This is a genomic window from Phytopseudomonas straminea (genome assembly GCF_900112645.1).
In the GTDB taxonomy this organism is placed as follows: Bacteria; Pseudomonadota; Gammaproteobacteria; order Pseudomonadales; family Pseudomonadaceae; genus Aquipseudomonas; species Aquipseudomonas straminea.
In genome coordinates this window covers 57,228-102,491 of the sequence record NZ_FOMO01000013.1, presented here as the reverse complement: position 1 = coordinate 102,491, position 45,264 = coordinate 57,228, and the positions used below count along the sequence as shown (strand labels likewise).

General features: G+C 63.7%; 43 protein-coding genes (1 of these 43 cut by a window edge). 18 read left to right on the top strand and 25 right to left on the bottom strand.

What is annotated here, in order from left to right; translation table 11 throughout:
- Positions 1–430: 430 nt before the first annotated feature.
- The gene (tyrS, locus tag BM279_RS21875; protein ID WP_093507346.1) at positions 431–1,630 is read right to left on the bottom strand and encodes a tyrosine--tRNA ligase; all 1,200 of its coding nucleotides are present in this window, start codon (positions 1,628–1,630) and stop codon (positions 431–433) included.
- 210 nt (positions 1,631–1,840) lie between these two features.
- Between tyrS and BM279_RS21870 the strand changes: the two genes are divergently transcribed.
- Both BM279_RS21870 and BM279_RS21865 read left to right on the top strand, forming a co-directional pair.
- Entirely contained in the window at positions 1,841–3,256 is a 1,416-nt protein-coding gene (locus BM279_RS21870; RefSeq protein WP_093507344.1) for a peptidoglycan DD-metalloendopeptidase family protein, read from the top strand.
- 4 nt (positions 3,257–3,260) lie between these two features.
- Entirely contained in the window at positions 3,261–4,349 is a 1,089-nt protein-coding gene (locus BM279_RS21865; RefSeq protein ID WP_093507342.1) for an anhydro-N-acetylmuramic acid kinase, read from the top strand.
- Between the two features lie 57 nt (positions 4,350–4,406).
- Here the strand turns inward: BM279_RS21865 and erpA are convergent, their stop codons facing one another.
- The 3 genes from erpA to BM279_RS21850 form a co-directional block, all read right to left on the bottom strand.
- On the bottom strand, positions 4,407–4,760 hold the full coding sequence (gene erpA / locus BM279_RS21860) for an iron-sulfur cluster insertion protein ErpA (RefSeq protein ID WP_093507340.1): 354 nt from the start codon (positions 4,758–4,760) through the stop codon (positions 4,407–4,409).
- A 76-nt stretch (positions 4,761–4,836) separates the two neighbouring features.
- A complete protein-coding gene (locus tag BM279_RS21855) occupies positions 4,837–5,247 on the bottom strand; it encodes a bactofilin family protein (RefSeq protein WP_093507338.1) in 411 nt (136 codons plus the stop codon).
- Between the two features lie 13 nt (positions 5,248–5,260).
- Complete coding sequence (locus BM279_RS21850; RefSeq protein WP_093507336.1) at positions 5,261–5,932, bottom strand: DUF6776 family protein; 672 nt, start codon at positions 5,930–5,932, stop codon at positions 5,261–5,263.
- 257 nt (positions 5,933–6,189) lie between these two features.
- Here BM279_RS21850 and hemJ point away from each other — a divergent pair, with 257 nt between their 5' ends.
- From hemJ to BM279_RS21835, 3 genes are all read left to right on the top strand, one after another.
- A complete protein-coding gene (gene hemJ / locus BM279_RS21845) occupies positions 6,190–6,615 on the top strand; it encodes a protoporphyrinogen oxidase HemJ (RefSeq protein ID WP_093507334.1) in 426 nt (141 codons plus the stop codon).
- A 136-nt stretch (positions 6,616–6,751) separates the two neighbouring features.
- Positions 6,752–7,741 (top strand): DUF805 domain-containing protein, encoded by a 990-nt coding sequence (locus tag BM279_RS21840; protein ID WP_093507332.1) that lies wholly within the window; start codon positions 6,752–6,754, stop codon positions 7,739–7,741.
- 107 nt (positions 7,742–7,848) lie between these two features.
- Complete coding sequence (locus BM279_RS21835) at positions 7,849–8,637, top strand: SDR family NAD(P)-dependent oxidoreductase (protein WP_093507330.1); 789 nt, start codon at positions 7,849–7,851, stop codon at positions 8,635–8,637.
- A gap of 1 nt (position 8,638) precedes the next feature.
- On the opposite strand, the gene BM279_RS21830 is transcribed toward BM279_RS21835, so the two are convergent.
- Positions 8,639–10,120 carry an AAA family ATPase gene (locus BM279_RS21830; RefSeq protein ID WP_093507328.1) on the bottom strand — a complete coding sequence of 494 codons (1,482 nt, stop codon included), beginning with the start codon at positions 10,118–10,120 and terminating at the stop codon, positions 8,639–8,641.
- 173 nt (positions 10,121–10,293) lie between these two features.
- Here BM279_RS21830 and coq7 point away from each other — a divergent pair, with 173 nt between their 5' ends.
- Positions 10,294–10,941: a 2-polyprenyl-3-methyl-6-methoxy-1,4-benzoquinone monooxygenase gene (gene coq7, locus BM279_RS21825; protein ID WP_093507326.1), complete on the top strand. Its 648-nt coding sequence runs from the start codon at positions 10,294–10,296 to the stop codon at positions 10,939–10,941.
- 40 nt (positions 10,942–10,981) lie between these two features.
- Here the strand turns inward: coq7 and BM279_RS21820 are convergent, their stop codons facing one another.
- Positions 10,982–11,407 (bottom strand): OsmC family protein, encoded by a 426-nt coding sequence (locus tag BM279_RS21820; RefSeq protein WP_093507324.1) that lies wholly within the window; start codon positions 11,405–11,407, stop codon positions 10,982–10,984.
- 314 nt (positions 11,408–11,721) lie between these two features.
- Between BM279_RS21820 and crp the strand changes: the two genes are divergently transcribed.
- The gene (gene crp, locus BM279_RS21815) at positions 11,722–12,366 is read left to right on the top strand and encodes a cAMP-activated global transcriptional regulator CRP (RefSeq protein WP_013789731.1); all 645 of its coding nucleotides are present in this window, start codon (positions 11,722–11,724) and stop codon (positions 12,364–12,366) included.
- A 35-nt stretch (positions 12,367–12,401) separates the two neighbouring features.
- Here crp and BM279_RS21810 read toward each other — a convergent pair whose 3' ends face one another.
- Genes BM279_RS21810 through ptsP form a run of 3 tightly spaced genes read right to left on the bottom strand, consistent with a single transcriptional unit; the run spans position 12,402 to position 17,963 of the window.
- The gene (locus BM279_RS21810; protein ID WP_093507322.1) at positions 12,402–14,138 is read right to left on the bottom strand and encodes a PTS fructose-like transporter subunit IIB; all 1,737 of its coding nucleotides are present in this window, start codon (positions 14,136–14,138) and stop codon (positions 12,402–12,404) included.
- A 15-nt stretch (positions 14,139–14,153) separates the two neighbouring features.
- Positions 14,154–15,089, bottom strand: a complete 936-nt coding sequence (gene pfkB / locus BM279_RS21805; protein ID WP_093507320.1) for a 1-phosphofructokinase — start codon at positions 15,087–15,089, stop codon at positions 14,154–14,156.
- Positions 15,090–17,963 carry a phosphoenolpyruvate--protein phosphotransferase gene (gene ptsP, locus BM279_RS21800; RefSeq protein ID WP_093507318.1) on the bottom strand — a complete coding sequence of 958 codons (2,874 nt, stop codon included), beginning with the start codon at positions 17,961–17,963 and terminating at the stop codon, positions 15,090–15,092. It abuts the gene before it with no gap.
- A gap of 152 nt (positions 17,964–18,115) precedes the next feature.
- Here ptsP and cra point away from each other — a divergent pair, with 152 nt between their 5' ends.
- Positions 18,116–19,105: a catabolite repressor/activator gene (gene cra, locus BM279_RS21795; protein ID WP_093507316.1), complete on the top strand. Its 990-nt coding sequence runs from the start codon at positions 18,116–18,118 to the stop codon at positions 19,103–19,105.
- A gap of 45 nt (positions 19,106–19,150) precedes the next feature.
- Here the strand turns inward: cra and BM279_RS21790 are convergent, their stop codons facing one another.
- Positions 19,151–21,202 (bottom strand): AsmA family protein, encoded by a 2,052-nt coding sequence (locus BM279_RS21790; protein WP_093507314.1) that lies wholly within the window; start codon positions 21,200–21,202, stop codon positions 19,151–19,153.
- 141 nt (positions 21,203–21,343) lie between these two features.
- Here BM279_RS21790 and BM279_RS21785 point away from each other — a divergent pair, with 141 nt between their 5' ends.
- Positions 21,344–22,126 carry a TatD family hydrolase gene (locus BM279_RS21785; RefSeq protein ID WP_093507354.1) on the top strand — a complete coding sequence of 261 codons (783 nt, stop codon included), beginning with the start codon at positions 21,344–21,346 and terminating at the stop codon, positions 22,124–22,126.
- Here the strand turns inward: BM279_RS21785 and ampE are convergent.
- From ampE to BM279_RS21770, 3 genes are all read right to left on the bottom strand, one after another.
- The gene (ampE, locus tag BM279_RS21780; RefSeq protein ID WP_093507312.1) at positions 22,123–22,959 is read right to left on the bottom strand and encodes a regulatory signaling modulator protein AmpE; all 837 of its coding nucleotides are present in this window, start codon (positions 22,957–22,959) and stop codon (positions 22,123–22,125) included. The genes BM279_RS21785 and ampE overlap by 4 nt on opposite strands.
- Positions 22,956–23,519 (bottom strand): 1,6-anhydro-N-acetylmuramyl-L-alanine amidase AmpD, encoded by a 564-nt coding sequence (gene ampD, locus BM279_RS21775; RefSeq protein WP_093507310.1) that lies wholly within the window; start codon positions 23,517–23,519, stop codon positions 22,956–22,958. The genes ampE and ampD overlap by 4 nt, the downstream gene beginning before the upstream one ends.
- A 288-nt stretch (positions 23,520–23,807) precedes the next feature.
- Entirely contained in the window at positions 23,808–26,096 is a 2,289-nt protein-coding gene (locus tag BM279_RS21770; protein ID WP_093507308.1) for a DUF1631 domain-containing protein, read from the bottom strand.
- A 289-nt stretch (positions 26,097–26,385) separates the two neighbouring features.
- On the opposite strand from BM279_RS21770, the gene nadC reads away from it, so the two are divergent.
- Positions 26,386–27,234, top strand: a complete 849-nt coding sequence (nadC, locus tag BM279_RS21765; protein WP_093507306.1) for a carboxylating nicotinate-nucleotide diphosphorylase — start codon at positions 26,386–26,388, stop codon at positions 27,232–27,234.
- 42 nt (positions 27,235–27,276) lie between these two features.
- Here nadC and trpC read toward each other — a convergent pair whose 3' ends face one another.
- From trpC to BM279_RS21745, 4 genes are all read right to left on the bottom strand, one after another.
- On the bottom strand, positions 27,277–28,113 hold the full coding sequence (trpC, locus tag BM279_RS21760) for an indole-3-glycerol phosphate synthase TrpC (protein WP_093507304.1): 837 nt from the start codon (positions 28,111–28,113) through the stop codon (positions 27,277–27,279).
- Positions 28,110–29,156: an anthranilate phosphoribosyltransferase gene (trpD, locus tag BM279_RS21755; RefSeq protein WP_093507302.1), complete on the bottom strand. Its 1,047-nt coding sequence runs from the start codon at positions 29,154–29,156 to the stop codon at positions 28,110–28,112. The genes trpC and trpD overlap by 4 nt, the downstream gene beginning before the upstream one ends.
- Positions 29,153–29,749, bottom strand: a complete 597-nt coding sequence (locus BM279_RS21750) for an aminodeoxychorismate/anthranilate synthase component II (RefSeq protein ID WP_093507300.1) — start codon at positions 29,747–29,749, stop codon at positions 29,153–29,155. Before BM279_RS21750 ends, trpD begins: the two co-directional genes overlap by 4 nt.
- A 340-nt stretch (positions 29,750–30,089) precedes the next feature.
- Positions 30,090–30,644 carry an AAA family ATPase gene (locus tag BM279_RS21745; RefSeq protein WP_093507298.1) on the bottom strand — a complete coding sequence of 185 codons (555 nt, stop codon included), beginning with the start codon at positions 30,642–30,644 and terminating at the stop codon, positions 30,090–30,092.
- Positions 30,645–30,675: 31 nt separating this feature from the next.
- Here BM279_RS21745 and BM279_RS21740 point away from each other — a divergent pair, with 31 nt between their 5' ends.
- Positions 30,676–31,104 (top strand): N-acetyltransferase, encoded by a 429-nt coding sequence (locus tag BM279_RS21740; RefSeq protein WP_093507296.1) that lies wholly within the window; start codon positions 30,676–30,678, stop codon positions 31,102–31,104.
- Between the two features lie 59 nt (positions 31,105–31,163).
- Here BM279_RS21740 and BM279_RS21735 read toward each other — a convergent pair whose 3' ends face one another.
- The 5 genes from BM279_RS21735 to BM279_RS21715 form a co-directional block, all read right to left on the bottom strand.
- Positions 31,164–31,715 carry a lysis system spanin subunit gene (locus BM279_RS21735; protein WP_093507294.1) on the bottom strand — a complete coding sequence of 184 codons (552 nt, stop codon included), beginning with the start codon at positions 31,713–31,715 and terminating at the stop codon, positions 31,164–31,166.
- Positions 31,712–32,251, bottom strand: coding sequence for a glycoside hydrolase family 24 protein (locus tag BM279_RS21730; protein ID WP_093507292.1), 540 nt, complete (start codon positions 32,249–32,251; stop codon positions 31,712–31,714). The genes BM279_RS21735 and BM279_RS21730 overlap by 4 nt, the downstream gene beginning before the upstream one ends.
- 57 nt (positions 32,252–32,308) lie before the next feature.
- Positions 32,309–33,445 (bottom strand): glycoside hydrolase family 5 protein, encoded by a 1,137-nt coding sequence (locus BM279_RS21725; RefSeq protein ID WP_167363189.1) that lies wholly within the window; start codon positions 33,443–33,445, stop codon positions 32,309–32,311.
- Positions 33,446–33,560: 115 nt separating this feature from the next.
- On the bottom strand, positions 33,561–33,920 hold the full coding sequence (locus tag BM279_RS21720; protein ID WP_093507288.1) for a putative holin: 360 nt from the start codon (positions 33,918–33,920) through the stop codon (positions 33,561–33,563).
- 587 nt (positions 33,921–34,507) lie between these two features.
- Positions 34,508–34,870, bottom strand: coding sequence for a PA0613 family protein (locus tag BM279_RS21715; protein ID WP_208604558.1), 363 nt, complete (start codon positions 34,868–34,870; stop codon positions 34,508–34,510).
- 163 nt (positions 34,871–35,033) lie between these two features.
- On the opposite strand from BM279_RS21715, the gene BM279_RS21710 reads away from it, so the two are divergent.
- Together BM279_RS21710 and BM279_RS21705 are read left to right on the top strand one after the other, a co-directional pair.
- A complete protein-coding gene (locus BM279_RS21710; protein ID WP_093507286.1) occupies positions 35,034–35,690 on the top strand; it encodes an XRE family transcriptional regulator in 657 nt (218 codons plus the stop codon).
- 49 nt (positions 35,691–35,739) lie between these two features.
- Positions 35,740–36,081 carry a pyocin activator PrtN family protein gene (locus tag BM279_RS21705; RefSeq protein ID WP_093507284.1) on the top strand — a complete coding sequence of 114 codons (342 nt, stop codon included), beginning with the start codon at positions 35,740–35,742 and terminating at the stop codon, positions 36,079–36,081.
- Here BM279_RS21705 and BM279_RS21700 read toward each other — a convergent pair.
- Complete coding sequence (locus tag BM279_RS21700; protein WP_093507282.1) at positions 36,060–36,722, bottom strand: GntR family transcriptional regulator; 663 nt, start codon at positions 36,720–36,722, stop codon at positions 36,060–36,062. The genes BM279_RS21705 and BM279_RS21700 overlap by 22 nt on opposite strands.
- 289 nt (positions 36,723–37,011) lie before the next feature.
- On the opposite strand from BM279_RS21700, the gene BM279_RS21695 reads away from it, so the two are divergent.
- The 5 genes from BM279_RS21695 to BM279_RS21675 are packed head-to-tail and all read left to right on the top strand — an operon-like array spanning position 37,012 to position 43,180.
- Positions 37,012–38,244 carry an NRAMP family divalent metal transporter gene (locus BM279_RS21695; RefSeq protein ID WP_093507279.1) on the top strand — a complete coding sequence of 411 codons (1,233 nt, stop codon included), beginning with the start codon at positions 37,012–37,014 and terminating at the stop codon, positions 38,242–38,244.
- A 12-nt stretch (positions 38,245–38,256) separates the two neighbouring features.
- Positions 38,257–39,027, top strand: coding sequence for a LamB/YcsF family protein (locus BM279_RS21690; RefSeq protein WP_093507276.1), 771 nt, complete (start codon positions 38,257–38,259; stop codon positions 39,025–39,027).
- Positions 39,024–39,830, top strand: a complete 807-nt coding sequence (locus tag BM279_RS21685) for a putative hydro-lyase (RefSeq protein WP_093507274.1) — start codon at positions 39,024–39,026, stop codon at positions 39,828–39,830. Before BM279_RS21690 ends, BM279_RS21685 begins: the two co-directional genes overlap by 4 nt.
- Before the next feature lie 9 nt (positions 39,831–39,839).
- Complete coding sequence (locus BM279_RS21680; RefSeq protein WP_093507272.1) at positions 39,840–41,453, top strand: 5-oxoprolinase subunit B/C family protein; 1,614 nt, start codon at positions 39,840–39,842, stop codon at positions 41,451–41,453.
- Positions 41,450–43,180, top strand: a complete 1,731-nt coding sequence (locus BM279_RS21675; RefSeq protein WP_093507270.1) for an acetyl/propionyl/methylcrotonyl-CoA carboxylase subunit alpha — start codon at positions 41,450–41,452, stop codon at positions 43,178–43,180. The genes BM279_RS21680 and BM279_RS21675 overlap by 4 nt, the downstream gene beginning before the upstream one ends.
- Before the next feature lie 296 nt (positions 43,181–43,476).
- On the opposite strand, the gene trpE is transcribed toward BM279_RS21675, so the two are convergent.
- Together trpE and BM279_RS21665 are read right to left on the bottom strand one after the other, a co-directional pair.
- Positions 43,477–44,955 (bottom strand): anthranilate synthase component I, encoded by a 1,479-nt coding sequence (trpE, locus tag BM279_RS21670; RefSeq protein WP_093507268.1) that lies wholly within the window; start codon positions 44,953–44,955, stop codon positions 43,477–43,479.
- Between the two features lie 208 nt (positions 44,956–45,163).
- Positions 45,164–45,264 carry the final stretch of a phosphoglycolate phosphatase gene (locus BM279_RS21665; protein ID WP_093507266.1) on the bottom strand. 580 nt of this gene lie beyond the right edge of the window, so only the last 101 of its 681 coding nucleotides appear in the window; its start codon lies off the right edge, out of view; its stop codon occupies positions 45,164–45,166.

The window sequence follows — 45,264 nt, the reverse complement described above, 5'->3', positions numbered from 1 at the left end:
AAGCACCCACACGAATTGCTTGATTCAGTTGTTAAAGAACGTTTGGCTGAAGCTTTCGTCTCAACCGAGGCGCGCATCTTACAGCACCCTCATTTGCTGTCAAGCTGTTTTTGAAGAATTTTTTCTTTCTTCTCAACACCTTGCAGCGCCCGACCAGACCATCTTCTCTCCAGCGGGAGGCGCATTCTACAGCGTTACAAACCGCTGTCAACACCCTCATTTACCGCCTTCGATCAACCTGACCGAACCATCCACAGAACCACTCAAACCGCCCTGTCGATGCCGGCGCATTCTACTCGAATTCGCCGTCCGTGCAACCTTTATCTTCGTCTAACTCGTTGATCTACAAGGAGTTTTCAGATCAGGCTGCACCGGAAGTGGTGCGCATTATAGGCCCCTCGAAACTCAGGTCAACCCTTAATTTGCGCTTTTATTCGGTTTTCAGCGTAACCCGCGCGAAAGCTTTCTTGCCGGCCTGGCAAACGTGGGTATCGCCCAACTTGAATACGAAGCTGCGATCGACCACCTCGCCATCCACACGTACGCCATTGGAGCCGAGCAGGTCGCGGGCGATTGCTGCGTTCTTCACCATGCCCGCTTTATTAAGGAGAGCGGCAATCGGCATATCGTCAGCGGAGAACAGCTCAATCTCCGGCAGATCCTCAGGCAGCTCGCCTTCCTTCATACGGTTACCGGCAGAACGGTGAGCATTGGCAGCTGCTTCCTCACCATGGAAACGCGCAACGATCTCTTCGGCCAGCTTGATCTTGATATCACGCGGGTTCGCACCGGCTTCCACGTCCCTCTTGAATTGTTCGATCTCATCCATGCTGCGGAAGCTGAGCAATTCGAAGTAACGCCACATCAGCGCATCCGGCATGGACACCAACTTGTTGTACATCACGCCAGGCGCTTCCTGGATGCCTATATAGTTGCCCAGGGATTTGGACATCTTCTTCACGCCATCCAGACCTTCGAGCAGCGGCATGGTGACGACGCACTGGGAAGACTGGCCATAAGCACGCTGAAGCTCACGCCCCATCAGCAGATTGAATTTCTGGTCGGTGCCGCCGAGCTCGACATCGGCGCGCAGCGCCACGGAGTCGTAGCCCTGTACGAGCGGGTAAAGGAACTCGTGGATGGCGATCGGCTGGTTGCCGGTGTAGCGTTTGTCGAAGTCATCGCGCTCGAGCATGCGCGCCACGGTGTACTGAGAGGCCAGGCGAATGAAGTCGGCTGGCGTCAGCTCGTTGATCCAGGTGGAGTTGAAGGCAACCTCGGTCTTGGCCGGATCGAGGATCTTGAATACCTGAGCCTTGTAGGTCTCGGCGTTCTCCAGTACCTGCTCACGGGTCAGCGGTGGGCGCGTGGCGCTCTTGCCGCTAGGGTCACCGATCATGCCGGTGAAGTCGCCGATCAGGAAGATCACCTGATGCCCCAGATCCTGAAACTGGCGCAGCTTATTAATAAGCACAGTGTGCCCTAGGTGCAGGTCTGGAGCAGTCGGGTCGAAGCCAGCCTTGATACGCAGCGGCTCGCCGCGCTTGAGCTTTTCGACCAGCTCAGCTTCAACAAGGACTTCTTCTGCACCGCGCTTGATTAGCGCGAGCTGCTCTTCAACCGACTTCATAGGACTCACAGCCACCAGATTCAAAGGGGAGCCAACCATACAAGATCGCCAACAAATGACAAGTTTTGCCCTGCATCGCACATAACGGGCGCCGGCCATCACCTATAGGGTTGCCTCGATGTAGATTTGGTTATATTTTATACAGTTACTGCATATTCATCAGTATCTTCTTTTTCCTCTTCACCTTTTCACTTCACAAAAAGCAGCCCTATGACCTCTACAACTAAAGCGCCGCCGCTCTATCCAAAGACACACATCATCGCAGCCAGCGGCGTCGCCGCCCTTCTAAGTCTCGCTCTTCTGGTGTTTCCCTCCCGCGAAGTAGAAGCAAAGAAAACCTTTCTCAACCTGGACATGGACAACGGTTCCGAACAAGTCCAGCAGAATCTCCCCATCAATCAGGCAGGCGCCGACGCTCAGGTAGAAGCCGACTCACCGTTCGCACAGATAGAAGGTAGCGACGATTCGCAGAATGCCGAGATCGATGCCGACCCCGAAGTTGCCGAGCAGGAGCCTGAGGACCCACGCAACAAGACAGTCACCGTGGCCAATGGCGACACCCTCTCCACGGTCTTCAGCAAGGTCGGCCTGCCCGCCAATACCGTGCATGACGTGATCAACAGCAGCAAGGAAGCCAGCCAGCTGAGCCGCCTCAAGGTCGGCCAGGAGCTGCAGTTTCAGCTGAGCGAGGACGGCCAGCTGGAAAGCCTGCACAGCCAGCTAAGCGACCTGGAAAGCATCAGCCTCAGCAAGACCGACAGCGGCTATGACTTCAAGCGCGAGATGGTCAAACCGGACGTGCACGAATCCTACGCCCATGGTGTGATCAACAGCTCGCTGTTCGTGGCTGCCAAGCGCGCCGGCCTGTCCCACAATCTGACCATGGACCTGGCCAACATCTTCGGCTATGACATCGACTTCGCCATGGATATTCGTGAAGGCGACGAATTCGAAGTCATCTACCAGAACAAGAAGGTTGGCGACAGATCGGTCGGCACCGGCAACATTCTCTCCGCGCGCTTCACCAACCGCGGCAAGACCTACACGGCGGTCCGCTATACCGACAAGCAAGGCAACGTCAGCTATTACGATGCCGACGGCAACAGCATGCGCAAGGCCTTCATCCGTACGCCGGTAGATTTCGCGCGCATCAGCTCGCGCTTCTCCAACGGCCGCAAGCACCCGATTCTCAACAAGATCCGCGCTCACAAGGGTGTCGATTACGCCGCGCCGCGCGGTACGCCAATCAAGGCTGCCGGTGATGGCAAAGTCATCCTCGCTGGCCGCAAAGGCGGCTACGGCAACACCATCGTGTTGCAGCACGGCAGTCGCTACCGCACCCTTTATGCACACATGCAGGGTTTCGCCAAGGGCGTACGCACAGGCGGTACCGTCAAGCAGGGCCAGATCATCGGTTACATCGGCACCACTGGCCTGTCGACTGGCCCACACCTGCACTACGAGTTCCAGGTCAATGGCACCCACGTCGACCCGCTGAGCCAGAAGCTGCCCATGTCCGATCCGATCGCCCGCCAGGAGAAGCAGCGTTTCCTGCAGACGAGCAAGCCGCTCATGGCACGCATGGATCAGGAAAAAGCCACCATGCTCGCCCTCAACAAGCGCTGATCCCATGCTGTATCTCGGCGTGATGTCCGGTACCAGTCTCGACGGGCTGGACATCGCCCTTGTCGAGCAAGGCGAGCGCACTCGATTACTCGCCCACCACTACCAAGCCCTTCCAAATGATCTTCGCCAGCAACTGCTCGATTTGTGCAGCTCTGGCGCGGATGAGCTCGCCCGTGCGGCGCTCGCCGAGCAAGCCTGGGCAAGACTGGTCGCCGAGGGTGTCAACAGCCTGCTGCGCGAGCAGAACCTGCAGCCAGACGCCATTCGCGCCATCGGCAGCCACGGCCAGACCGTCCGCCACGAACCAGCGCGCGGTTTCACCATCCAGATCGGCAACCCTGCCCTGCTGGCCGAACTGACCGGCATCACCGTGGTGGCCGACTTCCGCCGACGCGACGTGGCAGCAGGCGGCCAGGGTGCGCCGCTGGTGCCAGCCTTCCATGAAGCGCTGTTCGCCAGCCCCGGCTCGGCCCGAGCCATTCTCAACGTCGGCGGTTTCAGCAACCTCAGCCTGCTGGAGCAAGGCAACCCCGCCAAGGGTTTCGACTGCGGGCCGGGCAACGTGTTGATGGATGCGTGGATTCACCATCACCTCGGCAAGAGTTATGACAAGGATGGTGCCTGGGCTGCCAGCGGCACCGTGCAACCCGAACTGCTGAAAGCGCTGCTGGCGGACCCGTTCTTCCAGACCACCGGACCTAAGAGCACCGGGCGCGAGCTGTTCAACATGCCCTGGCTGTTGCAGCAGCTGGCCACACAGCCGGCCTATCAGCCACAAGATGTTCAGGCCACCTTGCTGGAGGTTACGGCTACCAGCATCGTCAGCTCACTGCTGCAGGCACAGCCGGATTGCAGCCAACTGCTGGTCTGCGGTGGCGGCGCCCATAACAAAGCACTGCTGGAACGCCTGCAAGCGCTGCTGCCCGCGAGTGAGGTGAGCCGCACCGACGATCACGGCGTTCCCGCTGATTGGGTGGAGGCCATGGCGTTTGCCTGGCTTGCTCACTGCTGCCTCAACGGCATCCCCGCCAATAGGCCGGAGGTCACTGGCGCCAAAGGCCTGCGAGTGCTCGGCGCCATCTACCCGGCCTGAACAACGCCCAAACAAAAACGCCGCGCAGATGCGCGGCGTTTTCATATGACTCAGGACTCAGATCGAGAACGATGAACCACAACCGCAGGTGGTGGTCGCGTTGGGGTTCTTGATCACGAAGCGCGAGCCTTCGAGGCCTTCCTGATAATCCACTTCCGCACCGGCCAGGTACTGGAAGCTCATCGGGTCGACGACCAGGCTGACGCCCTCGCGCTCGACGATGGTGTCGTCATCGGCCACTTCTTCATCGAAGGTGAAGCCGTACTGGAAGCCCGAGCAACCGCCGCCCGTAACGAACACGCGCAACTTCAGGCGCGGATTGCCCTCTTCATCAACCAGGCTCTTCACCTTGCTGGCTGCACCCTGCGTGAACTGCATCACAGCGGCAGGGGTGAAGGTTTCGACGCTCATGTTCTATCTCCCGGCGCCAGGCGCCAATACTGCGTGGTAGCGCTGTATTATCCGCTTACCCTACAAAACTGGTCAACTATTGAGCGTCATCCACGCGCTCGGGCAGCTCCAGTGGTCGGTCCTGCTCCTTGATCGGCCGCAGGCCGCCTTCAACCTGAGCGCCCATAGCCATTTCCATCAGGCCATAGTAGAGATTGCCGCGAACCCGGGCCTTGGCACCCAGCTCGACATGCTGGCTGGCGTAGACATCGCCAACGATCTCGCCATCGATCACTACATGGGGTGCGCGCACCTCGCCTTCAACCTGTCCTTCGGCGCTGACCCGCACCAAACCCTGCTCGGTGAGCAGGTCGCCGAGCACCTTGCCGTCGATCTGCACCGCGCCCTGGAACTCCAAGTTGCCGCGAAACACCGCACCCGCAGCGATCAGGCTGGTCTTGCCCGTGAAGCGCTGCATGTCTGCCTTTTCCTTGCCTTTATTCCACATGGCGAACCATCACCTATCCGTCAGTCCAATCGATTTGACGCTCGACGGCTTTTCCACCCTCGACATCAGCCTTGATACGTATGCGCTTGGGCACGAAGCCCGCAGGAAGTCTCAGTTCCCCCAGGCGGCCACCGTCGGGAATCGCCTGCAGATGCTTGAATGCGAAAGGAATCGCCTTGTCGGTTGAGCCTTCCGGCAGATCACCACTGAGCTGATTCAGTGGCAGGCTCTTCACCTTGCCGTTCAGGCTGCCTTCCAGCTGCACGTTCAAACGCCCCTGCAGGGGTTTGTCATCCTTGCCGATGCGGCTGAGCATGAGTTTGAAACGATAGCCCCCCGCAGACTCGCCTGGGTGGATATCGAAACTACGGATCAGCAGGCCATTGACCTTGCTGTCCGGGGCCAGCACGCCCTTGTAGAAAGCCAGCTCCTGTTGCTGTTTGAAGTTATGTTCTTCCAAGAGCTTGATGGTCTGGCGGCTCTGTTCGTTGGACTGATGCGCCAGTTGCTCGCCGCTGCTGGCGACGGCCACGCGCTGGCGCAGTTCGTCGAGCTCGCGCGCCTGCTCATCGGCCTGCACCTGCATCTGCTCGAATGTCTCGGTCCGCTGCTCGGAAGACCTGGCCTGCCACTCACTGCCCGCATAGAAGGCGGCCGGCACCGCTAGGAGCAGCACCACCAGCACAACCCGCAGGCGCCGCTCCTGTGCCCGATTGCTGGGGCGAACCTCCCAACCCGACATCAGCGTAGGTGCCCGGGCACACTGCAAGCGCCCGCAGGCGTTGCCATCGCAAACAAGGGAGAAACGTGCATCGGGTGCCTCGAAAACAGTCGTCAAAGATCTGGATGATAAGGCTCACCCCGCCTGCGGCCAACCGTCTTGATGACTATTGAGATCACGGGCACTAGTATCGCAAGCCCCATCCGAGAAAAGGAACGGCAATGCTTTATCTGTGGCTCAAAGCCCTGCACATCGTCGCCATGGTCTGCTGGTTCGCCGGTCTCTTCTACCTACCACGACTGTTCGTGTACCACGCAATGAGCGAGGACGAAGCAAGCCGCGAGCGTTTCAGCATCATGGAGCGCAAACTCTATCGGGGCATCATGACACCGGCGATGATCGCCACGCTGGTATTCGGCGTCGGCCTCTTGATGCTGGCGCCCGCCTGGATGAGCCAGGGCTGGATGCATGCCAAGCTGGCCCTGGTGATCCTCCTGGTCGGTTACCACCACACGTGCGGCGCCATGTACAAACGCCTGGCCCGTGGCGAGAACAAGCGTAGCCACGTGTTCTACCGCTGGTTCAACGAGGTGCCGGTGCTGATCCTGATCGCCGTCGTCATTCTGGTCGTGGTCAAGCCATTCTGATCCGCCGATGCGTCCTCGCTCGCAAGCTGAGAACCACCGCTCAGCCACATCGAAAATCGCCTCGCCGCCACTTGCCGAACGAATGGCGGCGGGATAGCTTCGGCGACCACTATTGTGCCTGCAGGCAAGGACGCGCATGAGCCAGATCCGCTACAAGATCGTTTTCGATGGAAGCCTGATGCCAGGCAACTCGCTGGACGAGGTCAAAGCCAACCTGGCCAGCCTGTTCAAGAGCGACAGCGCGCGCATCGACGCCCTGTTCGGTCGCGGCCCGGTAGCTATCAAACGTGACCTGGATGAAGCCCAGGCCGAGCAGTATCTCAATGTTCTGCAACGTGCCGGTGCCCGCGCTCGCAAGGAGCCGGATCTTACCGCCGCACTGAGCCTGGTCGAAACCGATGAAGAAAAGGCCGTCAAGGCGGAACAGACGCAGCCGCCACAAACCTCGATGACCTGTCCCAAATGTGGTCACACCCAACAGACCGCAGCAGAGTGCTCGGCGTGTGGTGTGATCATCGAGAAATACCTGGCCCGCCAGGCGGCCGTTGCAGAAACGAGTGCACAGCAGCCAGCGCCGGTTGCTGCCGCTCAGCCACAGACGCCCTACTCGCCGCCCCGCGCGGATATCGATCCTTACGCTGGCCAGGTTGGTGAGCTGAAGATCAATTCGTTCAAAGGTCGTATCGGCCGCATGCGTTACCTGGCCTGGTCACTGGGGCTGCTGTTCGGATTTATTGCCCTCATGGCCGTACTTTCAGCGCTCACGACCGTGGCAGAAACCCTGAGCAGCATCCTGGCGATCGTCGCCTTCATTGGCCTGCTGGTGTTCAGTGCGCAGATCGGCGTGCAACGCCTGCACGACATGGGCTGGTCCGGCTGGTTGTGGCTGCTCAATGTGGTACCGCTTATCAGCAGCGTATTCTGGATCGTCATGATGGTGGTGCCAGGCCCTGCCGGCAGCAACCGCTACGGTCCGCCGCCACCGCCCAACAGCCTGGGCGTGAATCTGGTCGCCGGTATCTTTCTGATTCTGCTCATCGGCGGTCTGCTGATGATCTTCCTCAGCGGTTTCGCCATGCTCGCCGTGTTCGGTGGCTTGTTCGGGGAACTGCTCAAAGGCAGCTGATCGGCTGCCGGGCGGTTTATTTTCTTCGAAGCGCCTGCGATTGCAGCGCCGACAGGTCAGTTGCGGATAGGCTATGCACCTGAACTGTACGGTGTTTGGAGAACCTCATGTCACGTTATGCCCTGGTTACCGGTGCCTCGAGTGGCATCGGCCTGGCGCTGGCCGAAGCGCTGGCCCGCCGCGGGCGTAATCTGATCCTCGTGGCGCGCAAGCGCGATGCGCTGGAAAGCATCGCCTACGAGTTGACCCAACGCTTTTCCGTGGACGTGCTGTTTCGCGTCTGCGACCTCAGCGAACCCCTACAACTCTCCGGGCTGCTCCACGAGCTGGAGCAGAACGGCCAGGTCATCGAGCTGCTGGTGAACAACGCGGGTATCGGTAGCGGCGGCGCCTTCGTCGCGCAGGACTGGCGCCGCGAACAGCAGTTGCTGGAACTCAACGTTTTGGCCCTGGCGCGGCTTTGCCATGCCATCGGCACGGTGATGGCAGCGCGCGGCCATGGGCAGATTCTCAATATCGCCTCGGTCGCTGCCTTCCAGCCCGGCCCTTGGATGAGCAGCTATTACGCCAGCAAAGCCTACGTGCTGCATTTCTCCGAAGGTCTACGCGAGGAGCTGCGCCCGCATGGCGTGAAGGTCTCGGTACTCTGTCCGGGTCCGACCCACAGCGCCTTCTTTCGCAATGCGCAGCTCGACGCCTCGTCGCTCGAGCACGGCAAGCTGATGCTCAGCGCCGAAGAGGTGGCATTGATCGCCGTCCGCGGCCTGGAGCGCAATCGCGCGATCATCGTGCCCGGTTGGCGCAATCGCCTGCTGACGATGGCGCCGCGGCTGTTCCCGCGTTGGCTGGTGCGCCGCATCGCAGCGCGCCTCAATCGCCGCTTCGGCCGCGCCTGACTCAGTTGGCGCTGACCGTCCGCCCGCGCGCCCAGGCCCGCAGTTCGGCGAGGCGTTCGGCCATGATCACCGACAGCGGCGAGGTGGCCTGAATGCCGCGCAGCAGGGTGCCGGTATCGACCGACTGCTGCTGCGCCTGGGCGGCATACAGGGCACTGACCACCACCTGCTCGATCTCGGCGCCGGAAAATCCCTCGGACGCCACCGCCAACTGCGCCAGATCGAAGGCCGAAGGCTCCAGCTCGCGGCGCTGCAGGTGGATACGGAAAATCTCGGCGCGGATTTCGGCCTCCGGCAGATCGACAAAGAACAGCTCGTCGAAACGACCCTTGCGCACCAGCTCCGGTGGCAAACGGTCGATCACGTTGGCGGTGGCGACCATGAACACCGAGGACTTGCGCTCGGCCATCCAGGTCAGCAGCGTACCTAGTACGCGCTGGCTGACGCCGCCGTCCTGATCACCACTGGCCAGGCCCTTTTCGATCTCATCGACCCACAGCACGCACGGCGACATCTGCTCGGCCAGCGCCAGCGCCTCACGCAGGTTGCGCTCGGTCTCACCGAAGAACTTGTTGTATAGGCAGCCGAAATCCAGACGCAGTAACGGTAGTCCCCACAAGCCGGCGACTGCCTTGGCGGCCAGGCTCTTGCCTGAGCCCTGCACGCCGACCAGCAGCACACCCTTGGGAATATCCACGCCTTCGCCGGCGAAGAAGATGCGCTGCCGCTCGCCCAGCCAGCGCTTGAGATTGCTCAGCCCACCGACATCGGCAAACCGCGCCGTATCGTGTTCGTAGCTGAGTACGCCATCGAGGTCGAGCAGCTCGAACTTGGCCTTGTTTAGCTCCGGCAGGTCTTCCTGGGTGATGGCGCCGTCGTCGCAGATCAGGTTGCGCGCCAGCAGCCGCGCTTCCGCGTGGCTCATACCGCGCAGGTTCTTGACCACCTGCTGCAGGGTGCGGTTGTCGGTACGCACCCGGCGATTGCGGTTGCGCTCGCTCCAGTGCGCCGCCTCCTCACGCACGATGGCCAGCAGCTCGTCCTCCCCTGGCAGCGCCACGTTGAAGCGCGCCGCGTAACGCTGCACCTCCGGTGGCAACCTGCAGGCATGGGACACCAGTACCAGGGTCGGCGCATGGGCACCGTCGGCCATGGCCACTTCCTTGAGCAGGCGCACCAGTTTGGGGTTGTCGTCGAGAAACGGATGCAGGTCGCACATTACGTAGAGACTGGCCTGCGGATCGGCCTTGATCAGCCGCAACGCTGCCTCGGGATCGTGGCTGCTGCCATCGGCGAAGGCCTCGCCGGCGATGTCGCCGCGCCGCAAGCCCTCGGTGATCGACCAGGTGAACAGGCTCAGGCCGCGGCGTACCGCCAGGCCGGTGAGGGTTTCCAGCACCCGCCGCTCGTCCCAGGACTCGATCAGCACCAGCTTGACCTTGGAATCAAGTACCAGCCCCAGATCGTGAATGTCGTTCTTCACAGCAACTCCTTATGCCCAAGCGGCAGCCAATAGTCCTGCCAACCACCCGCTGCGAGCAATAGGCGAATGCCGGCAGATAGAAGGGCCGCACAGTTGCGGCGAAAAGACGCTCCAAGCCGTGTACGGGCGGTTTGCGGTAAACTGCCCACTCATGTCATCGCCGGAGAGACCTCATGGCCAACGACCGCCAGTATTCGCCCGTCGACCGCCTGCTGCTGCAGGCCGATATGGCACTGCGCACGCTGCTGCCCTTCAGCGGCCAACCCTCGCGCCCGTCGCCTGCCATCGTCGAACAGGAAGCCGAGCTCGATACCCAGCAGACCCGTCATATCGCCGGGCTGATGCGCATCAACCACACCGGCGAGGTGTGCGCCCAGGCGCTGTATCAGGGCCAGGCGCTGACCGCCAGGCTGCCGCGCGTACGCGAAGCCATGGAGCATGCGGCGGATGAGGAAATCGATCACCTGGCCTGGTGCGAGCAACGCATCCGCCAGCTGGGCAGCCACCCCAGCGTGCTGAATCCGCTGTTCTACGGGTTGTCGTTCGGGGTGGGAGCAGTGGCCGGCCTGGTCAGCGACCGGGTCAGCCTGGGCTTCGTGGCCGCGACCGAGGATCAAGTGGTCAAGCACCTGGACGAACATCTGGAACAGATCCCCGAGCAGGACAACAAGTCCAGGGCCATTCTCGAACAGATGCGCAGCGATGAACTGGAGCACGCCAACAGCGCGCTGGATGCCGGCGGAGTTCGCTTTCCCGCTCCGGTCAAGCTGGGCATGACGCTGCTGTCCAAGGTCATGACCAAAACCACCTACCGCATCTGAAGCGGTCGATCACAGGGCGACGTTAAGTCGCCCTGTTCATTCAGGCGCCCAGTTCGACGATTTCGTAATCGTGGGTGATTTCCACGCCGGCGCGGCCGAGCATGATCGACGCCGAGCAGTACTTGTCCGCCGACAGTTCCACAGCGCGCTTGACCTGCGCTTCCTTCAGACCACGGCCCTTGACCACGAAATGCAGGTGGATCTTGGTGAACACCTTGGGATCTTCAGACGCGCGCTCGGCCTCCAGAAAGGCTTCGCAGCTCTCGACCGGCTGACGGGACTTCCTGAGAATGCTCACCACGTCGAAGTTGCTGCAGCCACCCAGGCCGATCAACAGCATTTCCATAGGGCGCACGCCCAAGTTGCGGCCGCCGCTCTCGGGTGGCCCGTCCATCACGACGGCATGACCGCTGCCCGACTCGCCTAGAAACAGCGCTTCACCGGCCCATTGAACGCGAGCTTTCATCGTTGCAGCTCCTCATATGCAAAAGGCCGGCAGCTTATCACAGCGCGGCATTTGCACCGCGAGGCACGGATACTGTTAGAGTTCCCACCGTAACGTGCAACACCTCACAAATCGGACCACTGGTCGGCGCTGCCACCGATGATGATGCCGTTTTAATGGCACAATTCGATGCATGAGGTATGACGACGCTTCTGACTGATAACAACAAAGTAGTCATCCGGGCCGCACTATCAGCGCACCACCTTGCCCCGGAGCAGGACAGCGTCACCGAATTTCGCCTTTCACAGGCCTTCTTCATTTATTGGAATTCAGGCATGGTCGCTATCACGCTTACGCCCAAGGTCAAAAACTTCGACAAGCTGCTGTCCCACTGCCATCGCCGTCGCTACACGGCCAAGAGCACCATCATCTATGCCGGTGACCGCAGCGAAACGCTGTACTTCATCGTCAAGGGCTCGGTCACCATCCTCATCGAGGATGATGACGGCCGCGAGATGATCATCGCCTACCTCAACCCGGGCGACTTCTTCGGCGAGATGGGTCTGTTCTGCAAGGAAGGCGCCGAGAAAGAGCGCAGCGCCTGGGTTCGCGCCAAGACCGAGTGCGAAGTGGCCGAACTGAGTTATGCCAAGTTCCGCGAACTGACCCAGCAGGACCCGGACATCATGTTCGCCCTGGGCTCGCAGATGGCCGAGCGCCTGCGCAACACCACCCGCAAGGTCGGCGACCTGGCATTCCTGGATGTTACCGGCCGAGTAGCGCGCACCCTGCTCGACCTGTGCAAGCAGCCGGATGCCATGACCCACCCGGACGGCATGCAGATCAAGATTACCCGCCAGGAAATCGGCCGTATCGTCGGCTGCTCGCGGGAGATGGTCGGCCGCGTACTCAAGTCCCTGGAAGAGCAGGGCCTGGTGTTCGTGAAAGGTAAGACCATGGTGGTCTTCGGGACGCGATAAAAAAACGGGGCATCGATCGATGCCCCGTTTCTCTTTCAGGCCTTGGCGGCCACCGCCAGGGCTTCGACTTCAGGCCGTTTGATCAGCGCGTAGACCACACCGGTCACCAGGCTGCCCGCCACGATCGCCAGCAGATACAGCAACGCATGGTTGATGGCGTTGGGGATCAGCAGCACGAACAGGCCGCCGTGCGGCGCCATCAGCTTGCAGCCGAAGTACATCGACAGCGCACCGGTCAACGCACCACCGGCGATGCTCGCCGGGATCACACGCAGCGGATCCTTCGCAGCGAACGGGATCGCCCCCTCCGAGATGAAGCATAGCCCCAGCACGCCAGCGGCCTTGCCGGCCTCACGCTCGGTCTGGCTGAACTTGCGGCGCGCCAGCACGGTGGCGATGGCCATGCCGATGGGCGGCACCATGCCGGCAGCCATGGTCGCGGCCATCGGCGCGTAGCTCTGCGAGGCCAGCAGGCCGACCGAGAACGCATAGGCTGCCTTGTTGATCGGCCCACCCAGGTCCACGCACATCATGCCGCCGAGCAGCAGCCCAAGCAGGATGGCATTGGTGGTGCCCATGTTCTGCAGGAACGACTCCAACGAGGCCATGATCGCGGCTACGGGCGTGCCCACCACATAGATCATCGCCAGACCGGTCACCAGGCTCGCCAGCAGCGGAATCAGCAGGATCGGCTTCAGTGCCTCGATGCTCTGTGGCAGGCGCAGCCAGCGATTCAGCGCCAACGCCAGGTAACCAGCCAGGAAGCCGGCGATGATGCCGCCCAGAAAACCAGTGCCCAGAGCACTGGCTAGCATGCCGCCGATCATGCCCGGCGCCAGGCCAGGACGGTCGGCAATCGAATAGGCGATATAGCCGGCCAGTACCGGAATCATCAGTGCGAAGGCGGCGTCACCACCGATCTTCATCAGCGCGGCCGGCAGCGTGCCAGGTTCCTTGAACGCCTCGATGCCGAACACGAACGACAGGGCGATCAGCAAACCGCCCGCCACCACCATCGGCAACATGAAGGACACACCGGTCAGCAGGTGCTTGTAGGGGCCGCTCCTGGTCGCGGGCTTGCCGCTCTCGGCGCTCTGCGCCTGTCCTGCGCCCTGCTGCAGCACGCCTTCGGCCAGCGCTTTCTGCAGCGTCTGCTTCGGCTGTTTGAGGGCGACACCCGTGCCACAGCGATAGACTTTCTTGCCGGCGAAGCGGTCGGTTTCCACTTCGATATCGGTGGCCAGCAGCACCACGTCGGCTGCTTTGATGCTCGCCTCATCGAGCAGATTGCGCGCACCGACCGAGCCGCGGGTCTCGACCTTCAGGTCGTAGCCCAGTTGCTCGGCCGCCTGTTGCAGCGCCTCGGCGGCCATGAAAGTATGCGCCACACCGGTCGGGCAGGCGGTGATCGCCACCAGTTTCGGCTTACCGTTGGCGGGTGCAGCAACCGGCGCGACCTGTTCGAGTACCTGCGCCTGCTCGGCAGCGACCAGCAGGAACTGTTGCGGATCAGCCAGTGCTTCGGACGGCGTGGACTGCACCACGCGCTTGCCGACGAAGCGCTGCAGATCCAACTCGCCGGTCTTGACCACCAGTACCAGCTCCGCCGCCTCGATGGCCGCCGCGCTCAGCGGCGAGCCAATGGCCTTGGCATCATGCACTTCGACCTGAGTGGACCAACCCAGGCGCTCGGCCGCCGCCTGCAGCAGGCGGGAACACAACACGCTGGTGACCTGACCATTGGGGCAGGCAGTAACGATCAGCACATTCATTGCAGCGACCTCTAATTATTGTTTCGACGTGACAGTCACGCCCACTTCCAGGCGGGCGAGCTGTTGCCGATCGTGAATTCCGAAACCGATTTGCGTGACTGCCTGGGCAGCGACAGCAGTGGCCAGGCGCAAGGTGCGCTCGGCAGGCCAGTCACTGAGCAAGCCATGCAGGGTGGCGGCAAGCAGCGAATCGCCGGCACCCACGGTGCTGGCCACCTCGACACGCGGCGGCTGGGCATTGAGCACGCCATGGGGGCCGAACCAGTCGGCACCTTGCGAGCCGCGCGAGAGCAGCACATGCTCGACCCCGGTGGCGCGCAGCTTGCCGACGGCGGCATCGAGTTGTTCGGACGATGCCTGCTGCAGATCACAAGCCTCGGCCAGCTCTTCCTCGTTGGGCTTGATCAGCCATGGGCTGGTCGCCAGACCGGCACGCAGCGCCGCTCCGCTGGTGTCCAGCGCTACCGGCAGGCCGGCGGCCGTCAGACGACGCAAGAATGCGGCGAACCATTCGACCGACACGCCGCGCGGCAGGCTGCCGGCGACCACCACGGCGTCATGGCCGGCTGCGATCTCATCCAACTGGGCGAGCAGCTGCGCCTGGTGAGCCTCGTCCACCTCGGGGCCCGGCCCGTTGAGGTCGGTGATGCGTCCGTCGCGCTCGGCGAGCTTGATGTTGCTGCGCGTCTCGCCGGGCACCCGCACGAAGGCATCGGTAAAGCCGCGACGGTGCATCAGTTGCTCGAACGGCGCGGCATTGGCCTGGCCGAGAAAGCCGCTGACCGTGACTTTATGGCCAAGGTCAGCCAGCACCTGGGCCACGTTGAGCCCCTTGCCCGCCGCGTGAGTGGTCATGCCCAGGCTGCGGTTGACGTTGCCGGCTTGCAGGGTGTCGAGGCTGACGGTCAGGTCCAGCGCCGGGTTGAGGGTCAGGGTAAGGATTCGCGCCATTTACTTCGCCTCCTCGACCAGCGCGCGCACCGCGGTGGCGCTTGGCAGCAGCAGCGCCTGGCGGGCCTGAGCCTGGCAGTGCTGCAGATCCAGCTCGCGCACCCGCGCCTTGACCAGCGGAATGCTGCGCGCCGCCACGCTCAGTTCGTCGACACCCAGGCCAACCAGCAGCGGTACGGCGAGCATGTCGGCAGCCAGCTCGCCACAGACACCGACCCACTTGCCTTCGGCATGCGCGGCCTCGACGGTCATGCCGATCAGGCGCAGTACCGAAGGATGCAGGCCATCGGCCTGGGCGGACAGCGTCGGATGGCCACGGTCGATGGCCAGGGTGTACTGGGTCAGGTCGTTGGTGCCGATGCTGAAGAAGTCCACCTCGCGGGCCAGTACGGGTGCCAGCAGCGCAGCAGACGGCACCTCGATCATGATGCCCAGCTGCAGATCACTGAGCGGAATCTCCTGGCGCAGCTTGTCGACCATTTCCCGCGCGGTACGCCACTCTTCGACCTGGCCGACCATCGGGAACATGATGCGCAGCGGGCGACCTTCGGCGGCCTGCAACAGTGCACGCAACTGGGTTTCCATGATGTCCGGGCGCTGCAAGATCAGGCGGATGCCGCGCACACCGAGGAAGGGGTTTTCCTCTTCGGGCATCGGCCAGTAAGGCAGCGGCTTGTCACCGCCGACATCCAGGGTACGTACCACCAGCGGACGACCCTGCAGGGCGTCGAACACGCGGCGGTACTCGGCTTCCTGGGTCGCCACATCCGGCGCCTGGCCATGATTCATGAACACCAGTTCGGTACGCAGCAGCCCTACCGCTTCTGCGCCCAGTTCGACCGCGCCGGCCGCCTCGCCGCTGGCGCCGATGTTCACGGCCACCTCGACGGCATGACCGTCGCGGGTGTGCGCCGGCTGCAGGCGTTCGCCATGGGCTCGCTCGCGACGCTGCTCGCTGGCCTGCCGCTCACGCTCGGCCTGGTCCAGGGTCGCCTGGTCCGGCTGCACCCACAACTGGCCGCGGTCGCCGTCGAGCAGCAAAGCCGTACTTTGCTCCAGCAACAACAGGCTTTCACCGGCGCCGACTACACAGGGAATCCCCAGGGCACGGGCGATGATCGCGCTGTGGGCGGTCGCCCCGCCGCGGGCGGTGACGATGCCGGCCACGCGCTGGCGATCCAGGCTGGCGACATCCGACGGGCCGACTTCGCCCATCACCAGAATGTAGGGTTCGACCGGCTCCTGCGGCGCTTCGACGCCACACAGATGCGCCAGCACGCGGCGGCCAACGTCACGTAGATCCGCCGCTCGCTCGGCCAGCAGGGCGTCGTGCAGGGATTCCTGCTGCGCGGCGGCCGCTTCGATCTCGCCAATCCAGGCGGCCTGGGCGCTGGCACCGTTGGCCAGGCGCGCGTCGACATCCTCACGCAGCGCCGGGTCGCGGAGCATCGCCTGATGGGTGACGAAAATCTCGCGAATGCTGGCCTCCTCGCTTCGCTCGACCAGGCGCTGGATTTCGCCATCGATGTGCTGCAGCGCCTCATTCAGACGCTGACGCTCAGCCGCCACACCCTCGCCAAGTTCAGGGTAATCCAGTTTCGGCATGCGCCGCACGAACGCCGGGCCACTGGCGATACCGGGCGAGGCCGCCACCGCATGCACACGCGAACCGGCTACCGGAGCGACGACGGTTTCCTTGGTAGGCGACTCGGCGACTGGCTCGGCAGCGTTCTCGACCTGTTCGGGCAGCGGCTCGACGTCTTCACCCAGGCCGGCGCGAACCGCCGCCTCGATGGCCGGCAAGGCCTGCTCGGCGATGGCCGGGTCGGCACTGAACTCCAATACCTGGCCGCGGCGCGCGCCGAGGGCCAACAACTTGCTCAGGCTCTTGGCCGATACGGTGGTCTCGGCGCCATCGGCTAGGCGTACGCGCACTTCACCGTCAAAGCCCTGGGCGATTTCGCTCAGGGTCTTGGCCGGGCGTGCGTGCAGACCGTGGGCGTTGGCCAGGGTGATGCGCAGGCTTGGCCAGTCGGCCGGCAGCTCGGCACCGAGCGCTTCGAGTACGCTGCGGCTAGTGGTGGCCTGGGTGAGCATGTCGCCCTGACCGGCAATCAGCAGATCACACAGGCGCTCGAGTACCTGACGATGCCCTTCACCCAGGCAGGCCAGGCAGAACAGGCCCGCCACCGGCTGATCACCACGCTGCAGCGGCTGCGCTGGGGTCACGAACGCCAGGCCCGGGCGCTCGACGCCCTGCTCGCTGCTCAGCCACCACAGCCCGTTGCCCAGAGGCAGCGGCTCGGCCTGCACCAGATTGGCCGCGTAACCGGCGCCCGCGCAGCCGGCCTTTTTCAGCAGACGCGCGCCCTGCCAGGTCAGCTCGTCGAGGTCGTCAGCTTGAACACTCAGATTCACCAGCTGTGCATCCAGCGCCAACTCCGGTGCGGCGCCCTGCAGCAAGGCAAGGATCGCCTCGGCATCCACCGCCTCGCGCAGGGCCTGGCTCAGGTCGCCCTCGCCGAGCGCACGAGTGAGCAGTTGCAGCAGGTGCAGGTGCTCGTCGGAACGTGCGGCAATGGCGATGGCCAGGTAAACCCGCTGGCCTTCACCCCAGTCCACACCCTCAGGAAATTGGATCAGCCGCATGCCGGTCTCGAACACCTGATCACGGGTTTCCGGGGTGCCGTGGGGAATGGCGATACCCTGCCCCAGATAGGTCGACCCTTGGCGCTCCCGCGCCTGCATACCATCCAGATAACCGGCCGCCACCAGGCCGTCGGCGACCAGATTCTCGGCAAGCAAGGCCAGCGCCTGCTGCTTGTCGACGGCCTCTCGGCCCATCTGGATTTGCGAAGGGTGTAGTTCGAGCATGACGTTTTCTCCTGGAGCAAGCCCGACTGCAGGCGGGCTTGGCGGACATTCTTGTTAGCTTAGTCGACTCGTTTGCTGAATCGTTTCATCTAGCACTGGCACGTTACCTGATAATGGGTAATCCTTGAAGGCCTGGCAGAGGAGATGACCATTTGAAGTTGACCGACATCGCCCGCCTGGCCGGCGTTTCCGTGACCACGGCCAGCTACGTGATCAACGGGCAGGCCGCCAAGCGTCGTATCAGCGCAGCTACCGTGCAGCGTGTGCTCGAAGTCGTCGAAGCGCACGACTATCGCCCCAACACCCAGGCCGCCGGCCTGCGCCGCGGGGAAAGCCGCTGCCTTGGCTTCATCCTCCCGGACCTGGAAAACCCGAGCTACGCGCGCCTGGCCAAGCTGCTCGAACAGCGCGCCCGGGCAGCGGGCTATCAGCTGCTGATCGCCAGCTCCGATGACCAGCCAGACAGCGAACGCCAGCTCCTCGAACTGTTCCGCTCGCGCCGCTGCGATGCGCTGATCGTCGCCAGTTGCCTGCCCCAGGACGCACCCGACTACCGCCATCTGGTCGCCGCCGGCACGCCGGTGATAGCCGTCGACCGCGCCCTGGATCCCGAGCATCTCTATTCGGTGGTCAGCGATGACTGTAAGGCCGGCGAACAATTGACCCGCAGCCTGATACAACCGGCCCAGCGCCATGCCGCGCTGATCGGCGCCCGGCTGGAATTGCCGATCAGCCAGGCCCGCGAGCAGGGTTTCCGCGAGGCACTGACCGGCTTCGACGGGTTGATCAGTGTCAGCCACGGCGAGCAGTTCAGCCGCCAGTGGGGGTACCGGCAAATGAAGGAACTGCTGACCAAGGGCGGCCTGCCGGATGTACTGGTAACCACCGCCTACGTGCTGCTCGAGGGCGTGCTCGACGCGCTGCACGAACACCCGGAGCAGGACACTCATACGCTGCGACTCGGCACCTTCGGCGACGCCCAGCTGCTGGACTTCCTGCCGCTGCGAGTGAACGCCATATCTCAGCAGCACGAGTGTATTGCCGAACGGGTGTTCGATCGCCTGCTCGACGCTCTGGACGGCAGCTACCACCCGGGCCTGGATGCCATCGAGCGGGGCCTGAAGATACGTTTCAAGCCCTAGCTCGGCGCGAAAGACCTCCTCACCCGGAGGTCTTTCGCACAGCCCTTAGCGCCCCTGGCGAATCTGCTGCAGCAGCGGTTCGCACTCATTGGGCTGATCGCCACTGGGGGCGACCAGCGCCACCAGGCCGGCGGCTGGCGCGACCAGCGCGCCGAGGGCCAGCATGCCGGCGCCACGCAAAACCAGCGGCCCGGCCTTCACGCCGGGGTTCGGGTTCTTGAAGGTGCCGCGTACGTACAGTGGCGACCGCAACGAGAAGATCCGCAGGCCCTTGGACTCGGGGGTAATGGTCAGGTCGAGTTGCTCGTTGCCGAAGTTCACCGTGCCGTCCACGCCGATCAGCGCATTCTCGGTGTCGATCACCATCAATTGCGGGCGCATCACGCCCTGCTTGATATCGAGATTGGCGGCCGCGCAGTTGATCTCTACCTCGTTATCGCCGAACAGTCGGCCGACCAGATAGTTACCGACGTTCAAGCCGGCGATTTCCATCAGGTTACGGCTGACCCGGCCATCGTTGATCAGCAGTTTGACGTGCCCATTGGCGCTGCCCAGCAGGGTCGCCACCGAATTGCCGGTGCCGCTGATGGCCGCATCGCCATTCAAGGCGCCGAGACTGCTCTGCATCACCTCGACATTGGGGAACAGCTGGCGCAGGCGAAAATTACGCGCACTGAGCTGAGCCTGGGCGCGGAGCGGTGTGGCGCTGCCGTCCAGGCGCAGCGTGGAATCTAGCCGGCCACCGGCCACGCCAAAGCGCAACGGCTCCAGGCTGAGGTTGCCGTTATCGAGCACCACATGGGTGAACAGGTCGGTGAAGGGCAGTTGCTCGCTGTGCACGATGCGCTTGCCTGTGAAACTGACGTCGGCGTCCATGTCGCGCCAGCGCTCGGTGCGAAACTCCTCCACGGGCAGCACCTTGTTACCGGGCTGAACGCTCGCCGCACCACGCTCCTTCTTCTCCGCATTGGAATCGGCACCGATCAGCGGCGCCAGGTCGGCGAAGCGCAACTGGTTGGACACCAACGCCCCGGAGAGCTTCGGTCGTGGCTTGCGGGCCACGAAGGTGAGATCGCCGTGGATGTCGCTGTCACCGATGCGGCCATTGAATTTCTCGTAGCGAAACAGCGGGCCGTCCGGATCCTGCAGTTGGCCAACCAGTCGCCCGTCTGTGGAATAGGCCGGCGTATCGGGCAGCGTAACGCCGGTCAGCGGGTACAGGTTGCCAAGGCTGGCGCCCGACAGGCGCAGACGCAGATCCAGGGCGCCCAGGTTCTTCGGATCGGTCAGGGTGCCGGCTACCTGCACCCGCGTGGTACCGGCGCGTACATCGGCCTGCACGGGGAATGGCACCTGGGCATCCTGCAGGGCCAGCAAACCGCCGATGCGGCCATTGCCGCTCAGGGCCTGGCCCTTGTAACGGCCCTTGGCCTGCCAGGCGAAGGCGTAATCCTGCGGCTGCGCGGCGCCCTCCTCCACTTGGTTGGCCGCCTTGCCGACGATCTCGGCAAAGGCGATCGGCTTGCCGAGCGGCTCGACCTGCAGGTTCACACTGGCCTGGGAAACCTTGTCGTCGACGCTGACCCGCGCCTTGTCGAAGCCGATGGTGCCGATGTCCATCACCCAGGGCGAGGCACTGTCCTCTTCCGGCTGCTCTTGCTCACCGAGATCGAAAGTCCAATTGGCGCGCCCATCGGCCAGGCGCTCCAGCACAGCATCGGCGCCGGTCAGCTGGATGCGCGGGATCGACACGGTTTTCCACAGCAGCGGCAAGGGCGACAGGCAGGCTTCGACCCGCTCAAGATAAACGAAGTGCTCGCCCTTGGCCCACTCGGGGTTGCCCAGGCTAAGCTGCTCGGCAGACACGTGGGGCCAGGGCACCCAGGCGCGCAGGCCCGGCTCGTCGGGTTCACGCTGCCAGCGCACGGCGAGATTGCCCTCGATGGCGAACGGACGGTTGAGCGCTTCGGAAACCCGTGCATTGATGGTGGGCTTGAGCAGATTCCAGTCGAACAGCACCAGAAACAGCATCAGGGCTGCGATCAGTAGCAGGAGACTGGCAAGGCACCAGCCGAGTATCTTGCGAAGACGCATCATGCGGCGGCCCCTTTTTATCGGCGATCCCCACAATCGCCGTCCCTGATCGTTCGACTGGCCAATACCGCCAATGACTCACAGAATGTTGTCATGCAGGCGCACAAACCTGCCGCCCTTACAACCTCGACCCTCGGCGGGCCCATGCAGCTGATCGACACCCATACCCACCTCGACTTCCCCGACTTCGATGCAGACCGCCAGCAAGTGCTTGCCGAAGCGCGCGCTCTGGGCGTCGAGAAACTGGTGATATTGGGCGTCGAGCATGGCAACTGGCAGCGCCTGTGGGATCAGGTGCTGGCCCACGACGGACTATACGCGGCCTTCGGCCTGCACCCGGTTTATCTGGAAAGCCATCAGCCTGGAGATGTACAGCGGCTGGAGCAGTGGCTGCTGGAGCGGCAAGGTCATGAGAAGCTCTGCGCGGTGGGCGAATTTGGCCTGGATTACTACTTGCCGGAGCTGGACCGCGAACATCAGCAGGTGCTGTTCGAGGCGCAACTGGAACTCGCACAACGCCTCGAGCTACCAGTTTTGCTGCATGTGCGACGCGCCCATGCCCAGGTGATCGCCACCCTGAAACGCTTCAAGCTCAAGCGTGCCGGCATCATCCATGCCTTTGCCGGCAGCTACGAAGAAGCGCGGGAATATATGAAACTGGGTTTCAGGCTGGGGTTGGGCGGTGCAGCGACCTGGCCCCAGGCCAACCGCCTGCGCCAGGTCATCCCGCGCCTGCCGCTCGACGCCGTGGTACTGGAGACCGATTCACCGGACATGGCGCCGGCCATGTACCCGCATATCCGCAACAGCCCGGTTCACCTACCGGCGATCTGCCACGAGCTCGCCACGCTATTGGCGGTAGAGTCTGAGGAACTGGCCGCCGCCAGCAGCCGCAATGCCGCCGAGCTGTTCGGCTGGCGGATTTAGAAGAGCAGCGTCCACAGCGCGATAGCGGCATACCAAAGGATGGCCGCACGCACCAGCAACTGCCACAGACTGTCCAGGGTGGTCACGCCCGCTTCGCCAAGAGCCGGTTCCGGTGTTTCAGCAGCGGAACGTGCCGCACCGGCCGCCAATTGCGCAGCCGAAATGTCCCAGCTCAGCACTTCGTGCAGCAAGGCGCGGCTGACCGCGATGAAATTCCCGACCAGCGCGAAGCTCGCCGCCAGCACCCGCACCGGCAACCAGTCGAAGGCGTGACGCAGCTGCCCCGCGCGCTCACGCAGCGCTTCGGATTGGCCATGCTCGACGATCAGCGCCAACAGGCGGTAAGCCAAAGCGGCGAGCGGGCCGAGCAACACGTACCAGAAGATCACCGCGAAAAAGCTCTGATAGGCCTGCCAGACCAGATAGGTCTGCACGTTCGATAGCAGCGTCGACTCGCCTTCAGCCTGCACGCCCAAGTCACGCTGAGCGACCAGATACGCCGCCTCGCCGTCACCGCGCCGCCAGCTATCGCGAAACGGCCCGAGCGCTGTCAGCAGATCACCACAGCCCAGGCTGTAGATCACCACCAGCAGATGGATCGGCAACAGCAACCAGCCATAGGCCAGCGGCGCCAGCAATTTCAGGACCGCAGCCAGAATCAGCAGTGGCACACCAACCAACAACGTGATGGCCAGCCAGGGCGAATCACTGGTGGTGCCGCCACGCTCCATGCGAGCCAAGGCGCGCAGCCAGGGTTCGTCCTGCTGGATACGCTGGCGCCAGGAGGAAAACTTCTCCACCCACAGCACCAGCAGCAACACCAGGAAACTCATGATGCCTCCTTATCAGTCATCAGTGACGCGCGCAGCCGCGCCCAGTCGAATGCCGGCCCTGGGTCGGTCTTGCGGCCCGGGGCGATATCGCTATGCCCACAGATGCGCGCCGATGTGATGGCCGGGTAGGCCTGCTGCAGCGCGCGCGTCAGTTGCGTTAGCGCAGCGTACTGCGCATCCGTGAACGGTAAATGATCGGTGCCTTCGAGTTCGATGCCCAGGGAAAAATCGTTGCAGTTCTCGCGCCCCTCGAAGGACGACACCCCGGCGTGCCAGGCACGATCCAGGCAGGACACGAACTGCACCATGCTGCCATCGCGTTCGATCAGAAAATGCGCCGATACCGTCATGCTGGCGATGCCGGCGAAATACGGGTGAGCATCGGCCTGCAGACAGTTGGTGAAGAACGCCTGCACCTGGCCGGTGCCGAATTGGCCCGGCGGCAGACTGATGTTGTGGATGACCAGCAGGGAAATCTCGCCCTGCGGACGCTTGTTGAAGTTGGGCGAAGGACAGTGCTGAATCCCCTGATACCAGCCGTCTTCGAGTCGCTTGCGCATAGGTGTTCCCCGAGTTTGCGCACACTCTAGGGGCTGACCAGCCTCTGGTGCAAGTCGTGGCGCGGCGCAGGATTCGGCGTCGCCCATAACGACTCACGGCCCTGACGGGCCGTGAGAAATGTATCGAGCAGAAGAATCGAGAGTGTTAGCAGGCCGTTGAAAACGTAGGCGAGGCAGCCAGTACAAGGCAAAAAAAACCGAAAAAGCGGAGTGTACGAGCTGTACATGAGCATTTTGAGGCTGTTTTTAACGCAGCAGTGGCAACGTAGGTAGTTTTTCAACAGCCTGTTAGGCGCCCTTGAGACGGCGCAGGTTGCCAATCACCGACTCCAGGGCGCGGTCGAAGAGCAGCGCATCATCGAGTAGCCTGACCGCGTTGCGGCGAAACTCCACGGCCAGGCCCATGCGGGTCTTCTCGAGCACTTTCATGCCCGTGCGGTTGACGAAGATGTACTTGCCGGTCGGCTTGATGATGGCTGCCAGCTTGCAGCGCAGCTTGTGCTCGTCGTCTTCCTGGAATTCGACCCAACTGCCGACGCGCAGGGCATCGACATAGCGCAACGACTCATCGTCGTCGGCCAGCACAGGCTCGTCCTGCGGCTCGCTGCGCGGTTGCCCCGGCGCTTCGAGCACGATTTCCTCGACGATCTCGACCATAGCCGAAATGCTGCTCTCTTCTTCCGGCTGCAGGTCGAGCAATGGCAGCTCGATACCAACGGCGGAAAGCGCTGAGCGCTGAACTTCATCGGATTCGGTGGGTGCCGGACGCTCGGCATCGGGAATGGCACGCTTGAAGCGTTGAAAGGCCTGCACGTGCAGCGCTTCGAGCTGGCTGAAGAATTCGCTGGTGGAGAACGGATCGAACGCCGCACTGGCCATGCCTTCACGCAGCGCCTTGAGCAAGCCGGGCACCAGTTCTAGCAGACGCAGGCGGGCTTCCGGGTTCTCGTGGGGCTCCACGCTCCAGATCAGGTCGTCCATGGTGGCGAGGGTGCTCTGCCACTGTTCGGAATCGGTGCCGTGCTTGAGGCAGGTCAGCATCATGACCTTGCTCCAGGCTTCGCGCAGCAGACGCACCACCACCTCGGGCAGGGTCTTGCCGAGCAGGCGATCATTTAGCGCCTGTTCCACTTCGCGGCGGGCCATCTCGGCGCGCGCACTGCCCTCTTCGGCGTCGCGAGTGCGCTGCTCGAGCAGCTCGCTACGGCGGCGCTCGTCGCCGGTGAAGGCCAGGAAATCAGACAGCAGCTCGGAGAAGATCGCCGGATCATCGGTGAAATCATTGAGCAGTCGCTGCACGACCTGCTCGATCTTCTGATACAGACTGTCGCGCTGGTTGCTGTCGTGGTCGCCCCAGCCCAACGCCGCGGTGGCGATTTCATTGAGCAGGCGACGCGCCGGATGGCTGCCGCGACTAAAAAACGTCTTGTCGAGTACTGCGACCTTGAGCATCGGAATCTGCAAACGGGCGATCAGCGCCTTCAGCGAATCCGGCAGACTGCGGTCATCGAGGATGAATTCGAACAGCATCGACACCAGGTTGATGACGTCTTCATCGACTTCACCGACTACGCGCACGCGGCCACTCTTGGCGCTGGCGCGGGTCAGCAGGTGCTCGAGCTGGGCGCGCAAATCGACGTCCAGAGGGGCCTGGATCGGCGCGCGCTGCTGCATGTGGGAAAGCAGACGCATCAGGTCGTTGGTGGAAATCGGCATGGCATTGGCCGGCGCGTGGCGGCGTGGCGCGATACCTTCGCGGGTTTGCGACAGCAATTCCTGCAGCGCACCAAATACCTCGCGGACTTCGTCATCGGCCATATCGCCAGAACGCTGGAAGCCTTCCAGCGCATCACTGCGCTCCGGACGGGAGCGACGCGTCGGCACAGCCTTGAGCTCCGGCAACACACCGGCTTCGATCAGCAAGGCATTGGAATCGCTGTACAGCTGTTCGAGGCCGCTAAGCACGTACTTTTCGAACAGCTTCAGAATGATCAGCTTGACCTTGATCTCGACGCCAAGGCCGCTGCACGACTCGAGGAACAGCTCACTGAGCAGAACCGGACCGAGGGGATTGGATTTGTCGTCGAGCTTCTTGCTGACGATGGCGTTCAAGCGCGTGGTCAGGTGGGTAAGCGCCACCTGATCACGGCTCAGCACCTTGGCAATCATCGAATCCAGAGCGACGGTTTCTTCCAGCTCGTCATTCTGTACTAGGGACAGGCTATCGAAGGACACCGCATCCAGAGTCGGCGCCTTGCCGACGACCACATGCTGATTCAGACCGGCGAATGATTCGAAGACGCGCTGCAGGAAGCCACGCTCGATCCCCTTGCGCTTGAGGCGCAGGTCACGCATGGCTTCGAAAAAGGAATTTTGCTCGGCGTTACTGGTGGCGCGATCCGCCATGTCGAAAAGGGTGTCGTCGGCGTTATCGAACAACGCCTGCAGTGCCTGTTTGAGCTGATTAGCGGCACGGTCGCGAACCTGAATGAGCGATGCAGGCAACCTCGCAGCCGCGGGGTGGGCCGTGTCGGGAACCATCTTGTTAAGATGCACCACGTTGGCATCGGTTTTCATCAGGATCTCCTGCGCAGAGCGCTGGCGAAGCAGACTGGAACAGGAATGCGAGCACCTTCAAACGTCAAGGGTATGACGTCAATACTCCTGCATTAAAACATATCGGATTGCTGCAGGAGATGCCAAGGCAATTTCTTGCAGATATGAAATGCATCACAGCCAATCCGACAGGGTACCGGCGGACTGGCTATGTGACCGACCGTTACGGTCTGGGTTCATTTTTACCCGATGAACGTAACAGCACCCTCCGCAGCCTTTATAATCGCCGCCTCAGCCAATCGGAGGCGCCATGCCGAACCTACTGCTTACCGAGCTTCGTGCCGAAATCGAGGCCAATGTCCGCCGCAGCCTGCGCGAGGATATCGGCAGCGGCGACATCACCGCCCAGCTGATTCCTGAGTCGCGCCTGGCCAATGCTACCGTGATCACCCGTGACGACGCGGTGATCTGCGGCACAGCTTGGGTCGATGAGGTGTTTCACCAGCTCGATGCCCGCGTCGCCGTACACTGGCAGGTGCAGGACGGCCAGCAGGTAACGCCCAACCAGGCGCTGTTCCACCTCGAAGGCCCGGCGCGGGCGCTGCTCAGTGGCGAACGCACGGCGCTGAATTTCCTGCAGACCCTGTCAGCCGTGGCCACTCGCTGCCAACACTACGCCAATCTGGTGCAGGGCACCGGCGTGAAGCTGCTTGATACCCGCAAGACCCTGCCCGGTTTGCGCCTGGCGCAGAAGTACGCGGTCACCCAGGGCGGCTGCCACAACCACCGCATCGGTTTGTTCGATGCCTTCCTGATCAAGGAAAACCATATCGCGGCCTGCGGCGGCATCGCAGCAGCGGTAACCGCTGCGCGCGGTATCGCGCCGGGCAAGCCGGTCGAGGTGGAAGTGGAAAGCCTGGATGAGCTGCAGCAAGCCCTCAACGCCGGCGCCGATATCATCATGCTCGATGAACTGTCGACCGATGAAATGCGCCAGGCGGTGGCGATCACCGCAGGCCGCGCCAAGCTGGAGGCCTCCGGCGGCATCAATGACAGCACCCTGCGCGGTATCGCCGAGACCGGGGTGGATTACATCTCCATCGGCACCCTGACCAAGGACGTCAAGGCGGTGGACCTGTCGATGCGTCTATCTTTATAAGCAGCAGACAGAACAACGGCGCCCTCGGGCGCCGTTTGTGTATCAGTCCACATTCGGGCTGTTGACCAGCCGCCTGCGCTCCGGAAAAAACAGTTGTTCCAGCTCGGCACCCGGGTTGTTGGCGCGCATGAAGGCCTCGCCGACCAGGAAGGCATACACCTCGCTGATTTCCATCAGCTCGACATCAGCGCGATTGAGGATGCCACTCTCGGTGACCACCAGGCGATCCCGAGGGATGCGCGGCAGCAGGTCAAGGGTGGTTTCCAGGCTGACTTCGAAGGTGTGCAGGTTGCGGTTGTTGACGCCGACCAACGGGGTGTCGAGCACGTTCAGCGCGCGCCCCAGCTCATCGCCGTCATGCACCTCGACCAGCACATCGAGATCGAACGACTTGGCGGTAGCGGCCAGCTCGCCCATCTGCGCGTCGGACAGCGCCGAGACGATCAGTAGCACGCAGTCGGCGCCCAGCGCCCGGGCTTCGACGATCTGGTAAGGGTCGATCATGAAATCCTTGCGGATCACCGGCAGCGAGCAGGCGCTGCGCGCTTCCTGCAGGTAGCGGTCGGCACCCTGAAAGAAGTCGATATCGGTGAGCACCGACAGGCAGGTCGCGCCGCCCTCTTCATAGCTCCGAGCGATTTCCGCCGGCACAAAGTTCTCACGAATCACGCCTTTGCTCGGCGACGCCTTCTTGATCTCGGCGATCACCGCAGGCTGCTTGCTCTTGGCCTTTTCGATCAGCGCATTGGCAAAGCCGCGCACCGGGTCAGCAGCCCGCGCTTCACGCTCGACCTCGGCCAGGCTGACAACAGCGCGGCGCGCCGCCACTTCCTCGGCCTTGCGAGCGAGGATCTTTTCCAGAACGGTAGGAACGCTCACCCTTCATTCTCCTGTTTGAATACGGCAGTAAAGGACACCAGCTCCTCCATCTTCTCCCTGGCCAGGCCGGTGTGCAGCGCGTCGTGGGCCAGGCTCATGCCATCACGCAAGCTGTCGGCGTGGTCGGCTGCATAGAGTGCGGCGCCGGCGTTGAGCACGATGATCTCGGCGGCCTTCTGGCCTGCATCGGTTTTTCGGCGGCCCAGGGCGTCGCGGATCAGTTCCAGGGATTGCTCAGCGCCTTCGACGGTCAGGCCGATCAGGCTCTGGCTCCTGATGCCGAAGTCTTCAGGCTGGGTGCGGTACTCGCTGACCACGCCATTTTTCAGTTCGGCGATGAAGGTCGGCGCCGCCAGGCTGATCTCATCGAGGCCATCCTGGGCATGCACCACCAGCACATGCTCGCTGCCCAGGCGCTGCAGCACCTCGGCCATCGGCCGGCACAGCGCCTGGCTGAACACGCCTACCACCTGATGCTTGGCGCCAGCCGGATTGGTCATTGGGCCAAGCATGTTGAACAGTGTGCGCAGACCCAGCTCGCGGCGCGGGCCGATGGCGTGCTTCATGGCGCCATGGTGGGACGGCGCGAACATGAAACCGACGCCAACGGTTTCGACGCAGCGCGCCACCTGCACGGGCGTGAGCCCCAGGTAGATGCCAGCGGCTTCGAGCACATCGGCGCTGCCGCTCTTGCCCGACACCGCGCGGTTGCCGTGCTTGGCCACTTTGCCGCCCGCCGCCGCGACGACGAAGGCCGCCGCGGTGGAAACGTTGAAGATGTTCATACCGTCGCCACCGGTGCCGCAGGTGTCGACCAGGCGCTCGGCCGCGATATCAACCGGCGAGGCCAGTTCACGCATCACGCTGGCGGCGCCGACGATCTCGTCGATGGTCTCGCTCTTCATGCGCATGCCCATCAGGAACGCGCCGATCTGCGCATCGGTGCACTGGCCGGTCATGATTTCACGCATGACGTCGCGCATTTCCTCGGTGCTCAGGTCGAGCTGAGCGACGATGCGGTTGAGGGCTTCCTTGATGTTCATGGGCGCACGCCTCCGGTCTGCTTGAGGAAGTTGGCGAACAGTTCGTGGCCCTGCTCGGTCAGGATCGATTCAGGGTGGAACTGCACGCCCTCGACGTTCAGGGTCTTGTGACGCAGGCCCATGATCTCGTCGACGGCGCCGTCTTCGTGTTGCGTCCAGGCGGTGATCTCGAGGCAGTCCGGCAGGGTCTCGCGCTTGACCACCAGCGAGTGGTAACGGGTCACGGTCACCGGCATCGCCAGGCCGGCGAACACGCCTTTGTTCTCATGGAAAACCGGGCTGGTCTTGCCGTGCATCACCTGGCGAGCGCGCACCACGTCGCCGCCATAGGCCTGGCCGATGCTCTGGTGGCCCAGACAGACGCCGAGGATCGGCAGCTTGCCGGCGAAATGCAGGATGGCTTCGATGGACACGCCCGCTTCGGTCGGCGTGCACGGGCCGGGCGAGACGACGATGCGCTCGGGCTTGAGCGCCTCGATCTCGGCGATGGTCAGTTCGTCATTGCGAATGACGTGCACGTGGGCACCCAGCTCGCCCAGGTACTGCACCACGTTGTAGGTAAAGGAATCGTAGTTGTCGATCATCAGCAGCATGTTGGCTTAACCCTTTGATGAACTGCTCTTGAGCAATCACTCCGGTTTCGAGATCCCCTATTCCCTTACAAACCACCTATGGCCTGGAGAATATTATTGAGGGTTCGAGTGGAGCTGAGAGAGTCGTCCGGCTGGGCCGGAGAATAAAATCAGGCGCGCCAACGCCAACGGGCGTGGGCTTTGATGAGGCGCATCAGAAGGGTACTGCTTGCGTTCACGAAGGAGGTCTCGCGTTTATCTTGCGGCACAGTAGCCCAGCTGAGCCATGCCGTGCAACTGGCACAACGCCCTGACAGACGGGCGAGACACACCCGAGCCCACCCGCCTTTATCAGCCGAGGTCAGGCGGGCGCGGCCAGCCAGTCGATCACTTTCCCAGCCAGCCGCTCGGGCGACTCGCAGGTGCTGTCCAGGCGCAGCAGCGGGCAGCGCAGTTGCCCGGCGATCCACGCCTCGTGCATGCGCAGGCTGCGGGTCTGCAGATCGCCCTGCTGGTAGCCGGCAGCCCACTCCAGAAAGGCCAGGCTCTGGGCATGCATGTCGCCGCCTGGCAGAACCCGCTCGCCGTAACGCTGCCGTTCGCGAGCCGCTAATCGCTGCATGCGTTCGGCGTCATCCAGCTGCAGGAACACGGCATGGGTGAACAGCGGCACCAGCGTCTCGCCCCAGCTGCACAGCGAACCGCTGAGGATCCAGTCGTTCGCCTGCGCAGCACTCGCGCGGATCTGCTCTACGCGCTGTTGCGGTTCGCGTTTGAAGCGATAAGGTGGCTCGCTCGGCAGCCAGTAGAAGTTGTCGGTATCCAGGTGCAACCAGCCACAGCGCTCGGCCAGTGCCGCCGCCAGGCTGGTGGTGCCGGCACCGGAGGCGCCGAATACATGTAACCGTACCGCCATGTATCAACATCCTCCCCGAAAGGAATTCATCATGATTCGCCCCTATCACGCCAATGACGCCAACGCCGTGCTCGATATCTGGCTGAGCGCCTCGATCCAGGCCCATGCCTTTATCCATGAGTCGTTCTGGCGCGACCAACTGGCCGCCATGGGCGAGATTTATCTGCCCCAGGCCGAAACCCTGGTACTAGAAGAGGCCGGCCAAATTCTTGGCTTCGCGTCATTGCACGAACATCGCCTGGCCGCCTTGTTCATCGCGCCTAGCGCCCAGGGGCGCGGGCTCGGCAAACGCCTGCTCGACGAAGCCAAGCGCCGCTGCGACCTGCTAGAGCTCAGCGTGTACAGCGCCAACAACCGGGCGTGCGCCTTCTACCAAAACTGCGGTTTCACGGTGGTGAGCGAGCAGAGCGATCCACACACCGGGCATCCCGAGCTGGTGATGCGCTGGCAGCGTCATTGAGCCGGAGAGCGGGCACTCTCCGGCACAGAATTGCCACTGTCAACGCCACACGCTTTGAACTAGAGCGCTTCACTGATCGCCCGCACATAGGCCTGGCACGTTCCTAGGGCGATGATGGCGCGGTCGCCGCGCCCGGTGATGGCGACAATTCGTTGAGCAGCTCCTCGGTCAATGTCGGCTCGTGGGGCGCCATCCACCAGGCGTCCGGCGCGGGTGGTGGCGGGCAGTTGGTCGTGGTGATCGACGTCGGCAGCTGCGGGCTCGGCGGTGAGGACTGACAGCCGTAGCTCAGCAGTGGCAAGACGATCGCGCAGACGCGCAGCCTGTTGTTCAGCATCGGAGAGCCTCCTGTATTGGGTTTGCGAAAACGCCTGTAGTTGCCGCTCGAGGGCCAGGCGCTTGTTCTGGGCGCGCTGGGTTTCACGAGCGGCTGCGTCGTGCAGACGCACCATGGCCTCGGCGTGGGACTGGTCGCGCGCGGCCAGTGCCTGCCCCAGGCGCCAGCCTTGCACCACCCAGCCGAGGCTGATGGCACCGAGCAGCAGCGCGAGAGCCAAGGCGCCGCCGATCAGCCATCGATAGCGTGCGGGAATCAATGTGAGCAGGCTCATGCTGTCACCTGCCCGCCGCAGGCAATGAACATGGAGAGCAGGTCATCCCGGTCACGCGACTGGGAGGCCAGCTCCTGCCGATAGATGCGCAATAGGGCTGCAAGATCGTGTTCGCGCTGGCCGTAGCCGGCGCCCGGCAGGCTGGCCCAGATGGGCGCTGCCGCACTGATCGCCTCGGCCACCTGGCCGGCCTGAATGGCTGCGAGCGCGCCGCACTCTTCGAGCAACTTCACCGCGGCCAGGTCCTGGGCCTCGGGCGTGAAGCGACCGCGAAACTTGTAGAGTTCGACGATGGCGTCCCAGGTGCGCGCCAGGAACTGGTAGCGGCCGGCCGCCGTGGACTGGATGTCGTAACGCGGCAAGTCGATGAGCTGGCGCGGGTGTGCGCTGTAGTCGTCGAATAGGTCGCCGCCCACCAGCACGTTGTAACCGTCGTCGCTTTCGGCAACGGTCGAGGTGCCTTCGCTCCAGGCGAGCATGTCGAGAAAGGCTAGTACGTTTTGGCCACCCGCCTGGGTGGCAGTAAGTCGGGCCATGGGAAGTCTCCGGATATCAAAAGCCGGTGACCCGCCAGAGCGGGTCACCGAGGTGGATCAACGTGGGCCGTAGGCCGTGGTAGTATTGCCGATGCGGGCCATCAACGAGCGCGTGTTGGGTTTGAGCGTGCCGTCGTTGCGGTCCATGCCGTTCGGGTCGTCATCGTCATCGCCGGGGCCGGCCAGCCACTGGAAGCGCAGAATGTGGTTGGCATCGAAGTACTTGTGCAGCTCGGTGAAGTAGGTGCGCATGCCGGGAAAATGATCCGGCCCGCCGAACTCACCGGCGATCCCGCGCTTGCCGTTGGCCTTGAGCCAGTCGATGAAGGGATACCAGTCGGCAACGCGCTCGCGGTAGGCGATCGACTCGGTAGCCTGATTCCACTTGCCACCGCCCTGCCCCTCTTTATCGGGGTACTGGTGCGCCTCATAGAGCAATCGGCCTCCGGGATCCTGCAGGTTCTTGAGCGCGTCCGAACTACGCGGCCAGTACAGCGCCGAGGCGAACGAATTGCCGGCCACGGTGATGAAGTGCCGCGGGTCGACCTCGCGCACGGCGGTGATCAGCCGCTGCACGTTGGTGGTCCACAGGGTTTCGACGTTGACGCCGCCATCGGGCACGCTGCCCATGTTGTGTGGCTCGTTCATCAGGCCGTAGCCGAACACGCCGGGCTCATCGCGAAACTCCCGGGCGATGGCCGCCCAGATACGCGCCAGCAGGGTGTAGTTGACCGGGCAATCGGGCGCGCCGATGGCCGTCCACAGGGCGTAGCCGCCGTTCCACGCCTGCACCACACGACCACTGACAGGCCCGCTGGCACGCACGTACCAGCGGCAGTAGTTGTGCATGTCGAGCAGCGAAAAGCCGCCCCAGCTATGGATATGCCGGATCGCCTTGCGGATTTCCTCCACGTAGCTCTGGCGCAAGGTGAAGCCGCCAGCACCGTCGAGAATGACGATGCGCTCGCCGGCGAACGGCAGCCGTACGGCGAAGGGCTTGCCGCCGATGCTTCCGGCATAGGACTTGATGTAGTCCGGCTGATGGCCGCGCGGGGCAACGGTGAAGTAGTGGGTGTCCAGCTTCGCCGTAGCAATGGGATCGACGTAGGGGTTATTGCCGAGGCCCGCCGCGTTGAAGCCGATCAGCGGGAATTCGCCGGCGGCGGCCATTTGGTCAAAGGTTTTGATAGCCATGGTGTTTCCTCCAGACATGAAAAAGCCCGCACGGTGGCGGGCCAGGGTGAGTGCGGCGGCGGAGTGCGCCGCCGTACGGATTCAGATAGCAGTTGTTGTCAGTCGCCGCATCGGGTCAGGCATCCCGGTCGCCTGGCGGCTTGTCGCTCAGGCTGCCGCCGCGACGGCGAATAGCGGCCAGCATCAGCGTCACCACCAAGCCGGCGCCGGCGAAGCCGGCAGGCCCCGGATAGGCGAAGGGGTGGATGCCGTGCAACTGGAAGTCGGTGATGGCCGGGGCACACAGGTACCCCATCACCGCCGACGTCAGGAAAAACGCCAGCCGGTTCCACATGGGCAGATTTTGCGTGGTGGTGAAGTACACCAGGGCCCCGCACAAGGCGCCGAGTGCAGCCTCGCCATTGATTGGAGCGATCAGCGCGGCGAGATGCTCGCCGAGCACGCCGAACAGCACGGCGCTGCTGAATTCAGTCATTGTTATCGTACTCCCCGAGGCCGATGGCCCCGACGACATGAGGTTATGCCGCCCCCTGAAACGACAGAGCCCCGCACGTGGCGGGGCTCTGTTAAAGGAAGGTCGGATGTTGCAGCGCGCCGGTCGGCGCATGAGTTGCCAAGGATTGAGCCACGAGGCTGGCTGACTGCTCGCCCACCTCTGTGACGGTGATGAATGTATAACCCCCGATTCTCACCGTCTCAAGGGCACGCCGGTGATCAGCGTCGATGCACTGGAAAAAAACGGACACGCGCCCGTTTCAGACTGCCGGCTAGAGCGGCACACACGCGAGAGCACCCGACGCGGGGCTCACGGGGGCGGCGTTTACATGGAGGGAAACAGGCCGAACGGCGAGAATTGCCGCCGGCAGAAATGAAAAGCGCACCAAGAACCTGTTCATGTCTTTCAGCCCAGGTTCGTCTTTTTGGCAGCTAAATGGCGGGGACGGACGTTCGCTGATCTACTGTGGGAGCGGGCCATGCGCGCGAAAAATCGCGGGCATGGCCCGCTCCCACAGGTACTGCATCAATGTCAGCTTTTGCCTTATAACGGCCTATGACATGGTCTCAGGCGGCGCGCTTCAGAAGTTGTGATTCGATGGCCCGGTGGGCCTGCCCCAGTCGTCGATAGAACTGCGCCCGGCTGCATCCGCAGGCCGTCCATTTCTCGCGCCGGGGCTCGCCGCTGCAGTACTGCTCGACAACGACCTGCCGCTGCTGCGGGGACAGGTGCTTGCTGACGATCCAGTCGATCTCCGTCGTTCTGTCCACCAACACGCGGCTGCCGCGGGCGGCACGATTAAGCACACCTTGTGATGCCATCAACGACGCGATGACGCTGCTGCCCATGTTCGAGCCACCCTGCGCCTCACCATCCTGCCGTACCTCGCCCCAGCGCTGCAGCGCCTCGTCTATATAGCCAATCATCATCTACCTCCCGCCATCGCCGATGGCTATGCCATGAACCCATCTGGCAGGTCGCACCACGCCACCTACCGATCATCGTCACTTAAAAAATAATCACGAAACGTGTTTTATTCAAGCAGCAAACTGCGCTATAAATATTTCACATCGTGATTAGCGGAGTGGAACAATGGAGAGCCTGGGGCAACGCATCAAACGCCTGCGCAAGAGCAAGGGCCTGAGTCAGCAGTCGCTGGCCGAAACCTGTGGCTGGTCATCCCAGTCGCGCATCGGCAATTACGAAAGCGACCTGCGCGAGCCCGCTCTATCCGATTTGCTGCTGCTGGCACCGGCGCTCGGCGTCAGCCTCGCCGAGCTGGCCGGCACCGATGATCTGCCGGAAGCACCACCTGCCGACACCCTGTCCGTCGGCCACGCCCGTGGCGGTGCGGTGCCGGTGGTGGGGCATGCGCAGCTGGGTACTCAGGGTTATTTCGAGGAGATCGACTTTCCCGTCGGTCATGGTGACGGCTACCTGCGCATTCACAGCGACGACCCCAATGCCTACGGGCTACGGGTTAACGGCGACAGCATGCACCCGCGGATCAAGAACGGCGAATACGTGCTAATCGAGCCGAACAAGCCGTTCCACGCCGGTGACGAGGTGATGGTCCGTACCCTGGACGGACAGGCGATGATCAAGGAATACATCTACCTGCGCGACGGCATGTACCGCTTCGACAGCGTAAACCAGAACCACCCGCCCATTCACATCCACCAGGACAACGTCACCAAGATTCACCTGGTGGGCGGCATCCTCAAATCCTCGCGTTTCGCTGAAGAGTAGCGGCGTGCCCATGAAACTGAGCGAGACCTGACCCATACCGAGCCCGACCATGAACACTCAGCCTGAGCCGCACCTGCCGCTCCAGACGCTGGAGCTCCTATTCCGCACCCACGGCGACGTGCTCGTGCCCATCGACCGCGTACGCACGGCGTATTTCCGTCACCTGAGCGCCGACAACTTCATCCGCGCCATCGCCACCGGCCGCCTGAACCTGCCCATCACCACCCTGGACAGCAGCGCCAAGGCGCCCAAGTTCATCGAGCTGCACCATCTGGCCGCCTATATCGATAGCTGCGCCAAAGCCGCCGATGCCAGTGGCGAAAGCAGCCTGTGCGCCGAAAGCCAGGGCGGTTATTCGCTGGAGCAGGCTCAGGAGCCGCGCCGCGCGTAAGCGGCCAGGATGGTGCGCTCGGACTGCACCAGGTAGGCGTCCAGCGCCTTGGCGGCGTCGTGCGGGCGGCAGGCTTCGAGGTGTTCGAGAATCGCCGCGTTCATGTCGATGTAGGGCGCATGCAGGAATTCGGCGTCGTTGAGCAAGCCGAATACCAGGCGCAGCTCAGCGGACAGGTGCCGGTAGAAGGTATTCAGCCGCTGGCTGTCGGCCAGTTCGACAATGGCCGCGTGAAAGGCCATGTTGGCCGTGCCCACAGCGCCCCAGTCGAGCTCTTTGGCGCTGCGCTGCGCCGCGTTCACTGCCTCGCGCATGCGCTTGACCGCCGGATGCTTGGGATAGGCCTGGGCCAGCGCCTGGCATTCGACGAAACGCCGCGCCCGGTAGATCTCGATGATCGAGGCCATATCCGGCACGGACACGAACACGCCGCGGTTGGGTTCGTGCTTGAGCAGGCCTTCCTGGGTCAGCACGCGGAAGGCTTCGCGCAGGGTATTGCGTGAGATATCCAGGCTTTCGCTGAGCGCCGCCTCGGACAGCCGCTGCCCCGGCACCAGTTCGCCCTCGACCAGCTTGCGGCGGATTTCCGCGGTCACGGTCTCACCGAGGGTGCGCGGGTTTTCAGATACGTCGTTGTTCATTAGCGATCCACCAGACCTGGCCAGGCTCTAAATCGTCGAGACGGAGCCAAAGAGGCTCGATGGTCTCCGAGCGCAGCGCTGCAGGCAAGTGGCCGTATTGTCACCCTGCGCACCATGGTGAATCAGCGCTGGGTATCGAAGTAACAAAACAGTGCAAATAGACCCTCAATTCAAATCTTATTGTTGAACAATAAATCTATCTAGAATCAACAGATCACGCTGCTTTCTCGCAATGTGGCATGCCCATTGCCTTACACCCTGCACCCGTTACTTCGCCCAGGAGTGTTCCATGCAGGCCCAGACTACCGCCGATTTCGCCCGTTCACGCCGCTCATCATTGATCGCAGCCATCTTCCTGATGGCCACCTCGGCCATCGGCCCCGGCTTCATCACCCAGACCGCCACCTTCACGGCGACCATGGGCGCGGCCTTCGCCTTCGGCATCCTGGCGTCGATCCTCATTGACTTCGTGGTGCAGCTGAACGTCTGGCGCATCGTCACCCTGACCCGCATGCGCGCATCGGACATCGCCAACGCGGCAATTCCCGGCAGCGGTTATCTGCTGGCGGTGCTGGTGATCTTCGGTGGGCTGGTATTCAACGTCGGCAACATCGCCGGCGCTGGCCTGGGCCTGAACGCCCTGATGGGCCTGGATCCGAAATGGGGCGGCGCACTCAGCGCCCTGGTGGCCATCGGTATCTTCCTGTCCAAACGCGCTGGCATCGCCGTCGACCGGCTGATCGTGGTGCTGGGCGTGCTGATGATCCTGCTTACCCTGTTCGTCGCCATCGCCTCCAACCCGCCTCTGGGCGACGCGCTGCGCCAGACCGTGTGGCCGGACGAGATCAACTTCGCGATCATCACCACCATCGTCGGCGGCACCGTCGGCGGCTACATCACCTACGCCGGCGCTCATCGCCTGCTGGATCGCGGCCTGGTCGGCGAAGAGCACATCAAGGAAGTCACCAAGGCGGCGCTGAGCGGCATCGCGGTAACCGGTCTGATGCGCTACGTACTGTTCCTGGCCATTCTCGGTGTGGCGGCCAGCGGTGTGGTCATCGACATCTCCGGCAAAGGCGCCAACCCGGCCGCCCAGGCGTTCCAGGCCGCCGCAGGCGAGCTGGGTCTGCGCACCTTCGGCCTGGTGCTCTGGGCCGCTGCCATCACCAGCGTGATCGGCGCCGCCTATACCTCGATGTCGTTCATCACCGCCTTCATGCCCGGCATCAGCGAGCGCGGCCGCAACATCGCCACCGTGGCGTTCATCGCCGTGTCCCTGGCCATCTATGTCGCACTGGGCACCGCACCGGCAGCGCTGCTGCTGTTCGCCGGCGGTTTCAACGGCCTGATCCTTCCCATCGGCCTGAGCATTTTCGTTTACGTGGGCTGGCGCCGCAGCGACCTGATGGGGGGCTACCACTACCCACGCTGGCTGCTGGCCCTCGGCGCCCTGACCTGCCTGCTGACCTGGTACATGGCGGCCAAATCGGTCGGCCCGATCCTGGCCTTCGTGAACCTGTAAGGAGAGAACGACATGCCTTCCATCGACCTCAACAGCGACCTGGGCGAGAGCTTCGGCCAATGGTCCATGGGCGACGATGCCGCGATGCTCGACATCGTCACCAGCGCCAACGTCGCCTGCGGTTTCCACGCTGGCGACCCGGCCGGCATCCTGCGTACCCTCAAGGCCGCTGCGGCCAAGGGCGTGACCATCGGCGCCCATGTCGCCTACCCGGACCTGGTCGGCTTTGGCCGCCGCAATATGGATATCGCCAGCGACGAGCTGACCGCCGACGTGATCTACCAGATCGGCGCCCTGCAGGCCCTGGCCACTGCCGCCGGCACCACGGTGCGCTACGTGAAGCCCCACGGCGCGCTCTACAACACCATCGCCCACGACACGCGCCAGGCCCTGGCGGTGATCGAGGCGATTCGCGCCGTCGATGCACGCCTGGTGATGGTCGCCCTGGCTGGTTCGCCGCTCATCGAGCTGGCCCGCCGCGAAGGCCTGACCTGCATCGCCGAAGCCTTCGCCGACCGCGCCTACACGCCGCAAGGCACCCTGGTGTCGCGCCGCGAAGTGGGCGCCGTGCTGCACGACGCCGAACAGGTGGCCCAGCGCATGCTGCGCCTGGTACAGACCGGCGAGGTCGAAGCCATCGACGGCAGCGTCACCCGCATCGAAGCCGACTCCATCTGCGTGCACGGCGACAGCCCCGGCGCCATCCAGATGGCCCGCGAGGTGCGTCAGTTGCTGGAGCAGTCCGGCGTATCCCTGCAAGCTTTCGCCGGAGCCGCCCGATGAACGCCATCCAACGCGCCCAGCTGGCCGCCATTGCCGCCGCCCGCCAGGCCCGCGCCGAGTACCGCAACGGCCGCGTCGCGCCTACGGCCGGTATCGCGCCGGGCATGACCCAGGCCAACCTTATCGCCCTGCCCCGCGACTGGGCCTATGACTTTCTGCTCTACGCCCAGCGCAACCCCAAGGCCTGCCCGGTGCTCGACGTGAGCGACGCCGGCAGCCCGCACACGGTACTGGCCGAGGGCGCCGACCTGCGCACCGACCTGCCGCTGTACCGCATCTGGCGTGATGGCAAGCTAGCCGAGGAAGTCAGCGACGCCACCGCCGCCTGGGCGGAACACACCGACATGGTGACCTTCCTGATCGGCTGCAGCTTCACCTTCGAGACCGGCCTGCAGGAAGCCGGCATCGAAGTGCGGCACATTGCCGACGGCTGCAACGTACCGATGTACCGCACCAACCGCGCCTGCCGCCCGGCTGGGCGCCTGCATGGCGAGATGGTGGTGTCGATGCGGCCGATCCCGGCGGATCGCGTCGCCGAGGCAGCCGGCATTTCCGGGCGCTATCCCTCGGTACATGGCGCTCCGGTGCATATCGGCGAGCCGCAACGCCTGGGCATCGCCGATCTGCAGGCGCCGGATTTCGGCGACGCGGTGCGCATCGAGCCCGGCGAAGTACCGGTGTTCTGGGCCTGCGGCGTGACGCCCCAGGCGGCAGTCATGGCCTCCGGCGTGCCGTTCGCGATCACCCATTCGCCAGGCCATATGTTCATCACCGACGTGCCTGACAGCACGTACCACGTATAGGACAAGCCCGTGCGTTTTCTCCCAGCCAACCTCGATACGCTGCTCGTCGAGCTGCAGGATCTCGACGAAACCCTGGCGCTGTTCGACGCGCTGCAGGCCGAGCCTATCGCCGGGGTCGAGGAAATCGTCCCGGCGGCCCGTACCCTGCTGATCCAGTATCGGCCCAGCGCCGTCGACCGCCAGGCGTTGATCGACGATCTCGCCCGCCGCGACCTGAGCCAGCGCAGCGCCCGCGAGAGCCGCCGCGTGAAAATCCCCGTGCACTACAACGGCGAGGACCTCGATGAGGTCGCCGGGCTGCTCGGCATCAGCCGTGAAGAAGTGGTGTGCCGCCACACCAGCGCCGATTACGAAGTGGCCTTCTGCGGCTTCGCCCCCGGCTTCGGCTACCTGGCCGGCGGCGCCGACTTCCAGGTGCCGCGCCGGCAGACTCCGCGCACGCGCATTCCAGCCGGCGCCGTGGCCCTGGCCGGCAATTTCAGCGGTATCTACCCCAAGGCCAGCCCCGGTGGCTGGCAGATCATCGGCGTCACGCCGCTACAGATGTGGGATTTGGGCCGCGACGAGCCGGCCCTGCTGCGCCCCGGCTACAAGGTGCGCTTCCAGGATGCCGGCCCACTGCCGGCTGGTGGTTTGCCAACGCACGAGCAGCCAACTGCCGGTGAAACGCCAACCGGCGCTTATCTGGAAATCCTCAGCCCCGGCCTGCAAACGGTGCTGCAGGACCTCGGTCGCGCCGGCCATACCGACCAGGGCGTGTCGATGTCCGGCGCGCTGGATCGTGGTGCCCTGCGCGCCGCCAACCGCGCAGTGGGCAACGACTCGGCCTGTTCCTGCCTGGAAGTGGTGCTCGGCGGCCTGAGCTTCGTCTGCCACGGCCGCACGCTCATCGCCGTCAGCGGTGCGCAGACGCCCGTCACCGTGACCACCGCCAGCGGCCTGCAGTGGCAGCCCGGCAATTACCAGCCCATCGAACTGGATGACGGCGACCGCGTCAGCCTCGGCGCGCCCCAGGCCGGGCTGCGCAGTTACCTGGCGATTCGCGGCGGCTTTCAGGTGGCGCCGGTGCTGGGCAGTTTGTCCTACGACAGCCTGGCCCAGGTCGGCCCGCCGCCGCTCAAGGCCGGCGACCGGCTGGGTTTCGAGACAATCAGCGCCGGTAGCAGCGTATCGACGAGCGAAGGCCCGGCTTTCGAGCTGCCCACCGCCAAGGACATCATCACCCTGGATGTGGTCATGGGCCCGCGCAGCGACTGGTTCACCCCGGCGGCCATCGAACGCCTGAGCAGCCAGCTATGGCGCGTCACGCCGCAATCCAACCGGGTCGGCATTCGCCTCGAGGGCGAGGTGCCGCTGGAGCGTTGCAACCCTGCCGAGTTGCCCAGCGAAGGCACCTCACTGGGTGCCATCCAGGTGCCCGCCAGCGGCCAGCCGGTGCTGTTCCTCGCCGACCACCCGCTGACCGGCGGCTATCCGGTGATCGCCGCCGTGGCCAGCCACCACCTGGATCTTGCCGGGCAAATCCCCATCAACGCGCAGATCCGCTTCAACCCGATCGAGGCGTTCGTCGAGCTCGAGCCCGACGCCTCCTTTCCTACTGCCGATGCGAAGAACCAACCATGAAAAAAGTCCTGATCGCCAACCGCGGTGAAATCGCCGTGCGCATCGCCCGCGCCTGCCGCGACCACGGCGTGGCCTCCGTGGCCGTGTACGCCAATGCCGATATCGATGCCCTGCACGTGCGCCACGCCGACGAAGCCTATGGGCTGGACGGCGAGCGCCCGGCCGACACCTACCTGAACATCGGCAAGCTGCTGGCCATCGCCAAGCGCGCAGGCGCCGATGCCGTGCACCCCGGCTACGGTTTTCTCTCCGAGCGCGCCGACTTCGCTCGTGCCGTGCAAGACGCCGGGCTGATCTGGATCGGCCCGAACCCGGAAACCATCGACGTGCTCGGCGACAAAGTCGAGGCACGCAAACTCGCCCAGCAGGTCGGCGCGCCCCTGGTTGCCGGCACCCCCGGCCCGGTGCAGAGCGCCGCCGAAGTGCTGGCCTTCGCCGAGCAGCACGGCCTACCGATCGCCATCAAGGCCGCGTTCGGCGGCGGTGGGCGCGGCATGAAGGTCGCCTGGCGCATGGACGAAGTGGCCGAGCTGTATGCCTCGGCGGTGCGTGAAGCCGAGGCCGCCTTCGGCCGCGGCGAGTGCTTCGTCGAGCAGTTCCTCGACCGCCCGCGCCATATCGAAGCCCAGGTGATCGCCGATAGCCAAGGCAACGTGGTGGTGGTCGGCACCCGCGACTGCTCGCTGCAACGCCGCAACCAGAAGCTGGTGGAGGAAGCGCCAGCACCTTTCATCACCGATGAGCAGCGCCAGCGCATTCATCAGTCCGCCCACGATATCTGCGCCAAGGCCGGCTACGTTGGCGCCGGCACCGTGGAATACCTGCTCAGCGCCGACGGCACCCTGTCGTTCCTGGAAGTGAACACCCGCCTGCAGGTCGAGCATCCGGTAACCGAGGAAACCGCGGGCGTCGACCTGGTGATCGAACAGCTGCGCGTCGCCGACGGCCTGCCACTGTCGTTCACTGAAACGCCGACTCCGCGCGGCCACAGCTTCGAATTCCGCATCAACGCCGAGGATGCCGGCAAGGGCTTTCTGCCCACCCCGGGCAAGATCAGCGAATTCCGCTCCCCGAGCGGCCCGGGCGTGCGCCTGGACAGTGGCGTGGAAAGCGGCTCCAGCGTGCCTGGCACATTCGACTCGATGATGGCCAAGCTGATCGTCACCGGCGCCACCCGCGAGCAGGCCATCGCCCGCGCGCGCCGCGCCCTGGCCGAGTTCCAGATCGACGGCATCGCCTCGGTGCTGCCCTTCCACCGCGCGGTGATGGATCACGACGATTTCACCGGCGGGCACTTCGCCGTACACACGCGCTGGATCGAAACCGACTTCGCCGAGCAGATCACCCTGGCACCGCGTACCTTGCCGGTGGCCGGCGAGGCGGTGCTACGTACCTTCATCGAGATCGACGGCAAGCGCCACGAACTGGGCCTGCCGAGCGCCCTGCTGCAAGGTCTGGCGCCATTGGACGGTAACACTCAGCCAACGCCTCAAGCCGCTGCGCCGGCTGCCGGAGAAGGCCTGGTCAGCGCGCCGATCTCCGGCAACCTGCACGCCTGGCTGGTCGAGGACGGCGCCCAGGTCAAAGCCGGTGAGGTGATTGCGGTGATGGAAGCCATGAAGATGGAAACCCAGGTCACCGCCCCGGCGGATGGCACCCTGCGTATCCGTGAACAGGCCGGCGCCTATCTGGACGCCGGCGCGGCGCTGGCCAAACTCGAAGGCTGAGATCGGCCCCGGGTATCGCTACGCTCCACCCAGGCTACACCCGTGGGAACGGGCCATGCCCGTGATTTCGCGCGCATGGCGCGCTTCCACAGGATGTAGCGCGGTAGGGCGTACTCGCGAAGCAGTACGCCGTTGCCCTTTTGCCAGGATCGGCATGGTTTGGCGGACTGTTCGCTTCGCTCCTGAGTCCGCCCTACGAACTGCGTCCGAAGTAGCCTGGCGCTGAGCGCAGCGATACTGAGGAAGTCGAAAACAAGAAGGGCAGCCTAGGCTGCCCTTCTTGTTTTTCGCTCGGATCAGAGCGAGCCCTGCTCCGCCAAGGCCACGGCCTTGAACATCGCGCGGCGCTTGTTGAGGGTTTCTTCCCATTCCAGTGCAGGCACCGAGTCGGCAACGATGCCGGCACCGGCCTGGACGTGCAACTCGCCGTCCTTGATCACTGCGGTGCGGATGGCGATGGCGGTGTCCATGTTGCCGTTCCAAGCGTAGTAACCGACCGCGCCACCGTAAACGCCGCGCTTGACCGGTTCCAGCTCGTCGATGATTTCCATGGCGCGAATCTTCGGCGCGCCGGACAGGGTGCCGGCCGGCAGGATGGCGCGCAGGGCGTCCATCGAGGTCAGCCCTTGCTTCAGCTCACCAGTGACGTTGGAGACGATGTGCATGACGTTGGAATAACGCTCGATGACCATCTTCTCGGTCAGCTTCACCGAGCCGATTTCCGAGACGCGGCCGGTGTCGTTGCGGCCCAGATCGATGAGCATCAGGTGCTCGGCGACTTCCTTGGCATCGGCCAGCAGATCCTGTTCCAGCGCCAGGTCCTGCTCCTCGGTGGCGCCACGGGGGCGGGTGCCGGCTATGGGCCGCACGGTGACCAGGTTGTCCTCGACACGCACTAGCACTTCCGGCGACGAGCCGACCACGTGGAAATCGCCGAAGTTGAAGAAGTACATGTACGGCGTCGGGTTGATGCAGCGCAGCGCGCGGTACAGGTCAATCGGCGCGGCCTTGAAAGGGATCGACATGCGCTGGGAAATCACCACCTGCATGCAGTCGCCGGCCAGGATGTAATCCTTGATGGCATCCACCGAGCGCTCGTAATCCTCGCGGCTGAAGCTGGAACGGAACGCCGGCTCCGCACCCGCCGGCTTGTTCAGATCCACGCCCAGGCGCGGCGTGAACGGCTGACGCAGCTTGTGCAGGATGTCCTGCAACTGCTGCTGGCCACGGGCGAACGCATCGGCTTCGGCGGGGTCGGCCAGGACGATGGCGTGCATCTTGCCGGCCAGGTTATCGAACACCACCACGGCATCGGAGACGTTGAGCAGGATGTCCGGGGTGCCCAGCGCGTCGGGGTTCACCCCGGCGGCCAGCTTGGGCTCGACGTAACGCACGCTGTCATAGGCGAAGTAACCGACCAGGCCGCCATTGAAGCGCGGCAAGCCGGCGATGCTCGGCACCCGGTAACGGGCCTTGAAATCCTCGACGAAGGCCAGCGGGTCGGCACATTGGTGACGCTCGACTTCGACGCCGTCGGTGGTGATCACCACCTCGTGACCGTGCACGCGCAGCACGGTGCGCGCCGGCAGGCCAATGATCGAGTACCGGCCCCATTTCTCACCGCCCTGCACCGATTCGAGCAGGTAGGAGTTGGGCGCGTCGGCGAGCTTCAGGTAGATCGACAGCGGGGTGTCGAAGTCGGCGATGGTTTCGCAGGCGAGCGGAATGCGGTTGTAGCCTTCGGCGGCTAAACGCAGGAATTCTTCGTGGATCATGATCAGCCTCGTGGCATGAGAAATCGGTCGGGTGCAAACGGGCCGCGCGCAGCGGCAGGGAATGTCAGGCGCGCCAGCGCCAACGGGCCAGGGCCTTGATGACTTTCATCCAGAGTTTGCAGGTGACCGCCACGGGAGCATCTCGAAGAGGGGGAAACAACGAGCGGCCAAGGTAGCGCAGCCGCTCGACGCAAGCAACCGATTGCCGCTACAGCAGCTCGGCCATGCTATCGACCACCAACTGCGGCTCTTCTTCGGCGATCGGTCGACCGTGGTTATAGCCGTAGCTGACCGCCACGCAGGGCACAC

What these genes read in the sequence shown, in the direction of transcription:
- BM279_RS21865 (WP_093507342.1), top strand. Translation starts at nt 3,261, where the DNA reads ATGCTGTATCTCGGCGTGATGTCCGGTACCAGTCTCGACGGGCTGGAC.
- hemJ (WP_093507334.1), top strand. Translation starts at nt 6,190, where the DNA reads ATGCTTTATCTGTGGCTCAAAGCCCTGCACATCGTCGCCATGGTCTGC.
- ampD (WP_093507310.1), bottom strand. Translation starts at nt 23,519, where the DNA reads ATGCGCAAGCGACTCGAAGACGGCTGGTATCAGGGGATTCAGCACTGT.
- BM279_RS21740 (WP_093507296.1), top strand. Translation starts at nt 30,676, where the DNA reads ATGATTCGCCCCTATCACGCCAATGACGCCAACGCCGTGCTCGATATC.
- BM279_RS21770 (WP_093507308.1), bottom strand. Translation starts at nt 26,096, where the DNA reads ATGAAAACCGATGCCAACGTGGTGCATCTTAACAAGATGGTTCCCGAC.
- BM279_RS21820 (WP_093507324.1), bottom strand. Translation starts at nt 11,407, where the DNA reads ATGAAAGCTCGCGTTCAATGGGCCGGTGAAGCGCTGTTTCTAGGCGAG.
- ptsP (WP_093507318.1), bottom strand. Translation starts at nt 17,963, where the DNA reads ATGCTCGAACTACACCCTTCGCAAATCCAGATGGGCCGAGAGGCCGTC.
- BM279_RS21695 (WP_093507279.1), top strand. Translation starts at nt 37,012, where the DNA reads ATGCAGGCCCAGACTACCGCCGATTTCGCCCGTTCACGCCGCTCATCA.
- trpD (WP_093507302.1), bottom strand. Translation starts at nt 29,156, where the DNA reads ATGAACATCAAGGAAGCCCTCAACCGCATCGTCGCTCAGCTCGACCTG.
- tyrS (WP_093507346.1), bottom strand. Translation starts at nt 1,630, where the DNA reads ATGAAGTCGGTTGAAGAGCAGCTCGCGCTAATCAAGCGCGGTGCAGAA.
- BM279_RS21810 (WP_093507322.1), bottom strand. Translation starts at nt 14,138, where the DNA reads ATGAATGTGCTGATCGTTACTGCCTGCCCCAATGGTCAGGTCACCAGC.
- coq7 (WP_093507326.1), top strand. Translation starts at nt 10,294, where the DNA reads ATGGCCAACGACCGCCAGTATTCGCCCGTCGACCGCCTGCTGCTGCAG.
- crp (WP_013789731.1), top strand. Translation starts at nt 11,722, where the DNA reads ATGGTCGCTATCACGCTTACGCCCAAGGTCAAAAACTTCGACAAGCTG.
- BM279_RS21785 (WP_093507354.1), top strand. Translation starts at nt 21,344, where the DNA reads ATGCAGCTGATCGACACCCATACCCACCTCGACTTCCCCGACTTCGAT.
- BM279_RS21855 (WP_093507338.1), bottom strand. Translation starts at nt 5,247, where the DNA reads ATGTGGAATAAAGGCAAGGAAAAGGCAGACATGCAGCGCTTCACGGGC.
- BM279_RS21675 (WP_093507270.1), top strand. Translation starts at nt 41,450, where the DNA reads ATGAAAAAAGTCCTGATCGCCAACCGCGGTGAAATCGCCGTGCGCATC.
- BM279_RS21750 (WP_093507300.1), bottom strand. Translation starts at nt 29,749, where the DNA reads ATGCTGCTGATGATCGACAACTACGATTCCTTTACCTACAACGTGGTG.
- BM279_RS21700 (WP_093507282.1), bottom strand. Translation starts at nt 36,722, where the DNA reads ATGAACAACGACGTATCTGAAAACCCGCGCACCCTCGGTGAGACCGTG.
- BM279_RS21720 (WP_093507288.1), bottom strand. Translation starts at nt 33,920, where the DNA reads ATGACTGAATTCAGCAGCGCCGTGCTGTTCGGCGTGCTCGGCGAGCAT.
- pfkB (WP_093507320.1), bottom strand. Translation starts at nt 15,089, where the DNA reads ATGGCGCGAATCCTTACCCTGACCCTCAACCCGGCGCTGGACCTGACC.
- BM279_RS21710 (WP_093507286.1), top strand. Translation starts at nt 35,034, where the DNA reads ATGGAGAGCCTGGGGCAACGCATCAAACGCCTGCGCAAGAGCAAGGGC.
- BM279_RS21690 (WP_093507276.1), top strand. Translation starts at nt 38,257, where the DNA reads ATGCCTTCCATCGACCTCAACAGCGACCTGGGCGAGAGCTTCGGCCAA.
- BM279_RS21840 (WP_093507332.1), top strand. Translation starts at nt 6,752, where the DNA reads ATGAGCCAGATCCGCTACAAGATCGTTTTCGATGGAAGCCTGATGCCA.
- BM279_RS21870 (WP_093507344.1), top strand. Translation starts at nt 1,841, where the DNA reads ATGACCTCTACAACTAAAGCGCCGCCGCTCTATCCAAAGACACACATC.
- BM279_RS21725 (WP_167363189.1), bottom strand. Translation starts at nt 33,445, where the DNA reads ATGGCTATCAAAACCTTTGACCAAATGGCCGCCGCCGGCGAATTCCCG.
- ampE (WP_093507312.1), bottom strand. Translation starts at nt 22,959, where the DNA reads ATGAGTTTCCTGGTGTTGCTGCTGGTGCTGTGGGTGGAGAAGTTTTCC.
- BM279_RS21745 (WP_093507298.1), bottom strand. Translation starts at nt 30,644, where the DNA reads ATGGCGGTACGGTTACATGTATTCGGCGCCTCCGGTGCCGGCACCACC.
- BM279_RS21835 (WP_093507330.1), top strand. Translation starts at nt 7,849, where the DNA reads ATGTCACGTTATGCCCTGGTTACCGGTGCCTCGAGTGGCATCGGCCTG.
- BM279_RS21735 (WP_093507294.1), bottom strand. Translation starts at nt 31,715, where the DNA reads ATGAGCCTGCTCACATTGATTCCCGCACGCTATCGATGGCTGATCGGC.
- erpA (WP_093507340.1), bottom strand. Translation starts at nt 4,760, where the DNA reads ATGAGCGTCGAAACCTTCACCCCTGCCGCTGTGATGCAGTTCACGCAG.
- BM279_RS21790 (WP_093507314.1), bottom strand. Translation starts at nt 21,202, where the DNA reads ATGATGCGTCTTCGCAAGATACTCGGCTGGTGCCTTGCCAGTCTCCTG.
- BM279_RS21705 (WP_093507284.1), top strand. Translation starts at nt 35,740, where the DNA reads ATGAACACTCAGCCTGAGCCGCACCTGCCGCTCCAGACGCTGGAGCTC.
- nadC (WP_093507306.1), top strand. Translation starts at nt 26,386, where the DNA reads ATGCCGAACCTACTGCTTACCGAGCTTCGTGCCGAAATCGAGGCCAAT.
- trpE (WP_093507268.1), bottom strand. Translation starts at nt 44,955, where the DNA reads ATGATCCACGAAGAATTCCTGCGTTTAGCCGCCGAAGGCTACAACCGC.
- BM279_RS21715 (WP_208604558.1), bottom strand. Translation starts at nt 34,870, where the DNA reads ATGATGATTGGCTATATAGACGAGGCGCTGCAGCGCTGGGGCGAGGTA.
- BM279_RS21730 (WP_093507292.1), bottom strand. Translation starts at nt 32,251, where the DNA reads ATGGCCCGACTTACTGCCACCCAGGCGGGTGGCCAAAACGTACTAGCC.
- BM279_RS21685 (WP_093507274.1), top strand. Translation starts at nt 39,024, where the DNA reads ATGAACGCCATCCAACGCGCCCAGCTGGCCGCCATTGCCGCCGCCCGC.